The sequence below is a fragment of the Paenibacillus sp. FSL H3-0321 genome (assembly GCF_038002865.1).
Lineage (GTDB): Bacteria > Bacillota > Bacilli > Paenibacillales > Paenibacillaceae > Paenibacillus_AQ.
Genome location: NZ_JBBODH010000001.1, coordinates 4,208,643 through 4,266,313, shown reverse-complemented (window position 1 = coordinate 4,266,313; position 57,671 = coordinate 4,208,643). Strand labels below are relative to the sequence as shown.

53 protein-coding genes, 3 rRNA genes and 1 riboswitch (1 of these 57 only partly in view) are annotated in these 57,671 nt (G+C 50.8%); of the genes, 3 read left to right on the top strand and 53 right to left on the bottom strand.

The genetic code is table 11. From position 1 onward, the window contains the following. The 26 genes from cysK to pth all read right to left on the bottom strand — a co-directional run. Positions 1 to 463 carry the 5' portion of a cysteine synthase A gene (gene cysK, locus MHI45_RS18980; RefSeq protein ID WP_038584437.1) on the bottom strand. Its footprint begins 476 nt before the window's first position, so the window shows 463 of its 939 coding nt (coding positions 1-463); the start codon lies at positions 461 to 463; its stop codon lies off the left edge, out of view. 203 nt (positions 464 to 666) lie between these two features. Further along, the gene (locus MHI45_RS18975) at positions 667 to 1,611 is read right to left on the bottom strand and encodes a peptidylprolyl isomerase (RefSeq protein ID WP_341119294.1); all 945 of its coding nucleotides are present in this window, start codon (positions 1,609 to 1,611) and stop codon (positions 667 to 669) included. Between the two features lie 8 nt (positions 1,612 to 1,619). Next, positions 1,620 to 2,504 (bottom strand): Hsp33 family molecular chaperone HslO, encoded by an 885-nt coding sequence (gene hslO, locus MHI45_RS18970; RefSeq protein WP_076113644.1) that lies wholly within the window; start codon positions 2,502 to 2,504, stop codon positions 1,620 to 1,622. 47 nt (positions 2,505 to 2,551) lie between these two features. Then, positions 2,552 to 3,319, bottom strand: coding sequence for a type III pantothenate kinase (locus MHI45_RS18965; protein WP_038584431.1), 768 nt, complete (start codon positions 3,317 to 3,319; stop codon positions 2,552 to 2,554). Continuing rightward, positions 3,316 to 4,191, bottom strand: a complete 876-nt coding sequence (gene nadC / locus MHI45_RS18960) for a carboxylating nicotinate-nucleotide diphosphorylase (protein WP_076113643.1) — start codon at positions 4,189 to 4,191, stop codon at positions 3,316 to 3,318. The genes MHI45_RS18965 and nadC overlap by 4 nt, the downstream gene beginning before the upstream one ends. Then, complete coding sequence (gene nadB / locus MHI45_RS18955; RefSeq protein ID WP_340895674.1) at positions 4,181 to 5,797, bottom strand: L-aspartate oxidase; 1,617 nt, start codon at positions 5,795 to 5,797, stop codon at positions 4,181 to 4,183. The genes nadC and nadB overlap by 11 nt, the downstream gene beginning before the upstream one ends. 39 nt (positions 5,798 to 5,836) lie before the next feature. Beyond that, positions 5,837 to 6,775 (bottom strand): quinolinate synthase NadA, encoded by a 939-nt coding sequence (gene nadA / locus MHI45_RS18950; RefSeq protein WP_038584425.1) that lies wholly within the window; start codon positions 6,773 to 6,775, stop codon positions 5,837 to 5,839. Positions 6,776 to 7,051: 276 nt separating this feature from the next. After that, the gene (gene ftsH, locus MHI45_RS18945) at positions 7,052 to 9,103 is read right to left on the bottom strand and encodes an ATP-dependent zinc metalloprotease FtsH (protein WP_076113641.1); all 2,052 of its coding nucleotides are present in this window, start codon (positions 9,101 to 9,103) and stop codon (positions 7,052 to 7,054) included. A 110-nt stretch (positions 9,104 to 9,213) separates the two neighbouring features. Further along, a complete protein-coding gene (gene hpt, locus MHI45_RS18940; protein ID WP_038584418.1) occupies positions 9,214 to 9,753 on the bottom strand; it encodes a hypoxanthine phosphoribosyltransferase in 540 nt (179 codons plus the stop codon). Positions 9,754 to 9,798: 45 nt separating this feature from the next. Continuing rightward, the gene (gene tilS, locus MHI45_RS18935; protein WP_076113640.1) at positions 9,799 to 11,241 is read right to left on the bottom strand and encodes a tRNA lysidine(34) synthetase TilS; all 1,443 of its coding nucleotides are present in this window, start codon (positions 11,239 to 11,241) and stop codon (positions 9,799 to 9,801) included. 76 nt (positions 11,242 to 11,317) lie between these two features. Beyond that, positions 11,318 to 12,256 (bottom strand): serine/threonine protein kinase, encoded by a 939-nt coding sequence (locus tag MHI45_RS18930; protein ID WP_038584413.1) that lies wholly within the window; start codon positions 12,254 to 12,256, stop codon positions 11,318 to 11,320. Next, positions 12,246 to 12,992 carry a hypothetical protein gene (locus MHI45_RS18925; RefSeq protein WP_038584410.1) on the bottom strand — a complete coding sequence of 249 codons (747 nt, stop codon included), beginning with the start codon at positions 12,990 to 12,992 and terminating at the stop codon, positions 12,246 to 12,248. The genes MHI45_RS18930 and MHI45_RS18925 overlap by 11 nt, the downstream gene beginning before the upstream one ends. A 416-nt stretch (positions 12,993 to 13,408) precedes the next feature. Beyond that, a complete protein-coding gene (gene spoIIE, locus MHI45_RS18920; RefSeq protein WP_076113639.1) occupies positions 13,409 to 15,916 on the bottom strand; it encodes a stage II sporulation protein E in 2,508 nt (835 codons plus the stop codon). Positions 15,917 to 16,257: 341 nt separating this feature from the next. Beyond that, entirely contained in the window at positions 16,258 to 16,764 is a 507-nt protein-coding gene (locus MHI45_RS18915; RefSeq protein WP_340895684.1) for a S1 domain-containing RNA-binding protein, read from the bottom strand. 124 nt (positions 16,765 to 16,888) lie between these two features. After that, positions 16,889 to 17,224, bottom strand: a complete 336-nt coding sequence (locus MHI45_RS18910) for an FtsB family cell division protein (protein WP_076113637.1) — start codon at positions 17,222 to 17,224, stop codon at positions 16,889 to 16,891. A gap of 22 nt (positions 17,225 to 17,246) precedes the next feature. Continuing rightward, positions 17,247 to 17,810 (bottom strand): spore cortex biosynthesis protein YabQ, encoded by a 564-nt coding sequence (gene yabQ / locus MHI45_RS18905; protein WP_076113636.1) that lies wholly within the window; start codon positions 17,808 to 17,810, stop codon positions 17,247 to 17,249. Next, positions 17,807 to 18,091 carry a sporulation protein YabP gene (gene yabP, locus MHI45_RS18900; RefSeq protein WP_076113635.1) on the bottom strand — a complete coding sequence of 95 codons (285 nt, stop codon included), beginning with the start codon at positions 18,089 to 18,091 and terminating at the stop codon, positions 17,807 to 17,809. The genes yabQ and yabP overlap by 4 nt, the downstream gene beginning before the upstream one ends. 203 nt (positions 18,092 to 18,294) lie before the next feature. Further along, positions 18,295 to 18,573: an RNA-binding S4 domain-containing protein gene (locus tag MHI45_RS18895; RefSeq protein WP_038584395.1), complete on the bottom strand. Its 279-nt coding sequence runs from the start codon at positions 18,571 to 18,573 to the stop codon at positions 18,295 to 18,297. Continuing rightward, positions 18,573 to 18,845 (bottom strand): HU family DNA-binding protein, encoded by a 273-nt coding sequence (locus MHI45_RS18890; protein WP_038584392.1) that lies wholly within the window; start codon positions 18,843 to 18,845, stop codon positions 18,573 to 18,575. Before MHI45_RS18890 ends, MHI45_RS18895 begins: the two co-directional genes overlap by 1 nt. A 303-nt stretch (positions 18,846 to 19,148) precedes the next feature. Next, a complete protein-coding gene (mazG, locus tag MHI45_RS18885; protein ID WP_076113634.1) occupies positions 19,149 to 20,648 on the bottom strand; it encodes a nucleoside triphosphate pyrophosphohydrolase in 1,500 nt (499 codons plus the stop codon). Positions 20,649 to 20,763: 115 nt separating this feature from the next. Continuing rightward, on the bottom strand, positions 20,764 to 22,443 hold the full coding sequence (locus tag MHI45_RS18880; protein ID WP_341119293.1) for a putative polysaccharide biosynthesis protein: 1,680 nt from the start codon (positions 22,441 to 22,443) through the stop codon (positions 20,764 to 20,766). 222 nt (positions 22,444 to 22,665) lie between these two features. Further along, positions 22,666 to 23,208, bottom strand: coding sequence for a stage V sporulation protein T (gene spoVT, locus MHI45_RS18875; protein ID WP_038584386.1), 543 nt, complete (start codon positions 23,206 to 23,208; stop codon positions 22,666 to 22,668). Between the two features lie 283 nt (positions 23,209 to 23,491). After that, entirely contained in the window at positions 23,492 to 24,586 is a 1,095-nt protein-coding gene (locus MHI45_RS18870; protein ID WP_076113633.1) for a peptidylprolyl isomerase, read from the bottom strand. Next, complete coding sequence (gene mfd, locus MHI45_RS18865; protein WP_076113653.1) at positions 24,570 to 28,094, bottom strand: transcription-repair coupling factor; 3,525 nt, start codon at positions 28,092 to 28,094, stop codon at positions 24,570 to 24,572. Before mfd ends, MHI45_RS18870 begins: the two co-directional genes overlap by 17 nt. 133 nt (positions 28,095 to 28,227) lie before the next feature. Further along, positions 28,228 to 28,458, bottom strand: coding sequence for an anti-sigma-F factor Fin family protein (locus tag MHI45_RS18860; RefSeq protein ID WP_038584380.1), 231 nt, complete (start codon positions 28,456 to 28,458; stop codon positions 28,228 to 28,230). An 87-nt stretch (positions 28,459 to 28,545) separates the two neighbouring features. Further along, positions 28,546 to 29,106, bottom strand: coding sequence for an aminoacyl-tRNA hydrolase (pth, locus tag MHI45_RS18855; protein ID WP_076113632.1), 561 nt, complete (start codon positions 29,104 to 29,106; stop codon positions 28,546 to 28,548). A gap of 125 nt (positions 29,107 to 29,231) precedes the next feature. Here pth and MHI45_RS18850 point away from each other — a divergent pair, with 125 nt between their 5' ends. Beyond that, a complete protein-coding gene (locus MHI45_RS18850; protein ID WP_038584374.1) occupies positions 29,232 to 29,432 on the top strand; it encodes a hypothetical protein in 201 nt (66 codons plus the stop codon). Between the two features lie 123 nt (positions 29,433 to 29,555). Here the strand turns inward: MHI45_RS18850 and MHI45_RS18845 are convergent, their stop codons facing one another. From MHI45_RS18845 to MHI45_RS18785, 13 genes are all read right to left on the bottom strand, one after another. Then, positions 29,556 to 30,509: a ribose-phosphate diphosphokinase gene (locus tag MHI45_RS18845; protein ID WP_020425824.1), complete on the bottom strand. Its 954-nt coding sequence runs from the start codon at positions 30,507 to 30,509 to the stop codon at positions 29,556 to 29,558. A gap of 88 nt (positions 30,510 to 30,597) precedes the next feature. Further along, positions 30,598 to 31,998: a bifunctional UDP-N-acetylglucosamine diphosphorylase/glucosamine-1-phosphate N-acetyltransferase GlmU gene (glmU, locus tag MHI45_RS18840; RefSeq protein ID WP_341119292.1), complete on the bottom strand. Its 1,401-nt coding sequence runs from the start codon at positions 31,996 to 31,998 to the stop codon at positions 30,598 to 30,600. A gap of 169 nt (positions 31,999 to 32,167) precedes the next feature. Then, positions 32,168 to 32,455, bottom strand: a complete 288-nt coding sequence (spoVG, locus tag MHI45_RS18835; RefSeq protein ID WP_020425826.1) for a septation regulator SpoVG — start codon at positions 32,453 to 32,455, stop codon at positions 32,168 to 32,170. 207 nt (positions 32,456 to 32,662) lie between these two features. Further along, a complete protein-coding gene (purR, locus tag MHI45_RS18830; protein WP_076113630.1) occupies positions 32,663 to 33,490 on the bottom strand; it encodes a pur operon repressor in 828 nt (275 codons plus the stop codon). Between the two features lie 119 nt (positions 33,491 to 33,609). Then, positions 33,610 to 34,464: a 4-(cytidine 5'-diphospho)-2-C-methyl-D-erythritol kinase gene (gene ispE / locus MHI45_RS18825; protein WP_076113629.1), complete on the bottom strand. Its 855-nt coding sequence runs from the start codon at positions 34,462 to 34,464 to the stop codon at positions 33,610 to 33,612. A gap of 159 nt (positions 34,465 to 34,623) precedes the next feature. Continuing rightward, positions 34,624 to 34,800 carry a small, acid-soluble spore protein, alpha/beta type gene (locus tag MHI45_RS18820; RefSeq protein WP_019914492.1) on the bottom strand — a complete coding sequence of 59 codons (177 nt, stop codon included), beginning with the start codon at positions 34,798 to 34,800 and terminating at the stop codon, positions 34,624 to 34,626. A 158-nt stretch (positions 34,801 to 34,958) separates the two neighbouring features. Continuing rightward, positions 34,959 to 35,234 (bottom strand): biofilm formation stimulator Veg, encoded by a 276-nt coding sequence (gene veg / locus MHI45_RS18815; protein ID WP_019914493.1) that lies wholly within the window; start codon positions 35,232 to 35,234, stop codon positions 34,959 to 34,961. Positions 35,235 to 35,525: 291 nt separating this feature from the next. Continuing rightward, positions 35,526 to 36,425, bottom strand: a complete 900-nt coding sequence (yabG, locus tag MHI45_RS18810) for a sporulation peptidase YabG (RefSeq protein WP_341119291.1) — start codon at positions 36,423 to 36,425, stop codon at positions 35,526 to 35,528. A 102-nt stretch (positions 36,426 to 36,527) separates the two neighbouring features. Continuing rightward, on the bottom strand, positions 36,528 to 37,412 hold the full coding sequence (rsmA, locus tag MHI45_RS18805) for a 16S rRNA (adenine(1518)-N(6)/adenine(1519)-N(6))-dimethyltransferase RsmA (RefSeq protein ID WP_341119290.1): 885 nt from the start codon (positions 37,410 to 37,412) through the stop codon (positions 36,528 to 36,530). Further along, the gene (rnmV, locus tag MHI45_RS18800) at positions 37,409 to 37,960 is read right to left on the bottom strand and encodes a ribonuclease M5 (protein WP_341119289.1); all 552 of its coding nucleotides are present in this window, start codon (positions 37,958 to 37,960) and stop codon (positions 37,409 to 37,411) included. Before rnmV ends, rsmA begins: the two co-directional genes overlap by 4 nt. 152 nt (positions 37,961 to 38,112) lie before the next feature. Beyond that, the gene (locus MHI45_RS18795; RefSeq protein WP_076113626.1) at positions 38,113 to 39,273 is read right to left on the bottom strand and encodes a 3D domain-containing protein; all 1,161 of its coding nucleotides are present in this window, start codon (positions 39,271 to 39,273) and stop codon (positions 38,113 to 38,115) included. Between the two features lie 290 nt (positions 39,274 to 39,563). Continuing rightward, a riboswitch (cyclic di-AMP (ydaO/yuaA leader) is annotated at positions 39,564 to 39,791 on the bottom strand. A gap of 198 nt (positions 39,792 to 39,989) precedes the next feature. Continuing rightward, a complete protein-coding gene (locus MHI45_RS18790) occupies positions 39,990 to 40,760 on the bottom strand; it encodes a TatD family hydrolase (protein WP_038584350.1) in 771 nt (256 codons plus the stop codon). Between the two features lie 54 nt (positions 40,761 to 40,814). Next, a complete protein-coding gene (locus MHI45_RS18785; protein WP_076113624.1) occupies positions 40,815 to 42,098 on the bottom strand; it encodes an HD domain-containing protein in 1,284 nt (427 codons plus the stop codon). 305 nt (positions 42,099 to 42,403) lie between these two features. Between MHI45_RS18785 and MHI45_RS18780 the strand changes: the two genes are divergently transcribed. Continuing rightward, complete coding sequence (locus MHI45_RS18780) at positions 42,404 to 42,658, top strand: AbrB/MazE/SpoVT family DNA-binding domain-containing protein (protein WP_019914502.1); 255 nt, start codon at positions 42,404 to 42,406, stop codon at positions 42,656 to 42,658. A 466-nt stretch (positions 42,659 to 43,124) separates the two neighbouring features. Here the strand turns inward: MHI45_RS18780 and rsmI are convergent, their stop codons facing one another. The 10 genes from rsmI to MHI45_RS18730 form a co-directional block, all read right to left on the bottom strand. Beyond that, complete coding sequence (gene rsmI, locus MHI45_RS18775; RefSeq protein WP_341119828.1) at positions 43,125 to 44,030, bottom strand: 16S rRNA (cytidine(1402)-2'-O)-methyltransferase; 906 nt, start codon at positions 44,028 to 44,030, stop codon at positions 43,125 to 43,127. After that, positions 44,030 to 44,800 carry a tRNA1(Val) (adenine(37)-N6)-methyltransferase gene (locus MHI45_RS18770; RefSeq protein WP_341119288.1) on the bottom strand — a complete coding sequence of 257 codons (771 nt, stop codon included), beginning with the start codon at positions 44,798 to 44,800 and terminating at the stop codon, positions 44,030 to 44,032. The genes rsmI and MHI45_RS18770 overlap by 1 nt, the downstream gene beginning before the upstream one ends. A gap of 171 nt (positions 44,801 to 44,971) precedes the next feature. Continuing rightward, positions 44,972 to 45,337, bottom strand: coding sequence for an initiation-control protein YabA (locus MHI45_RS18765; RefSeq protein ID WP_038584339.1), 366 nt, complete (start codon positions 45,335 to 45,337; stop codon positions 44,972 to 44,974). A 30-nt stretch (positions 45,338 to 45,367) separates the two neighbouring features. After that, positions 45,368 to 46,168 carry a PSP1 domain-containing protein gene (locus tag MHI45_RS18760; protein WP_340895716.1) on the bottom strand — a complete coding sequence of 267 codons (801 nt, stop codon included), beginning with the start codon at positions 46,166 to 46,168 and terminating at the stop codon, positions 45,368 to 45,370. Between the two features lie 139 nt (positions 46,169 to 46,307). Beyond that, a complete protein-coding gene (gene holB / locus MHI45_RS18755) occupies positions 46,308 to 47,282 on the bottom strand; it encodes a DNA polymerase III subunit delta' (protein ID WP_341119287.1) in 975 nt (324 codons plus the stop codon). A 17-nt stretch (positions 47,283 to 47,299) separates the two neighbouring features. Continuing rightward, positions 47,300 to 47,743, bottom strand: coding sequence for a YaaR family protein (locus MHI45_RS18750; RefSeq protein ID WP_038584331.1), 444 nt, complete (start codon positions 47,741 to 47,743; stop codon positions 47,300 to 47,302). Between the two features lie 43 nt (positions 47,744 to 47,786). After that, the gene (locus tag MHI45_RS18745; RefSeq protein ID WP_038584327.1) at positions 47,787 to 48,116 is read right to left on the bottom strand and encodes a cyclic-di-AMP receptor; all 330 of its coding nucleotides are present in this window, start codon (positions 48,114 to 48,116) and stop codon (positions 47,787 to 47,789) included. Positions 48,117 to 48,217: 101 nt separating this feature from the next. After that, complete coding sequence (gene tmk / locus MHI45_RS18740; RefSeq protein ID WP_076113619.1) at positions 48,218 to 48,859, bottom strand: dTMP kinase; 642 nt, start codon at positions 48,857 to 48,859, stop codon at positions 48,218 to 48,220. Further along, positions 48,860 to 50,488: an aminotransferase class I/II-fold pyridoxal phosphate-dependent enzyme gene (locus MHI45_RS18735; RefSeq protein WP_076113618.1), complete on the bottom strand. Its 1,629-nt coding sequence runs from the start codon at positions 50,486 to 50,488 to the stop codon at positions 48,860 to 48,862. A gap of 216 nt (positions 50,489 to 50,704) precedes the next feature. Continuing rightward, entirely contained in the window at positions 50,705 to 50,890 is a 186-nt protein-coding gene (locus tag MHI45_RS18730) for a sigma factor G inhibitor Gin (protein WP_038584317.1), read from the bottom strand. 210 nt (positions 50,891 to 51,100) lie between these two features. Here MHI45_RS18730 and MHI45_RS18725 point away from each other — a divergent pair, with 210 nt between their 5' ends. Continuing rightward, a complete protein-coding gene (locus MHI45_RS18725; protein WP_038584312.1) occupies positions 51,101 to 51,625 on the top strand; it encodes a hypothetical protein in 525 nt (174 codons plus the stop codon). Positions 51,626 to 51,725: 100 nt separating this feature from the next. Here the strand turns inward: MHI45_RS18725 and MHI45_RS18720 are convergent, their stop codons facing one another. The 4 genes from MHI45_RS18720 to MHI45_RS18705 form a co-directional block, all read right to left on the bottom strand. Beyond that, positions 51,726 to 52,115, bottom strand: coding sequence for a hypothetical protein (locus tag MHI45_RS18720; protein WP_340895732.1), 390 nt, complete (start codon positions 52,113 to 52,115; stop codon positions 51,726 to 51,728). A 258-nt stretch (positions 52,116 to 52,373) separates the two neighbouring features. After that, positions 52,374 to 52,490, bottom strand: a 5S ribosomal RNA gene (gene rrf / locus MHI45_RS18715). Positions 52,491 to 52,567: 77 nt separating this feature from the next. Further along, positions 52,568 to 55,494 (bottom strand): 23S ribosomal RNA (locus MHI45_RS18710). 244 nt (positions 55,495 to 55,738) lie between these two features. Further along, positions 55,739 to 57,294, bottom strand: a 16S ribosomal RNA gene (locus tag MHI45_RS18705). The 16S, 23S and 5S rRNA genes sit together here, the layout of an rRNA operon. Positions 57,295 to 57,671 lie beyond the last annotated feature (377 nt).

Sequence of the window (57,671 nt, the reverse complement as noted above, 5' to 3'; positions counted from 1 at the left end):
GGATTTTCAAGTTGGCTTTGTTCTTGAATTGTTCAGCCAGGAAGAAGCTTGGGTTCTCGCTTAAGATCTGCTCCGCTTTCTTAACCGCACCGTTCATACCTTCCGATCCTGGAGTCAGCACCAGCTCTGCGCCGTAAGCACGCAGCAGATTGCGGCGCTCAAGGCTCATCGTTTCCGGCATAACAATAATAGCCTTATAACCTTTGGCTGCAGCTACAAGCGCAAGGCCAATACCTGTATTGCCGCTGGTTGCTTCTACAATCGTGCCGCCTGGTTTCAGAAGACCTTCCTTCTCAGCCTCTTCTACAATACTGAGGGCAATGCGGTCTTTAACGCTGGAGCCCGGGTTTTGGTATTCCAGCTTCAAATAAATTTCCGCTGATCCTTCAGGAACAATACGATTGAGACGAACGAGCGGTGTGCCTCCGATCAAATCTGTTACACTGTTGACGACTTTAGCCATGAGTAAAAACCTCCTTGGAATGATAAATGATATATATGGGTGCATAACTTGTGACATACATAAGTCTTCAGCTTGTAATTCCGGGTGTGCACCAGGAGATTCAATACCGCAGCGCCAAGTTATAGCGCTGTTCCGCGGCCAATATGATCTGCCGCCATCTATTTCCGACTAAAACAGTAGGTTTTCCATTTAATTTCATATTATCAATCTTGCAGGCTGTTGTCAATATATATCGCTGTATCATATTTAGCGCGCAAATCACTCTCCACCTGCTGTAATGGAGCCGCCTGCTCCAGTGCCAGCTCCCGGCGAACCTGCTCACGGATTTCCGTCTGATCCTGGCTTTTGGGATCAATCATTTTCTCCAGCCGGATAATGGCATAATCATCGCCCGTCTGCAGGGGACCTGCGATATCCCCTTCGTCCAGCTGCGCTGCCGTCTTCAGCAGATCCTCCGGCCAAAAGGGATCCTCCTCCTCCACCGTTCCGATGCTGCCGCCGCGCCCCCTGCTTTCCTCATCTATGGATAATTCCTTGGCAAGTGTAGCAAAGTCCTCCCCTTGCTCCAGCCGGTCCATTACACGCTCAGCTTCGCTGTAGGTGGCCACTTTAATTATTGAGAGCTGCATTTCTTTCCTCGGTGTGAACCGCTCGGAATTCTCCGCTAAATAATTATCAATTTCCGCATCAGTAATTGTAATGCCTGCAGTTGCAACTGCCTGAAGAGTCAGACGATACACCGCTTCTTCACGCACTTCCTGACGGGAAAGCCCCAGCTCCGACTGCATCTGGGTATAGTATTGCTCTTCCGAACCGTAACCGGTCATGCTGCGCTTCAATTCCTGCTCAATCTCCTCATCTGTCACAGCAACACCAAGAGCCTTGGCCTCTTTGTCGACTACAATATGATTAAGCATGCCCAGCAGCACATCATTACCGTACTTTTTTTTGAGTTCATCCACCCAGGCTTGATCCGTTACCGGTTGGCCTCCCGCAGAGGCGATGTCCGAGGACTCGCCGTCCGCCGGCTCTCCTTTAAGAATGGACATCGCCCGCAAACTCCAGAATAAAAGACCTCCGAGCATCAAAGTCGCGACAGCCAGTAGAATAACGGCATTGCGCAGCGCGCGCTCCTGTCTTGTCATCATCCTCAGCCCTACGATTTCGCTTGATCCAGGATAACCTGCAATTCATCCTTATTAAAAACATAGGCTTCGTTGCAAAAATGGCAGACAACCTCAGCCTGATCATCTTCTTCAATCAAACGTTCCAGCTCTTTCTCACCCAAGCTGACCAGTGTCTGCTCCACCCGTTCACGCGAGCATTGGCAGACAAAATTGATATCCAGCTCATCCATAATCACTGCATCCGGTAAAAGATAACGGAGCATCTCTTCGGGTTCCAGCCCCTCCTCCAGTAAAGCGGTTACTGAAGGCAGCGACCCTACCGCCCGCTCAATCTCAGTGATCTCTTCATCCGTAAGCCCTGGAAGCAGTTGTACAATAAATCCTCCGGCTACGCGCACGGAGTTATCGGTTTCAACCAGCACACCAAGACCCACCGCAGCCGGTGTTTGTTCGGAAACTGCAAAATAATACGTGAAATCATCGCCGAGCTCACCGGAAATAATCGGCACACTTCCCCGGTAGGGCTCCTTCATGCCTAAATCCTTACTGATATCAATAAACCCTTCCGTACCCACGGCGCCTGCGACATCCAGCTTGCCAAGACTATTGCTCGGCAGATGAACATGCGGGTTGGTCACATAACCGCGTACCTCTCCAAAAGCATTTGATTCTGCAGTAATCTGTCCGATCGGTCCATTGCCTTTGACCATCACGGCGAGTTTCTCCTGACCTTTGAGCATTGCGCCCATCATGGCTGCAGCGGTAACTGTACGGCCCAGTGCGGCTGTAGCCGTTGGATACGTATCATGTCTGCGCCGCAATTCATCAACCAGCGCTGTCGTGCGCACAGCAAAAGCTCTGACTCTGCCATCCAGCGCCGTTCCCCGGACCAGCCGGTCCTTTTTGTTATCCATCGGGTGCATACTCCTCCTATCTCTTGCCCTTTTAAGGCTTCTTTATTTTATTTGTTGCGGTCATAAATAATACGCAGACCTTCCAGCGTCAGCATTGGATTCACTTCATCAATACAATCCGTTTCACCGGCAATGAGCGGGGCAAGTCCACCCGTAGCGATGACCTTCAGCACCGGCGCATTCATTTCCAGCTTAATGCGCCTTACAATCCCTTCAACCTGCCCGGCATAGCCGAAAATAATCCCTGCCTGCATAGCGTGGACCGTGTTCCGTCCGATTACCTTCTTCGGCTTCTCCAGCTCAATCCGTGGCAGTTTGGAAGCCCGCTGATATAAAGCCTCGGTAGAAATGCCGAGTCCCGGCACAATCGCCCCGCCAAGATAATTGGCACCTGCGTCAATGCAATCGAAGGTAGTCGCAGTTCCGAAATCAACAACAACGAGCGGACATTTATATTGCTCAATGGCAGCAACCGCATTAACAATCCGGTCAGCGCCTACCTCACGCGGATTCTCATAGCGCAGGTTAAGCCCAGTCTTGATTCCTGGACCTACCAGCAGCGGATCCTTGCCAATATATTTCACACACATCTCCACGATGACCTGAACAAGCGGCGGCACTACCGAGGAGATAATAACCCCTTCGATATCCTTCACCGAAAGGCCCGACATGCTGAATAAGTTATGGATCAGAACTCCATACTCATCCACGGTAGACTGGCGTGCGGTATTGAGCCTGAAGTGGTGCAGCAGCTCACGCTGCCGGTACACACCGAGGACAATATTGGTATTGCCGATATCGACGGCGAGCATCATGACAGCGGGCCCTCCTTCTTCGCATTCAGATCCAGACTGATGTCCAGACTGGAGAAAGAATAGGTGAGACGGCCCACTGAAATTACATCAACGCCGGACTCCGCAATACGGCGAACCGTTTCCAAAGATACATTACCCGATGCTTCAGTCTTGACATGAGGCGATTTCGCCTTAATTCTTCTCACAGCTTCCTTCATCAGTTCAGGAGACATATTATCAAGCATGATGATATCGGCTCCGGCAACAAGTGCTTCCTCCACCTGCTCAAGGTTTTCCGTCTCTACTTCAATCGTCATTGTATGCGGAATATTAGCCCGTGCACGTCCTACAGCCTGACGGATTCCACCAGCGCCTTTGATATGATTATCCTTAATCATTACCGCATCATATAATCCGAATCGGTGATTCGCTCCACCACCGACCCGTACAGCGTATTTCTCCAGCATCCGGTGACCGGGTGTTGTCTTGCGCGTATCCACCAGACGCGTTGGCAAGCCCTGCAGCTCCTGAACAAAGGAGGCGGTACGTGAAGCCACACCGGACAACCGCTGCATCAAATTAAGTGCCAGCCGTTCCCCGGTGAGGATCGCATGCGTGCTGCCTTCAACTTCTGCGATGACCGTTCCCTTGGACACACTCTGGCCTTCTTGCACCAGTCCCGTGAACACAAGCGACGGATCTACAATCTCAAACACAAGCTCCGCTACAGGGATTCCGCAGATAATGCCGTCCTCTTTGGCATGAATAATACCCTTGGACTCATGGCCTGCAGGTATCGTCGTACGGGTCGTTATATCCCCGGAGCCCACATCCTCCTGCAGCCAGCCTTTAATTGCCTGTACCAGCTCTTCATTATATCCATTAAACATCATCACTTAATTCCTCCACTATTCCCAGTTCGCGAATCTGTAGCAGATGTTTCTGCCACTCTGCATCATTCCGCAGCGGATAGTCTTCACGGTAATGTGCTCCGCGGCTCTCCTCCCGTGCCAAAGCCGATTCCGTAATCAGCAGGCAGCAGGTCAGCATATTGGCGAACTCGTACTCCTCACGTTTGGTCAGCGCCGAAGCAAAAATCGGCAGCTGCCGTTTCAATTCCTCCAGTCCCTTGGACAACATCTCCTCATTCCGCCGCAATCCGGCGTAACGGACCATTACCTTCTGCAGCTTAAGCCGCCGCTCCACAATAGCTTGTGTAGGAGACTCAACACGGCCTTGCTGACTGACTGCCGAAATCGTCTCCCGCCGGAGCGGAGGAAGCTGGCGAATGCGTTCAATAATCCGCCGCCCGAACACAATGGCCTCGGACAAAGAATTGCTCGCCAAGCGGTTGGCTCCATGCACCCCGGTGGAAGACACCTCACCGCAGGCGAATAAACGGGAGATATTGCTCTCTCCGTTGAGATCGGTCTTAATGCCCCCCATCATATAATGCGCAGCAGGAGCCACGGGAATCCAGTCCGTTGTAATATCCAGTCCGTAGCCCATACATGTCTCATATATCGTGGGAAAACGATGTTTGACCATATCGGCCGATTCATGCGTAATATCCAAATAGACAAAGGTCGACTTGGTCAGCTCCATCTCACTGACAATGGCCCGGGCCACGATATCGCGGGGTGCCAGTTCCAGCAGCTCGTGATAACGTTCCATGAACCGCTCTCCATTGATATTACGCAGCACGGCTCCCTCGCCGCGTACCGCTTCCGAGATCAGAAACCTCGGGGCTCCCGGATAACTAAGCGCCGTCGGATGGAATTGGATAAATTCCATGTCGCGCACATGGGCTCCGGCCCGGTAAGCGATGGCTACGCCGTCTCCGGTCGCAACTTCCGGATTAGTAGTATAGCGGTACAATTGTCCCGCCCCCCCGGAGCATAGAATCGTTGCATCGGCCTGCAGGAACAATCTGCCTCCGCCCGGCCGCTGTACCAGCGCCCCAAGGCATTCGCCGCCTTCGGTAACGAGATCAATGACATAATGATCATCCCATACCTCTATATTGTCATGTTCAGTAACCTGTTCAGAGAGTGCACGCACAATTTCAAAGCCCGTAGCATCCCCGTTGGCATGCAGAATCCGGCGGTGGCTGTGTGCTCCTTCTTGAGTCAAAGCCAATATGCCATCTTCCTTGTCAAATACGGTGCCGAGCCGGATCAGCTCATGCACCCCGCCCGGTCCTTCATTCACCAATACATCAACAGCAGCCGAGGAGCAGAGCCCTGCACCAGCCATTAGTGTATCCTGCCGGTGATATGCCGGAGAGTCATCTTCGGCTATTACAGCGGCAATTCCTCCCTGAGCATATCTAGTATTGCTCTCCATCAGCGATTTCTTAGTAATCATAATGACATGCCGGTCTTCACTCGCTTTAATAGCCGTGAACAATCCGGCGATACCTGAACCGATAACAATGCAATCCGTCTTTACTGTAGGAAGCTCGCGAAGGTCGAAATCAACCAAATACTGTGGAATCATGACCGCTTTTCACCTGTTTCAACGAAAGAGTAGCGCATGCTACCGGACTTGTAGCATGCGCTCTAGGGAAGTTCTGGCTTTGTCGGCGACAGCGGGCGGTACGTAAATCTGCGGCTTCATCGTCTCCAGGCATTTGACCAGTTTCTTTAAATTATTGACTTTCATATTAGGGCATACAAGAAATTTTGTTGCAAAATGGAATTCCTTATCCGGACTATCCAAGCGGAGCTGGTATCCGGTACCGTCTTCTGTCCCAACAATGAACTGCCGGCGGTCCGATTTCCGGCAATATTCAAGAATCGAGGTGGTGCTGCCTACATAATCGCCCATGGCAACCACTTCAGGACGGCATTCCGGATGCACCACAAACTCGGCTTCCGGATATTTTGCTTTCATTTCCACTACATCTTTAACGGTAAGCATATCATGAGTGTTGCAATAGCCTTCCCAGATAATCAGCTTCTTGCCCGTCTGATCCTGGACATATTGGCCCAGATTCTTATCCGGCACCCAGATAATTTCTTCCGCATCGAGTGATTCGATGACCTTCACAGCGTTGGCAGAGGTACAACAAATATCAGTCTCTGCTTTAATTTCAGCCGACGAGTTGATATAAGTCACCACTTTAGCATTCGGATGCTGTGCTTTCAGCTTGCGCAAGCCATCCACATTGACCATATCAGCCATCGGACAACCGGCGCGTTCATCAGGAATAAGCACAGTTTTGTTAGGCGCCAGAATCTTAGCGCTTTCCCCCATGAAATGAACACCGCAGAAGACAATCACTTCCGCGTCCGTCTCTGCTGCTTTTTGAGCGAGTAAAAAAGAGTCGCCCCGGAAATCGGCAACCTCCTGAATTTCATCACGCTGATAATAATGAGCCAAAATGATTGCATTCCGTTCTTTTTTCAGCTGTTCGAGGCGCACACGAAGTTCGCGATTTTGTTCCTGCTTGCGCTCAAGCGCCAGAGCTTCCACGGTTAGTTCTCCCCCTTATTTCTTCACGGCGTAAGCCGGCTCTACATTCGAATAGATTATATGTTCCTTGCGGATCTGCACAGCCACTCAGCTCTGCTATAGATAGTTATCCATTAATTAATATTTAATCACTAATGTACACAAGGTTCCACCCTCTGTCAATGTAACCGGGAGTCAATCAAGCTGTACGGTATGAAGCCTAAAGGCGAAAAAAATCCGGAGAACTTTAAGGTTCTCCGGACGAGCTTGCGTAGCTTCATTCAGTTAAGCGGCTCTTTAGACGAGGCCTCCGCCGCCGTCTTTATTGCCGTCGTTAGAATCATTTCCATCCCCGGACTCCGGATTATTCGGAATATCCTTGGTCAGATCAGGAATTGTGGAAGAGGTGTCGTCCTTGCCTTGAATGCGGACACGCACATCACCGATAGAATCAATAACTGGTTCGCCGGCTTCGTGTGTCACACCCGGAGTCTCTTCCGGTTTACCGTCTTCAGTCAGATAGCCTTGCTCGATCAATTCTCTAATCTGATCCAGTTCCAGCGTTTCTTTCTCAAGCAAGGTGTTAGCAATGAGGTGCATTTCCTTAGAGTGCTTGGTAAGCAGCTCCCGGCAGCGTTCATAGCTGCTGCGGATAAAGTTCTGCATCTCCTGGTCGATTTCATAAGCGATGGAATCACTGTAGTTCTGCTCATGCCCGATATCGCGGCCCAGGAAGACCTGGCCTTGGGATGTACCGAACTGCATAGGTCCCAGCTTATCACTCATACCGTATTCCATAATCATGCTGCGGACAATACGCGTAGCCTGTTGGAAGTCGCTGTATGCGCCTGTGCCAATTTCACCGATGAACATCTCTTCGGCAACACGTCCACCGAGGAGTCCGGTTACTTTATCAAGCAATTCCTGCTTCGTAACAAGCATGCGATCTTCTTTAGGAAGCATAATGACGTATCCGCCTGCGCGCCCGCGCGGGATGATCGTAACTTTGTGAACCATGTCTGCATGTTCCAGGAAGTAACCGACAATCGTATGACCGGCTTCGTGGTAAGCTACAATACGCTTCTCACGGTCGCTGATCACGCGGCTGCGCTTCTCGGTACCTACAATTACACGGTCAATCGCTTCATCAACCTCACGCATGGTAATATCCTTGCGGTTGCGGCGTGCAGCGAGCAGAGCCGCTTCATTCAGCAGGTTCTCCAGATCGGCACCGGTAAATCCGGTAGTGCGTTTGGCGATAACATCAAGTCTTACATCTTTCGTAAGCGGCTTGTTGCGGGAGTGAACTTTAAGTACAGCTTCACGGCCTTTAACATCTGGGCGGTCAACCGTAATTTGACGGTCGAAACGTCCCGGACGAAGCAATGCCGGGTCAAGTATATCTGCACGGTTGGTAGCTGCGACAATAATAATGCCTTCGTTGCCGCCGAAACCGTCCATTTCTACAAGCAATTGGTTAAGTGTCTGTTCGCGTTCATCATGTCCGCCACCAAGTCCGGCGCCGCGCTGACGACCCACTGCATCGATCTCATCAATAAAGATGATACATGGTGCATTCTTCTTGGCATTTTCGAACAAGTCACGTACACGGGAAGCACCGACACCTACGAACATTTCCACAAAGTCGGAACCGGAAATACTGAAGAACGGAACTCCTGCTTCACCGGCAACTGCACGGGCCAGCAAGGTTTTACCGGTCCCTGGAGGACCTACAAGGAGAACCCCTTTAGGAATACGTGCGCCTACAGCTGCGAATTTACGCGGATCCTTGAGGAATTCCACAACTTCCACCAGTTCTTGCTTCTCTTCATCAGCGCCTGCAACATCCTCAAAGCTGATTTTCTTCTTCTCTTCATTATATAACCGGGCCTTGCTCTTGCCGAAATTCATTACTTTGCCGCCGCCACCCTGTGCCTGATTGAACAGGAAGAAGAACAGGATGAACATAATAACCAGCGGAATGATGGAAGAAAGGAATGTCAGCCAAATGCTGTCACCTTCCATTTTTTTGGTAACCAGCTCTACACCGTTGACTTCGCTGGCTCCAATAAGCTCATCAAGGGCCTTGTCTGTAGGAGGAACAAATGTGGAGAAATTTTTCGATTTGGCATCTGACGGCTGCTCTCTATATTCACCAGTAACGGCAAAAGCATTGCCTTCAAACTGAACCGTCATACTCTTCACATTATTGTCTTTCAATTCCTGCCTTAATTCATCGTATCTAGGGAAATCGGCGGATTCATTTCCATTGCTCACAAACTGGACAATGCCCACCACGACTAAAAATAAAATCAAATAAAAACCAGAATTCCGGATGAACCGATTCATCCCCTACCTCCTCTCACAACGCTCAAGTTATTGTACCATAGCCTGCCCAGAGTCCTCAAATGCTCAGAGGTCCGGAAATCTGATCCGTGGATCTAAGGCTGTCGATTAGCTCATTTGGAATAAATTTCAGGCTTCAGTACACCGACGTAAGGGAGGTTCCGATACAGTTCGGCATAGTCGAGTCCGTAGCCGACTACGAAAGCGTCAGGAATCACAAAGCCAGTATAGGCAGCTTCGAGATTAACGGTGCGTCCTGTCGGTTTATCAAACAGGGTAACCACAGAAATGGAAGCAGCATTGCGTCCTTGAAGCATTTCAATTAAATAACTGAGTGTAAGACCGCTGTCGATGATGTCTTCGACGATCAGAACATCGCGTCCTTCAACTGACGCATCCAAATCTTTGATGATTTTGACCACACCGGAAGATTTGGTGGATGCCCCATAGCTGGATACAGCCATGAAATCCATCTCAACAGGTACTGTAATGACTTTAACCAAATCTGCCATAAAGATAAACGCGCCTTTCAGCACACAAATTACCAATGGCGTACGTCCTGCATATTCTGCGCTCAGCTGGGCGCCGAGCTCCCTGATTCTTTGTTGGATTTCTTCTTCGCTGATCAAGATTTCTTGAATATCGTTCTGCAACTTGCGAACCTCCTAAGTTATACTATGAAAGACTTACTTCGACCATTACGCTTCTTCGTGCTGCTCCATGTCCTCCAGAGACAAGAGAAGAACCGAGGCCGTGTGCCGCCCTACTGCGGCATGCATCGAGCGCCTTACGCCCGGAATCCAGACGATATTGCCCAAACCATCACAAACGAGGGGAATCTCAGAGCGTTCGGAAGAAGGTATTTTATCATCAATGTAAATATCTTTTACCTTTTTGCTTCCGTTTAATCCCATAACCCTTATGGTATCTCCAGGCAATCGGGAACGAATGGTCAGCGGCAGGACCAGCTCATCGCTGTCAAACCAAGCCGACATCTTCCCATAGTCCTCCCCCTGTACTAAAAAAGTTTCTTTCTCCAGCACCGTCATCGTCATTACTTTTCCTATTTCCGTCAGCAAAAGCCGGGAATGAGGTAAAGACAGCCGATATGTATAACTTACCTTCCGCTGCGGAGGCTTGGACGAGAACAAAATTGTATCATATTGCCGCACACAGATCAGACCTCCACCCAAATCCAAACTCCATACGGTGGGGTGTTCCTGCAGCGTCCCCCGGCGTACAGCCTCGATCTTGGAAAAATCCAGGGTCGATGAATCCGCCGACAGATAATTTAATATTAGTTTAATCAAACGCCGTTGTAAAGCGGAGGGTATGGCCGCGAACAAAGCTCTCTTAAAGGTGTATTTTCCATGCTTCATCAAAACCAGCTCATCGAAGCATTTTGCTGCGTTCGCCTCCATAAATTCATCTTCGGCTCCGACAATTTCGGACAATTGCAGAAGCGACTGTTTGACTTTCGGGTTGTACTTTTCCAGTGAAGGTAGCACCTCCAGCCGGATGACATTCCGCTTATATTTGGTCAGCAGATTGCTGGCATCTTCGGCGTAGGGAAACCCTTCATCCCGGCATAACCCGACAAGAGCCGTTTTGTTAATACGCAGGAAGGGGCGGATGAGTTCCACCTTTTTTTCAGTCCTCTTCCAGCGCATTCCGGCCAGACCGGAAGGTCCGCTGCCCCGCAACAGCCGCATAAGCACCGTCTCCGCCTGATCATCGGCATGATGTGCCAGTGCAACGGAGCGTGCGCCATAGCGGTGCGCGGTCTCGATCAGAAACTGATAGCGTTTCTCGCGTGCCGTCCCCTCGGGGCCAAGCCCGCTGCCTTTGGCGAGAGAAGGGATATCAAATTCGGCCAGCTCAAAAGGCACCCCCAGCTCCCCGGCCATTTTCCGGACGAACTCCGCCTCCTCAACCGACTCGGCTCTGAACCCGTGGTTCACGTGGGCGCATACCAGGTTTAGCGGTATCCGGTTCACGGATATTTCATGCAGAATACGCAAAAGAGCCACAGAGTCCGGCCCTCCGGAAACTGCGACTACTATGGTGTCATGGGGCGCCCACAGCCCGTGCTCGTCTGCAGACTCCAATACGGATTCCACAAGCTCATTCATTTGCTCCATACGGTGCTCCCTTTCTTGCCCTATCATTTACACAATCTTTGACCGGCATGACCAGCATTCCGGTATATGTATGAGATCAAAAACGCAATACCCAATAAATCGTAAAAGCCAGCACAAATAACGATAACCCAAACGCACTTTTTAGCCAGCGCGGCGTCGCCATGGCATCCTTCGGCTGTTTGCGCGTTCCGTATATATGAATCTTCCAGATCTCAGCAGCCTGCGCGGAACCGGGAAATCCGCCTTTTAGTGCAAGACACAGCCAAGAGGAGAGCTTCCTGTCGGGCAAACTTTTGGCCAGCTTAATCAGTTCATCGACGCTTCTTGTCTGCGGGAGCTGCTGGGCAGCGGCTTTCAGCCCGTCTTCATTAAGTAAACGAAGGCAGAGAACGGCAAAAGCAAACAGATCATAATTCTCGTCGCCGGTGCGGCTGCCTGCATTCCAGAATCCGCGGTCATGCCATTCGGTAAATTGCTTCACACTGCGTCCCATGGGACTTGCGCCGCCATAGTCGATCAGTTCGGCTTCGCCGTAATCGGATACCATTACATTCTCGGGCTTGAGATCACCAAACACAAAACCGCATTCATGCAGCGTCTGCAGCTTCTCTAACAGCTTCAGTCCCACCAGACCCAGCCAGGAGATCCCGTTTTTGGCCAAAAAATGGTGCAGCTGTTTACCTTCAACGTAGCGCATCACATAAAAAGGGGTATGCTCTCCATCTTTGAAATCATCGGACTCCAGCAGGTAGGAGGACAGCGCGGATTCACGGCGGGCGCGAAACTCACTTCGCTTCCGGCAGGATTGCAGCGAGGTCAGCACGTTGATTTCCGACTGCAGCTCAAGCGTATCGTTTCCGATCTTGAGCGCATACCGCTCCCGTCTGCCTTCTCTTTGCACGAGATATACGGTTCCATTGGCCCCTCTTCCCAGCATCCGTTCAATGACATAACGGTTTCCCCGCCATTTGCCGCTAATAACGGTGCCGACAGGGTAGGGCGGATTAGACGACATACCCACCAATCATCCCTTCTCTTTCATCGTGATCCCTGCCCGGAAGGCGGTCACGGTGTTCATCCAGTGTATCACAACGGTAATGTTCGAGCACCTTGAAAATAGCCGGTCCTGTAGGCGTGGCTCCCCTCATTTTCAGCTTGGAGAACAGCGAGCGGACCTCCGACACATTGCTCGTCCAGTCCATATCCAGCATGGCCTCCTCACTGCTCGAGCGCCCGGGAAAATGGAACACGGAAATCTCACTGCTTCCTTCTCGCGCTTCCAGGCTGAGGGCCAAATCACGGATGGCATCCTCTACGGCACCCAGTTTAGGCTTCATACTTGCGCTTGCGTCAATCAGCAGTGCGATGCGCAGCGGCGAGGTTTCTGTCAGCTCATCTACGACGGTAACGACCTGCGAACGTTTCAATGGCGGCAGCTCTTCCAGCGAGCCTTCGCCGAGTATTTTTTTCACCTCTTTATTAACCGCCTGCTGAATGGTCTGAACCACAGTTTTGCGGGTCATCATCTGGATGGTCTGCGCCAGCTGCGGCGTTCCGACAATCCGGCTCAGTCCGCCCCCTGCTTTGGCAATATCAGAAATCTCCCGGCTTCCCAGCTCGCCAATGGTTCCGTAATCGACCACGCCAACTACGTTAACGGTGATTCCCTCCTGCCGGGCATGCGCCGCAGCCATCACCGGACTCTCCCCCACATTGGAACATCCGTCCGTAATGAGCAGAATTTGCTTCATGACCGTTCACTCCCCTTTGCCTTGTTATCTGTTTCTAGCATATCCAAGGTTGAGAGATTTCAAACGCCGCTTAGCAGGAAAAACAGAGATTTAAAAAGTTGTTGAAAATGCGCCACTCCGAGGAACTTTTGGGCTTCCGATCGCTGTTGTCCTCAGATTTCTTGATTAGAACCGCATTTGCGGTTGAAATCGGAGGACAAAGGCGAACGCTAACGCTTCTCCAGCTCCAAAATTCCTCTCCGTTCCGTATTTCACTCTAGTAAAAATCTGTGATTAAGCCTGCTGAGCCAGCAGCTTTTGAAACGGGGCGGTGCAAAGGGCGGCAGGTAAATAAGGCCCCGCCGAATTAGGATCCTCCATCGCTTCCATATATAGCTCACGAAAGAATAACGTGAGTTAGATGATAGATTACCTTACTAGCTGACCGTGCGCGGCCGCTCCATCCGGCCGATACCTGGCATATGCAGGCTGGACCACTCCGGATGATAATGATCAACCCGGCTGATGACAATGGTCATGTCATCATGGATTTCATTGCCTTGATAACGGATAACCTTTTCCAGCAGACTGTCGGCCATATCCTGAGGATCATCTCCCTCCAGCTCCTGGATTAACCGCTTCATCCATATTTCTTTATTAACGGCATATCCGGGCGCATCATAAATACCATCGGTCATCATAATGAGAATATCGCCCGGACGCAGCTGCATGCTGATCAGATCCACCTCAATGTCTTTTATGATTCCGATCGGAAGATTGCTCGAAGTAATCGGGATGACTTCGCTGCCCCGGCGGATAAAGGAGGGCGCAGACGCGATTTTCATAAAAGTGGTGTGCGCCGAATACTGGTCGATCAGTGCCATATCTACCGTCGCATAAAACTCATCCGGAGAACGCAGCAGCAGAATGGAATTGACGGACTTTACCGCCAGCTTCTCGTCCATGCCGGACTGCAGCAGCTTCTCCAGCATGGACAACGCGGCACTGCTCTCCATCCGGGCCCGCTCTCCGTTACCCATCCCGTCGCTGATGGACACAGCAAATGTGCCATTTCCAAGCTCTACGGTACTGAAGCTGTCACCGGAGAACATATCGCCTCCTTTGGCCGCCCCTGCCACCCCGGTATTCACCTCATAAGCTTTGGCAGATCCAAAGGTGACCATCGACAGTCCCTCGCGGGGATGCACCGCGGTTTCACTTACAACTGCAATATTCTCCTCCAGAATATCGGATAACAGCGGCGCAACCATCTTGCGGCACTCATCAAAGCCGCGGGTATAAGCATGAACCACTTCTATTTCCACCCGGCCGGGATCGAGGCTTAAAATCTCAATCGAATGAATGGACAACCCCAGTTTTTCCAGCGCCTCACGGATCTGGGCCTCCTGCCGGTACATTGCCTGGCCTTCACGTTTGATCTCCTTCGCCAGGTCCTCCATCACCTGTGAGACGCCCGAAAGCTGCTCGGCAACAAATTGGCGGCTGTCGTATATTTGTCTTTTCCAGCGCATATCATGCTGGTATAGCTCATATTGGCCCTTCATTACTTCCAGCACCTCCCCTGTCTTGCCGCAGATCCGGCTCCACTCGGGCGGTAGCTGGGCTGCGGTGACATCCGGGCATTCTTCTACGGTCGTCATCATATCTGTCATATACCTGTACGTCTGATAAAACTTCGTGTCCCAGCAGTGCGAACGCCGGATACAGCCGGCGCAGGCGCCCTCAGTTACAGTACTCATGAAGTCTTCCATTTCACGTTCACTTTTACCGGCTTCTCCAGCCCGGGGAATCTGCCCAAAGCTGCTCGACAGCTGCTGGAACACCTGCGAGAACTGGGTTACCCGGTCTGCTGTAATATCTCTCACTCTTCGGGCATATTCATGCTGTGACCGGCTGTGATCCGGTGTGCCCGGCACATATTTGGCGATGGCAGAAATAATCCCCTTTGGTGTTAGAAGAAACAACAGCACTGCAGCGCAAGTCTCCCAAGTTGAGGTCATCACATCACCCGGGCCCAGAAAGTAGACTGAAAGTATAGTCGAGCCCAGCAGCATTCCGATCGAGACTGCCCCTTTGCGCCCGGACTGCATCATCCCGGCCAGCATTCCGGAGAAAGCCAGGAGACTCATCTGATAAATGGCTCCGATATCAGCTAGGCTGAGGATCAGCCCAGTGACTACCCCGACGGCAGCACCGAGCGGAGCTCCCCCGGCGAGAGCAAACAACAGAATAAGAAAGCGTGACAGAATATGTTCCAGCGACAAGCCGTTTATGGTCCAGCCCACAAGGCCGGTCATGACGGAAGCCAGCAGAATAATCAAGCACAGAACTTCTTCATTCCGCAGCGCCCGGCTCCTTTGCTTGTAAGTAAACAAAGGAAGCGCCTGCAAAAATACCAGTGTAAGCACAAAACCAAGCAGCGCATCGAGTGTCGCCATCATCAGCGGGTACCAGGTAAGGGAGGGACCCATGATAATCCGGAACAGTCCGACCATAAATGAGGATACAAATACCATCAGCGGCGCGTAGGATAGATCAATCCGCTGGAAGCTCTCAAAACCTTTGTACAGCAGGTAAAAGATAATTAGCTCTGCGGCAATCACTATAGCTCCGGGGAACGGGGTGAACAGACTGCCGAGGATCGTGGCTGCAGCCACCGGAAGTATGGAGTCTTTACGCATAAACACAATGACAGCAAAGTAAGCTACAGCAAAGGGTGACAGCTCGTCCAAAATCATTGCCCGGCCCAGCATAAAGCCCATTAAGCTCAACAGCAGCATCCATTTCTTCACTGTTAAAAACTGAAGCAGCGGTTGATTCATTCCCCAGCTCTTTACACGCATGCCCCAGGCTTCCTTCTGCTCCTTGTCTTTGCTTCCCGCTTTTGTCCACTCCGGCAAATTGACCACATTGCTTTTATTCATTCCTCTGCACCACCCGTTTAAGAATTTATGGTTCTCATTATATAGCGGGGGTCTTAAGAAAGTTTGTCAGAAACAGAGAGCGAACTGTAAAAAATTTCCGACAAAAAAGCCTGTCCCGACAAAGCACCCGCGAAGCCTCTCTATCCCATGCGGGGCATTGGATTGATAGACTCGATCAGCGGATTGCCGCAAGACTGTGCAGAGGCCAGCAGCAGATTTTCGTCAGCGATTGCTCTGGTGTTATGTGAGAATGAGATAGATGCTGTCGGCAATTTGCCGGGCACCGACAAAAAAACCGCAAGGGCGAAAGCCCCTGCGGTTATTTATGATGTGCAAGTAGATTATACGCGTTTGGCTCCACGGCCTCCGCGCTTTCCTTCTGTGTTCTTCTTGATCGAAGATATCCGTTCTTCGCTGTCTTTCAGGAAGCGTGACATTTTATCCTCGAATGAAGGTTTACCGGCTGCAGGCTTGAATGGACGCCCTCCCCGTTCACGATTGAAACCACCACCGCCGCCGCCTCCACCACTGCCGCCACCGCCGCCGAAACGGTCTCCACCGCTTGGACGTTCTGGTCTTGGAGCTCTAGGGGGACGTACTTCCGATGCCGGCTTATCTACAGCCTGCTTGATGGAAAGCCCGATCTTGCCGTCCTTGTCAACGTTGATCACCTTGACAGTTACTACATCACCAATCTTTAAATGATCGTTAACATCCTTGACGTAGTTATCGGCGATTTCCGAAATGTGAACGAGACCTGTGACACCTCCTGACAGATCCACAAATGCTCCGAAATGCGTGATGCCTGTCACCTTGCCTTCTAACTTGGTGCCCACTTCAATTGCCATAGAATAAAATGATCCTCCCTTAAAAATATACAGACGAATATAAAGTCCATCCAGTCTGCGGTGATTTGATTATACAGTAAAGAGCAAAGCAAGGCAACACAGCGAAAGCCTCTTTTGGCCTGCTTTATTGCCCTGATTGCTCGGGACGAATAGGCTGTTCCCCTAACGGATACATATTGTACCATTTACGCGCCAATTGGCCGATATACTCGTCATCGTTAAGTCGCGACACTTCGTATTTCAGTTGATTGAGAGAAGCCGTAACTCCCTCGCTGCTCGCCTGCTTCTTAGCCAGTTGTTCACTCTTGTCCGCAATTGCCGCACTCTGGGCAAAGAAAATATAACCGGCCCAGCCAAAAAACACTGTAACCATGACCGCCCATATGAATCTTCTTCTCTTCGCGCCTGCAGCCAAACCTTTGTTATTGCTACTCTTCTCTTCTGCAGAAAATCTGTTCATGCAGCCTACCCCCAGTTCAATCTCAGCGTTTCCACCATGCGGTCAACCACTCAGACAATCTCACCATCCAGGCACTGTGATAGAGCCGGGACAAAGGCGGAGAGATCCATCTTACTGGAAGTACCCAAATTGGCTTCGTTAGACGCAGCAGCAGCTTCAGGATAAATAACAGGATCCGGCCCAAGAGCAGCAGCGTCCCCCTCAGGAGGCGCCAAAGCCAGCGAAGCGGCATGCCTATTATAATTTCTACAGCTCTCCATAGCAGCCTGCACGTATACTGAATCGACTGAATTAACATTACCACAAAATGCCGCACCGTAACACTGAAGAGTAAAAAATAAATCCATACGCCTAGAAAGAGGCCCAGAAAGACATAAAACCTCAATTGTCCCTGATTTCCGGCATAAAGCATCCGGAAGACGAGGAGTGCCGCCCACAGCCAATACAGCAGATCCAGCAGCGCATTCAGCCATTTGGGAAAGCTTAATTTCAGCGACAGCACCCGGTAGCTGTCATAGGCCAGTCCCATGGCTGTGCCGGCCAGCATCATGTAAAGCAGGGTGATCCACTGAATCGCGGGATTCATTTAAACAGTTTGCCGAGGATGCCTTTGTTTTTACTCTGCGCTCCGGGATCAAGGTAAATCAGGGAATGGACGTTGCCCTCCAGAGACAAAAGCCCATTCTCCAGACTTAGATTCTTGATATGTAAATGATTTCCGCGAATGGTGAGATGGCCAAGTTCCGTGCGGAGCAGAAACTCCTCGCTGTCGAAGCTCTCCACATTCTGCACGCCTGTTAGCTCCAATTGCTTGCGACTGCGCATGTGCAGATCGTGCTGTTTATTGACTTTGACTGGCTCGATCATAGCATGTACCCCTCCTTCTTGTTTCTAATCTATGGTGGGAGGAGAGGTTATAGAACAGAGGCTTTTAGAATTTCAAATGACCGATAGAGCTCATGCACGAAGCCAACGGAGTTCTATTTTATTAAAAACTAAGAGGGTGTTCCAGCCATTTCTGGCTTCAGGAACACCCTCTTGTTTGTGATCTGCTTATCCTTACAGCGCTTTTACCAGTCGAGACCGCTGCTTTTGGCAACAGGCTCTTCACGGAGCAGCGTATACATGCCGGCGGCCTCGTCCTTGCGGGTCGTTTCCACCAGTTTCTCCACTTTGACCGTTACTAGCTTTTGACCGAATTGCACTGTAATCTCGTCGCCGATCTTTACCGTACTGCTCGGTTTCGATTCCTTCCCGTTAATCAGCACCCGGCCCTGTTCGGACACATCTTTGGCCACAGTGCGGCGCTTAATCAAACGGGATACCTTCAGGAATTTGTCCAGGCGCATTAGTTGACGGCTTCTTTAAGCTTGTTGCCAGCCTTGAAGGCCGGTACAGTGGATTCAGGAATTTCAATAGGTGTGCCCGATTGCGGGTTGCGGCCGGTGCGGCCGGATCGTTTGCGGGTTTCGAAAGTACCGAAGCCGATCAATTGGACCTTATCGCCTTTGGACAGAGCATCTGTAATTTCGCCCAGCACGCCGTTCAATACGGTTTCTACATCTTTCTTTGCCAATCCGCTTTTTTCGGAAATGTTGTTTACCAAATCTGTCTTGTTCATAATTTGAAGTTCCTCCTAGGATACAAAAAAATAAATGAAACGCGATAAGCTGCTAAGATATGCCGCGAATCGTCATTTCGTCTTTAAGATATTCTGGATGCCGCCCGAAATTCCTGCCGCAAACACTCGATTTTAAAAAAATTAAGAGAGCAGTCCAGGCTCAGGCACTATTACATTATAAACCTCTCACCGTATTCCAAACCAGAGAGTTAAGCCCCATTCACATCATTGCCTGTTCTTACGGCCCCTATACTGCAAAAGGCGGAGAAAGCATCCTCTAATATATTAGAGGATGGTCAGAATCTATTGTTTTCGCTCCTTGACCTTAGCCTCCTGCCACAACGCTTCCATCTCTGCTAGACTGCTGTCCAATAGACGGGTATTTCGGCTTAGCAGCTGCTGCTCAATATATTGGAATCTAGACACAAACTTGCGGTTGGTGCGGGTCAACGCCTCTTCCGGATCCGCTCCGATGAAGCGTGCGGCATTGGTCGCGGCGAACAGCAGATCCCCCAGCTCCAGCATTTGCTCCTCCGCCGGTGCGCCGGATTCGATAGCCTCCTGAAGCTCATCAATCTCTTCGCGGATTTTAGCCAGCACATCGCCAACGTTGTCCCAATCGAATCCTACTTTGGAGGCCTTTTTCTGCAGTTTGTAGGCCTTCATCAGCGCAGGCAAATCACGGGGAACACCGCTCAGCGCGGATTCTGCTTCCGGTGTTACGCCTTTAAGCCGTTTTTCCTCGGCCTTCATGCCCTCCCAGTTCTGGAGCGCTTCCTCGGCATCTGCAGCATTCTTGTCGCCGAAGACATGCGGATGGCGGAAGATCAGCTTGTCATTCAATCCTTCAATGACATCATAGACATTAAAGGTGCCCTGCTCCTCCTCCATCTGGGAATGAAGCATGATCTGCAGCAGCAGGTCGCCCAGCTCCTCCTTCATATGGTCCGGATCATCCTCATCGATCGTTTCCAGAACCTCATAGGTTTCCTCAATCAGATTTTTGCGCAGTGATTCATGCGTCTGCTCCCGGTCCCATGGGCACCCTTCCGGACTGCGCAACGTATCGACAATTTCATGCAAGCGGGCAAATGTGCGTTTTCGTGCACTTTCCGCGCGGTTTGCCGGAACATAAATCAGCGAGAGATTGCCGTACCCTTCCAGACGGTCCAGCTCATACAGCGGTACCCGGAGAATACGTTCTTCCTTATCCACTCCAAGAGCATGCCCTACGATTACCTCATACTCCGGCGGATAACAATCCATCAGACAGAGCTTGGTTTCGGAAGCCGTGAAGCTGTCGTAGACCTGGCCGATCAGCGTATGCAGCTCCGGCTGAAGCTGGGAACTGCGGATACCGGAAGCATCCAGAAGCTGAAACCCTTCAATCGGGTCGAAGCCAAGCCGTACAAATGCCTCATCGAGAAAGCTCTCCCCGCCGAGAATGTGCAGTTCTACTCCCGCGCCCGGGCAGCGCTCCCGCAGCAGGGATACCGCCGATTCTGCAACCATGGGATGCCCCGGGACAGCATAGACAATTTCCGTACCCTGCGGTGCGGAACGCGCTTCCTCGATTAATTTCGCCGTAATGGCTTCATACACCTCAGGAAACGAGGACAGCGATTCATACAGCCCGTCAAAGGACTGGGAAGCTATTTCAAGCTCTGTTAAAGCCGCCATCACCGGATGCTCTGCGGTCCGGACATAAACGGCGGATGCGGATTGCAGCTTCTTGATAATGCCCAGGGTCAGCCGGTCGGGATTGCCGGAACCGAGGCCAACCACGGTTAATGTTGCGCTCATACCTGTCTCCACTCCTTCTGCACTGCCTTGCCGCTGTGGCTAAGGCAGCTTTGTATGTACTGCAATATAGTAATCTCATGCTTAAGAGATAACGGTTGGAACACCTAGCTGCGCCTTAAGGGAACAGGCGCAGCTTCTTCAGCTTGTCCGCAAGCCGCGGGCCAAAGCCCGGAAGCTGGCGCAGCTCGCTTTCGCTGAGCAGCCGCAGGGCAACAGCGCCGGCGGCGAAGACGGCGCAGCCTGCCAGCACGCCGAGCAGGCTCTGCGCCAGGGCTGCGGTTCGCCCGCCGCCGAAGCCGGCGGCTGCGGCCGCACTGCCAACGCCGAGGCTTACGGCTGCGGCGGCCAGGCCAAGGCCCGCGAGCAGCAGCGCGGGCTTCACCAGGGCATCTGCGAAGCGCAGCCGCAGATGGCCCATACGGTGCAGCAGCAGCACATTCAGCGCTGCTGCGAAGAGATGCGCGGCCACGCTGGCGATGGCTGCGCCGGTAATGCCCTGCTGCGGAATCAGCAGCAGGTTAAGGGCCGCCTTGAGCACCGCGGCGGCCAAGAGGTGTATCGCCGGCGCGCGCACGGCGCCCAGGCCCTGCAGCAGCGCGGCGGAGATGATGCTGACCGTACCGCCAGCGGCGGTAAAGGCCAGCCAGGTCATCGTGCCGCTGCCGGCAGCATCACCGTACAGAGCCACATTGATCGGCTCTGCAAGGACAGCCAGGCCAACCGAAGCGGCCAGGCCCAGCAGCCAGAACCAGCGCAGCGATAGGCTGCAGCGGGTCTGGATCAGCCCAAAATCTCCGCGGTGCTTTGCCTCCGCGAGTGCCGGGATGAAGACCACTGATAACGAAGTGGCCAGCATTGTTACCATCTGAACAAGCGGCAGGCCGCGATTGTAGATGCCGAACTGCGCCATCGCCGCCGCTTCGCTGACAGTTGACGACAGCAACCGGGGGACGGTAAATACATCGACCAGCCCGATAAGCGGTATCGCCAGCGTTCCGAGCATGACTGGAATGCCATAGCCCAGCAGCTTGCGGGCCTTGGCTCCTGTCTGCTCCCGGACAGCGTCCGCAGCAGAACTCCGGGTCCAGGCGGTTTCGGAGGCAGCTGATATCGCCAGCTCAGCCGTCTGCTGCGCTACGCTCACACGGCGGCGGTAATTCTGCCAATACAGCAGCATGACAATCAGACCGGCCGCTCCGCCGCCAGCCGAGCCAACCAGCGCACCCGCCGCGATGGTGGCCGCATCTGCTCCCTTCCCGGTCAGATACAGCAGCAGTGCGATCATGACAGCTACCCGCACCGACTGCTCGACAACCTGCGACACCGCGGTAGGGACCATATTATGCAGTCCCTGAAAATAACCGCGCAATGCGGCCATAAGCGGAACAACAGCAAGCCCTAATGCGCTGCAGCGCAGCGCGGGAATCACATGGGAGTTGCCGACCCACCCGGCGATAACCGGAGCCCCAAGATAGGCAAGGGCCCCAATCACAAGGCCGCTGATGACTGTAATGGCCGCTGACAGCAGCAGAACCCTCCGGCCTTCGCTTTCATCTCTGTCAGCCGAGGACTCGGCCACGAATCTGGCGATTGCAGACGGCAGACCCAGCATCGCTATCGTTATAAGCATCGTGTACAGGGGATTAACCGTGTTGTATATGCCGAACACGGCGTCTCCACCCAGATTTTGCAGCGGAATTTTCTGCAGCGTACCAATCAGTTTGGAGAGAATGGCTGCTGCGCTTAGAATAAATGCGCCTTGCAGTAATTTAGAGCCTTGTGTACCAGATTTCATAAAAGTACCTGCTTCTACAGCGATAACTGCCATAATGGGATGAATTTCTATATTATAACGCATGGAGGCGCGTAAGTAGAAACGGTTTTGCTTGCATTTACACGTACGGCTGCATTTTTCTGCAATCCGCATCTTCTTATCTTTTCCAAAATGGAACGCTAAAACCCCGCCCTCCCTTTGTATCATACCAAAAGGAAAGCGGGGTCCATAGTATCAAAGCTGTTACTGCTCCATCTGCTTGCCCAAAAAAGCGGCTGCCGTTTCGGCCATTTTGATTTCCATTTGCGCCATTTTCACCGAATCATCCTTGTTCAGAAGCACTACACAACCGATGGGGTCCCCGCCGGAGATGATGGGAGCGGCTACATAGCTCGATATTAATTCTGCATGATCTTTACCGATGTCATAGCTGCCTGCATTCGTTTCGAGCACGGTCTTGCGGCTGTCCATTACCTTCTCCAGGAGCACACCCACCTGTTTCTCGAGATAATCCTTTTTGGAACCTCCGGCAAGGGCGATAAAAGTGTCCCTGTCAGTAATCATTGTAATATGCCCTGTGCCTTCATAAAGCGACTCTGCATATTCCTTGGCGAAATCACCCAGCTCACCAATCGGGGAATACTTCTTCAGTATGACTTCACCGTCGCGATCGACGAAAATTTCCAACGGATCCCCTTCACGAATACGTAGTGTGCGTCTGATCTCTTTAGGGATAACAACTCGACCGAGGTCATCAATACGGCGTACAATTCCAGTAGCTTTCATTTCACATGTTGCCCCGCTTTCTTAAGAAGTATGGTCCAACTACTGTCCATTATGGGAATGGATAATCCCAGTGATTTATCGTAATATCTGACCATAGTATTCATCTCTTCCCAGTTCCTTATACATCCTCTGGAAGGTATAACATTAAATATCCTTAATCCGCAGACTTCCAGCGCACCCCTCCCCGTTATGCGCTATTTTTAACATAATTATACATTATAATTTACAAAATAAAGCCATCCCGCGCTTTGAAGCGTCAGGATGGCTTGTCCGTGCAAATGGTTTATTTGGCTTCTTTTGTAGCCGCTGGTGAGGCACTTGGAGCTTCCGTAGCAGCTGGTGAGGCGCCTGGAGCTTCTGTAGCTTTAGTTCCACTGTTTGTTCCGGACTCAGCGGCAGCAGCGGAGCTTTTCGGCAGATTGATTTTGATCTCAAGAGGTCCTAGATCATTCTCCAGGAAAGATTCCAGTTTCTGGGATGTCGTCGAGCTTTTCACAGCCTCTTTCTGTTCATCGGTCAGCTTATCAAAGGTTGCTTCCGTACGGGACTCCACCTTCAAAATATGATACCCGAATACGGTAAGAACCGGCTCACTGACTGTATTCAGCGGCAGCGTTTGCGCTGCTACCTTGAACTCTTCAACATAATTGCCCAGCAATACGTCCTTCAGCTGGCCGCCAGCTTCCTTTGACGCGGTATCATCGGTGTATTGCTTGGCGATTTCCGCAAAGTCCGCTCCACCGTCAAGTTTAGCCTTTACTTCATTGGCAAGCTTTAGTGCGTCTTCCTTTGTACGCTCCTTACCGTCAGCACCGGTCAAACCAATCAATACATGACGCAGCGTAGCCGTGGTGAAATCGCCCTTTACCGTTTCGAAGTGCGTCTTCACTTCGTCATCAGTTGTTTTTAGCAGCATATCCTGATAAACCGTAAGCACACGTACCATATAATCATGGACATCGTCTTCCTTCAGACTCTGCTCCTTTAGTGAGCTTTCATAGGTGTCACCCAAACGGCTCTTAAGATCAGCTAATTGCACATCGGCTTCCTTCTCGGCCTGCTTCTTAGCCTCATCTGTTGCCTTGCCGGCCTGATATTCAAATGCCGCTTGCTGGTTCAGGATCGACTCTTTGAAGGTATCAAGCTCCATGAACTGGGCCTGCTGCGGGGAAAGGAATTTCATGACACGGGTATCCATATCATACTCCTTCTCAGTAATGGTTCCCCCTTTATAGGTAGCGTACGCTGTGCTGCTATCATCAGCTGCATTTTTATTATTATTGTTATTACTGCAAGCAGAAAGCATAGAGAAGGAAAGAGCCGCTGCCAGTGAGACCAGCAGCACTTTCCAGGATTTTGTTTTATTTAACGACATCATGTAGTTCTCCCTTCAATTTTAGAGACTGTTTGGCCGCAGCCAGAAACTGCTCCAACAGATCAAGCAGCGCCTTATCGTCAAGATCCTTCGACTTTATGCGGATACTGGCTTTAGCATCCCTATCAAATTGTACACGTCTTTCGAAACTATTTCCAACTTTGGCAAGCTTGGCCGTATCAAAGGCCCCGGTGCTGCCTTCATGGAAGTTCAACGAAACATCGTCGCCACGACGGATCATCGATTCCAATCCGTAGAGCTTTCCGTATACCTTGAGACGGGCTACGGACAGCAGATTGACTACGGCCTCCGGCAATTCTCCGAAGCGGTCAAGCAGCTCATCCTCCAGTTCCACAGCGTCCTCAAAAGTGGAAACCGCCGCAACCTTCTTGTAAATCTCGATCTTCTGGATGCTGTCGTAAATATACTCAGATGGAAGATACGCGTCAATTGACAAATCAATGACCGTATTGCCCTGCTTCAGCGAAGTATCCTCTTCTCCCAGTACAGTAACCTTACGCTTACGGATTTCTTCCGCCAGCATTTGCGAATACAGATCGAAACCAACGGAAGCGATAAACCCGTGCTGCTCCGCACCAAGCAGATTGCCCGCTCCGCGAATGGAAAGGTCGCGCATGGCAATTTTGAAGCCGGAGCCAAGCTCCGTAAATTCCTTGATAGACTGCAGCCGCTTCTCCGCGACCTCAGTCAGCACCTTGTCCCGCTGGTACGTGAAATAGGCATAGGCAATCCGGTTGGAACGTCCTACACGTCCACGCAGCTGATAGAGCTGCGATAGCCCCATTTTGTCGGCATCATGGACAATAAGCGTATTGACGTTCGGAATATCTACCCCAGTTTCAATGATACTTGTACTCACCAGCACATCGTATTCTCCGTCAAGGAAATCGAGTATGGTCTTCTCCAGCTCCGACTCCGACATTTGGCCGTGGCCAATGCCGACCCTTGCTTCCGGAACGAGCATGGAGATTTGCGCGGCCATTTCCTGAATGCCCTGAACGCGGTTGTAGAGATAATAGACCTGTCCTCCACGGGCCAGCTCACGTTCCACCGCTTCCCGGGTAAGCGTCTGACTATGTTCAACCACATACGTCTGCACGGGAAAGCGGTTCTCCGGTGGTGTCTCAATGACTGACAAATCCCGCACGCCAAGCATCGACATATGCAAGGTCCGTGGAATAGGTGTTGCAGTCAAGGTGAGCACATCGACATTGGTCTTGAGCTTCTTGAGTTTTTCTTTATGGGTTACACCAAAGCGCTGCTCTTCATCAACAATTAAAAGACCGAGATCCTTAAAGACCATATCCTGCGACAACAGCCTGTGTGTGCCGATTACTACGTCTATTGTTCCCTGCCGGACACCCTTAATGGTCTCATTCTGCTCTTTGCGGCTGCGGAAGCGGCTCAGCACCTGAATGTTCAGCGGATAATTGGCAAACCGCTCACGGAAGGTTTCATAATGCTGCTGCGCGAGGATTGTGGTCGGCACCAGCACGGCAACCTGCTTGCCTTCAATCGCTGATTTGAAAGCTGCCCGGATCGCCACTTCCGTCTTGCCATAGCCTACATCTCCGCATAGCAGCCGGTCCATCGGACGGTTCTGCTCCATATCCTTCTTGATCTCTTCGATAGCGCGCAGCTGATCGCGGGTTTCGTCATACGGGAACATTTCCTCGAATTCACGCTGCTCCTGCGTATCCTTCTCAAAACCATAACCCAGAGCACTTTGGCGCTCGGCGTACAGCTTAATCAGATCATCTGCGATATCCTGAACAGAAGAACGCACTTTATTGGTGACTCGCGTCCACTCGTTTCCGCCAAGCTTGTATACCTTCGGTTCTTTATCTTCCGATCCGACATATTTCTGAATCAGGTCTATCTGGTCAATCGGTACGGACAGCTTATCGCCACCGGCATATAGAATATGCATATAATCCCGGTGAATTCCGCTGACCTCAAGCGTGCCAATCCCCATATATTTGCCGATACCGTGATTCTGGTGTACCACGTAATCGCCGATTTTGAGCTCGGTATAGCTCTTGATCCGTTCTGCATTGTCAATTCCTTTGGAAACCTTGCGCGCCTTGCGCTGCTTCTGGGAGAACATCTCTCCTTCAGTGATCACAGCAAGATGAATGGAAGGCAGCTCAAAACCGGAGCCCAGATTCCCGTGGACAATAGTAGGCTCTTCGATGCCATAATCGTACAGCACCCGGCGGACCCGTTCCATCCGCTCCTCGCTGCTCGCCAGCATCACAACCTGCACACCCGACTTATGCCAGCGCTCCATCTCCGATTTCAGCACATTCATCTGGCCGTGGAAATCCTGCATGCCGCGGCTGATAAATCCAAGGATGTTCTGCGGCTGGATATGTGGAACCTGGCGCAGAAAAATCGACATGAACAGGCTCTGGAATGGGCGGCGGTACATGATAGCTTCATTGTCTACGGAAAGATGAAGATCAGGCAGGTTTTTGCCGTTCTGCAGCAAATGCAGGTTCCATTCCGACTCGTCCCGCTCCAGCTGTTTCGCCGTTTCCAGCAGTCTGGCCGGCTCATCCATAATAAGGAGGGTGTCCTGTGCCATATAATCATATAAATGGCAGCGTTCAGGATATAAGAGACTGATATATTTATAGACTTCAGGGAAATAGGTTCCCTGCCGCAACATCTCCAGCTCCCGGCCCATTTCCTCACGCAAACGCAGCTTTGCCTGCCGGTCGGTCATTTTCTCCAGCTGGCGTTCCAGCATCGCTGCCGCTTCAGAGGCTGCCGAATCCTGGCGGGACTGGTCTGCGATGATCTCCTTAGCCGGCGTGATCTTCACACTGCGCACCTTGTCGATGGATCGCTGGTCTGCAGGATCAAAGGTTCGAATCGAATCGATCTCATCATCAAACAGCTCTACCCGGTAAGCCAGCGATGAGGTCATTGGATAGAAATCGACAATGCCCCCCCGCACACTAAGCTCACCACGGTTCTCTACCCGTTCAACCCGTTCATAACCCATCATAATCATAGACATCAGAAAATCATCCAGAGAGAGGGTTCCATCCTGTGAAACGGTTAATTGTGCCTCTGCCATCACATGCGGCGACGGAAGCAGACGCCGGACGCCAGAATAAGGCACAACCACAACGCCACGGAAGCCCTGGGCACATTTGGTCAGGACATCTATCCGCTGAGCAAGCGTCTCAGGGCTGGAGACAGCCGCTTCAGCGGCAACCAGCTCATTGGCAGGGTAAAGCAGCACGCGATCCGGAGAAAGCGCTTCCTGCAAATCCTCAGCCATCTTCTGGGCCGAGAACATATTATGGGTGACTATAAGCAGCGGCCGTTCGGTTTCTTCATGCAGCGCCGCCAGCATAATTTGTCTGGCCGAACCGGACAAACCTGAAATTAGCTGCTCCTTCATCCCTGCGGCAACACCGCGGGTGACAGACTGAAAATCAGGATCTTTGGAAAAAGCTTCTATAAGACCTTGTAACAACAAAGGACACCTCTCTTACTGAACAGGCTGACGGCAGCCTAAGGCCGCCGCACCTATTATGATTAGAATCGAAAACAAGCCTCAGCGATAAGGCCAAGGCTTGCGGATGACGATAGAGACAGGCGCTTCCACCTTACTGAAGCGGACTGGCCAGCAGGCTGAGCTCAGGGTTGTTCTCCAAGGCCTGCTTGCAGTAATCGCAAGTAACCTTTACCGTGATCTCACCTTCTGAATCATACGCTATGATATCTCTGCGCTCCGCAGGGGTCAAAGAATGCAGACCAAGCTGCGCTTCTGTGATATTACTTCTATTGATGCTTCCCAGAAATGTCCGGCAGTGCCTGCATACGTAGTGTATTGCCATCTATATGCCTCCTGAAGGTAGTATATACCCTTCAGTATGCCCCGCTCCGGTCGTATTTAGCCTTAAGATGCGGGCGGGAGCGGGCCGTTAGCCATTGAATTTGGCCATGGTCTGTTCAAAGGTATGCTGCAGGCTGAACTCCAGGGCATCACAGGTATCTAGGATCATGGTCTTCAGCCTGTCTCCGTCTTTCTTGGGAAAGGCAGAAAGCACATAATCTACAATAGCAAAGCCCGGTTCAGGACGGGAGATCCCCATCCGCACACGGTTGAAGCTTTGCGTGCCTGTATGCTGTATGATCGACTTGATTCCGTTATGGCCTCCGGCACTTCCCTGATAACGCAGCCGGATTTTGCCGATTTCCGTATCAAGATCATCATAGACAACGATCATATCCTCTAAATTCACTTTATAATATTCCATATATGCACGAACCGCTTCTCCGGACAGGTTCATAAAGGTCATGGGTTTGATCAGAACTGTCTTGACTCCCCCGATGACGCCCTCACCGATTACGGACTTGCACTTATTCTGGTTAAAGGTGATTCCGTTTCTGGCCGCTAGCTCGTCAAGCGCCATAAAACCGACGTTATGCCTGGTTTTGGCGTACTGCGGTCCCGGATTTCCGAGTCCAACAATCCATTTCATGATGGCCTATCCTTTCCATCCGGTTCTCTTAAGCAGAAGAGTTCCGTTTTTGGTACAATGAATTTTATTAGGCTTACTTCTAGAGCAGCCGAGGGCCACTTTACTCCAAAGACAGGTGATGAACGATGCCACATCAGGGCGACATCTTAACGCTTCAGCGCCATTTCCAGTACCACATCCAATATGCTGTGCCTGTCGAAATTTACAGAGACAATGTGCACGTAGCCATCGGTGTAGTTACAGCGGCGGATGAAGGCTTTGTTGAGCTGCAGGGTACTCTTTACAACCGCAGCCTGTTCACCTTTATCTCCCGGCCAGGGTATTGATGCCGCAGCAAAGCTGGAGGCCATCACGCCGACAAGGGTTACATCTTCCGTTACGGAGGTGTAACCCTTTTTGAATCCAGGCGGGACCAGCAGTCATATCTCTACAAGAGCACTACCCGAATACTATTCGATTTCGAACAATTTGCTGATGGACAGCTCCTCATGAACACGAATAATCGCCTCACCCATAAGTGGAGCCACGGACAACACTTTGAGCTTCGAGGTCGGATTGTTGCTGCGGATTGGAATGGTATCCGTCACGATAATTTCCTTAATTGGTGAATTTTCCAGACGTTCATGCGCAGGTCCGGACAATACCGGGTGGGTACAGCAAGCATAAACTTCCTTCACGCCGCCTTCCATCAAGGCATTGGCTCCCAGTACAATCGTTCCGGCCGTGTCGATAATATCATCGATCAGAATCGCTGTTTTGCCTTCGATGTTACCGATAATATTCATGACTTCGCTGACATTCGGTTCCGGACGGCGTTTGTCGATGATCGCCAGAGGTGCGTTAAGGAAATCGGCAAGCTTTCTAGCCCGCACAACACCGCCATGGTCCGGGGAGACCACAACCGGATTCTGGATCTGCTTCGAACGGAAATACTGGGCAAGAATCGGAACACCCAGCAGATGATCCACCGGAATATCAAAAAAGCCTTGAATTTGCATCGCATGAAGGTCCATGGTGATAACACGGTGAGCTCCTGCTTTTTCGATCAGGTTCGCTACCAGCTTGGCCGTAATTGGATCACGGGAACGCGCCTTGCGGTCTTGACGAGCGTATCCGTAATAAGGAATAACCACATTGATGCTTTTCGCGGAAGCGCGTTTGAGCGCGTCTACCATAACCAGAAGCTCCATCAAATTGTCGTTAACCGGACCACAAGTCGACTGTACGATATAGACATGGCAGCCCCGGACACTCTCAGACAGCTTGACCTGAATCTCCCCGTCGCTGAAGCTTGTGGTATGTGATTCACCCATCGGAATTCCGATATAATCGGCAATTTGACTAGCCAGCTTAGGATTGGAGTTACAGGTGAAAATCTTTAATTTGGAATCGCAATAAGTCATAAAATATAAACCCTCCGTGACGGAATTTAGCTTCCAAGCAGCGCCGGTAAAGAGATCTCAGCTCGATCCGGCGCTTTGGCAGTGGCCCTTACGATTGACTCGACTGGTCTTTCTTTGCTTTGGCCCGGGAGCGGATCTTCTCGGCATACCCCGGCTTGTTCTCCTGTCTTACTCTGGCAATAGCCAAATCATTCTCCGAAACAGATCTTGTGATTGTCGATCCTGCAACAACAAAAGCTCCTTTGCCTACGGTGACCGGTGCAATCAGATTCACATTGCTGCCGATGAAGGCATCATCTTCAATTGTCGTCTTGGATTTATTAAATCCGTCATAATTGGCAGTAATTGCACCACAGCCAACATTTACATTCTTACCTACAGAGGCATCGCCGACATAGCTCAAATGCGATACTTTGGAGCCGTCACCGATCACTGCATTCTTAATTTCCACGAAATCACCGATTTTGACTTCCTCACCGAGTACAGTGCCCGGACGCAAATAGGCAAAAGGCCCAACGGTAGTCCGTGCGCCGACTTGTGCCTGATTCAGTACGGAATGCTTCACCTCAGCGCCGTCCATAATCACGCAGTCTTCGATTTCACTGGAAGGCCCGATCACGCAATCTTCACCAATGACGGTTTTGCCTTTCAGCTGGGTACCCGGATATAGCACAGTATCTGATCCAATGATGACATCGGCTCCTATATAGGTGGAAGCCGGATCAATGATGGTTACACCGTTCAGCATATGCTGGCGGTTGATACGCTGGCGCATATAACCTTCCGCTTCGGATAAAGCCAAACGGTCGTTAACGCCGATAGACTCCGCAGCGTCATGAGCCTGATATCCCAGAACGATATCCCCCTGTGCCCGGAGTATGCCGATTACATCGGTTAAATAATATTCCTGCTGGTTATTGCTGTTGGTGACCTTCTCCAGCGCCGCGAACAGCTTGGCATTATCAAAACAGTAAGTACCTGTATTAATTTCGCCTACAGCTGCTTCCTCAGCGGTGCAATCCTTCTGCTCCACAATCTTCAGTACAGCGCCGTCTTCCCCGCGGATAACCCGTCCATAGCCTGCAGGCTGATCCATCACAGCAGTCAGTACAGTTGCTGCCGCATGCTGCCCTTCGTGCAGTGCCATAAGCCCTTCCAGCGTTTCCGCCATGACCAGCGGTGTATCGCCGCAAATCACGATGGTTGTGCCTTCCTCGCCGCCGATAAGATCCTTAGCCTGTTTGACGGCATGCCCGGTACCCAGTTGGGTTTCCTGCAGCACATATTCCGCATCCTGGCCTATATGGGCTTTTACTTGCTCTGCGCCATGTCCGACAATAACGACGGTACGCTGGCTTCCGGTCGCTTTAACTGTATCAAGTACGTGCCCTACCATCGGTTTGCCACAGACGGGGTGCAGCACTTTATATAATTTAGATTTCATGCGCTTGCCTTGACCTGCGGCAAGTACAACAGCCATTCTTTTCAAGAATGCCAACCTCCCACTTCTTGAGCTCACTACTGAATATATCTCATATCGGGAAAAAAGAAAAGAGAACCATGTGAGCATGGTTCCCTTTTCTTCGAACCCCAATTAAAAACGGCTTGACCTTACGCCGCCCTGGGAGGGCAGCTGGACATCAGAGTCAGCTTAAGGCTTAAGCTCCCTCTTCGATGACCTCTTCTTCTTCCGTAGCGGCGCGATCGTACTCGGCCAGAACCGCAGATTGAATCTTCTCGCGTGTTCCCGAAGAAATCGGGTGTGCGATATCGCGGAATTCGCCGTCCGGTGTACGCTTGCTGGGCATAGCAACGAACATCCCGTTATTACCGTCGATGACTCGAATGTCATGAACAACAAACTCGTTGTCGATTGTAATGGATGCGATTGCTTTCATTCTCCCCTCAGAGTTGACGCGGCGGAGTCTGACATCCGTAATTTGCATGTGTGTGTTCACCACCTTTTTCCATCAGAGACTTGGTGTATAATTCCACACAGCAAAGCGAATTCCTTCTTTTTGATTCCAAAAAATACCTGATAATGAAGATTATTTTTGCGCAACCATTGATTTCGACACCATTCGCGGGGTTTTCTAATAATCCCTTACGATTTCGACATTTTACTGTTCTTTAGCGCAAAGTGACTGTCCAGCTCAGGAGGAGAAATAATTACCCGGATACGCTGAAATCCGCCGCACCTTGGAATCCACCTCATTCAGCTTCACCAGAGATACATAGTCATGCAGCAGACGCTCTTCCGTCTCCACCGCACCTGATTCCACGAGTACACCTACACCGGCCACTTCGGCATTGAACTCGCCAAGCAGATCGACCATACCGCGTACGGTACCGCCAGCCTTCATGAAATCATCCACGATCAGCACCCGCGACTTCTCACGCAGCGCCCTTCTCGACAGCGACATCGTATGTATGCTCTTATGTGAGCCCGATACATAGTTGATGCTAACGGCAGAGCCCTCAGTCACCTGATGGTCACGGCGCACCAGCACCACCGGCAGCCCGAGCTGTGCAGCTGTAGCATAAGCCAGCGGAATGCCTTTGGTTTCCACGGTCATCACTACATCAATCTCTACCCCGTAGAAGGCCGTTGCAATGATCTTTCCGGCCTGTTCCATCAGAGAAGGCAGCCCCAGCAGGTCAGACATATATAAATAACCGCCGGGCAGAATCCGGTCGCTCTGCTCCAGCTGTCCGCACAAACGGTTAACGAAGGCCAGCGCCATCTCTGTTGGCATTCTAGGAATATAACGCACCCCGCCTGCCGCACCGGCCAGTGTCTGCAGCTCACCCATGCCTTCGCCTTCAAATACTTCTTTTATAATAGCCAAATCTTCGCTGATGGATGACTTTGCCGCGCCATACCGCTCTGCAAATGTTGACAGCGACAGCAGGTCATGCGGTTTCTCAAGCAAAAATTGGGTCATGTCTACCAAACGTTGGCTTCTTTTAAGTTTTTTCACGGAATGCTCCTCGCCAAAACCGAATATTATTATAAAATAATATCACTTTTGTACGGATTTACACAAGAAGAAACGGCTGCTCTGCCTTTGACAGGGCTAGCCGTTTCTCTGGAAGCTCTTCAGCTCAGCGAACGTACCGCGTAAACTTCCTTACAGAATCCGCGCAGTCCATTGTAAATTCTGGCTACCTTGGACTGTTTGGATACCAGACCGAAGACGGTCGGTCCGCTGCCGGACATCAGCACTCCATCTGCACCCAGCTTCATCATTGCTTCCTTCAGCTGCTGCACCTCGGGATGGAGCTTCAGCGTCACATCCTCCAGCACGTTGCCCAGCCCCGCACAGACTGCGTTGAAGTCGCCCGCTGCGATGGCCTCCTGCATCCGCGTTGCCGACGGATGCACCACAATGTCATTCGCTCGTACGCGTCCGTACACCTCAGCCGTCGATACATTAATCGGCGGCTTCGCCAGGACGACCCAGCACTGCGGCGGATTCTCGATCGGAGTCAACCGCTCGCCTCTGCCCGTAGCCAGGGCAGTGCCTCCTGTGACGCAGAACGGCACGTCCGAGCCCAGCTCGGCGCCCAGTTCCTGCAGCTCCTGCGCCGGGATACCAAGGCGCCAGAGCCTGTTCAGGCCGCGCAGCGTAGCTGCGGCATCGCTGCTGCCGCCGGCAAGGCCGGCAGCGACCGGAATTCTTTTGTCCAGATGGATATGTACACCGCTCTTCACGTTATAACGGTCTTTAATAAGCCTCGCCGCCTGAAAGGCAAGGTTCTTCTCGTCGAGCGGAATATATCCCGCCTGGCTTGATATAATAATCGAGTCTCTCTTCATCTCTGATAGCTCCAAACGGTCCGCCAGATCCACCATGGTCATAATCATTTCCACTTCGTGAAATCCGTCAGGCCGCTTGTGGAGCACATCCAGCATCAAATTGATCTTGGCCGGCGCTTTCTCATACATTTTCAAGGCGTTCACCCACCTTCAGCTTTTCCCGTAAAAACAACTTAACATATTATATGAGAAACTTGTAACGAAGTCCATTATCAAAAGTTTGGACAGGCCGAAAAGGGGACCGCCGCAAGGACGGTTCCCCTTTTTTATAACCGTTTTTCAGCACAAAAGCGGTTAAGACTTCCGGGCAGCCTGCTCGGCAAGCTGAATGGCCCTTTTCACCATATTCCCTGCATCCTGGGCCCGGATTCCACCCCAGCCGTCCCGCTCTACCGTTTCGTAGAATCCAAGCTCCTTGGCCAATTCCGTCTTCAGTTCCTCCGACATCATGCCTCGTTTTCTGCGGCTCATTAGCGGAATTCCTCCTTAGGGTAGTAGATGATAAGCTTATTGCTCCTTTAGTATGCTGTACCGGGGCAATGATCATTCAACCCGCGTAGAAACCGTCCATACCGTTGTTATATTCAAAAAACAAAAAAACAGCCCCCATAGGAGACTGTCCGTAACACTTAAGCCTTAATATACATAATCCGCATTTGCCCATCGTCTTCGCAAACTGTGATCTCCACAGACTCCGTAAGAATATCGGCATAGCTATAGGAGACACGCTTGAAGGTTTGCTGCTCCTGATCCAGTTTGACAATAAATACAGAAGGGTACGTTTCTTCCAGGACACCGGTGCGTTCAACGGTCTTACGACGTCCACCGTTTGCACGCAACGTGATCTTATGACCGACGTGAGCTTCGAGACTGCGTTTAATTTCCAACAGCGCGTTATTAGCCATTACCTGACGACCACCTCTTTCCTTGTCCATTATACAACTTTTCACAAACATTGTCAAAGCAAATAAATAATTATAGATGATGCCAAAATAGTTGTCAACGGAATTTTTTTGGAACGAAAGAGTGCCGACCGAGGCGCCTTGTTATCGGTAATAATATACCGGAGGCTGTCACCTGCTTGTCCGGCTTCTACAACAAAAAAAGGAAAAGAAAAGCGTTATGCTTATCCTTTCCTTTTTTTATTCCTGCCATTCTGGAAATTTATTGCGTACGGCCTTTCCGGGGCCACGATATTATATCGCCGACGGGGTAACTTTCAGCGCGGAAAGATTCTGCAGGCGAGGCATTCCGATCCGGAAGCTGCCGCGTGTCTCTATCCCGCCCATTCCCTGGTTGCCGCTGATGGTATGATTCAATACATCGCCTAGACTCACTGTGTCACGGATCGAGGTAAAAGAGGCTTTGGCCGCTATATAGACCGGATCCAGCGCATGAATCAGGATTCTCCCCGGTGAACTGGCAAAATTGGCCCCCGCCCCCAGCAGTGCCTCAAAATGCGACTGGCAGGCTCCCGCCACAATGGTCAGGGCATCAAAATTCCGTTCATATTCCCTTGCAACCCCAATAGCTGCCACAAAGTTCTGCGAATTTTTGTAGCTGCTGAGACTGTAGAGATCATAAGTATGCGGCTGTTTCAGCACCCCGTCGTGGCCAGTAATAACTACGATATCCGGACGCACACGGGGCAGAAGCCGGTATAACGTCTCTGCCATTTTGGACTCATGAACATGATGTCCTTCTGCGGGAATCCGCAGCTGTTCATACAAGCTAAGACTTTTGTTCAAATAAAGCGCATCGCCGTCCAAATGCAGCACTTTGCCCGGCACCTCGAAATAAGCCGCCTCCTTGGGGGATTGCGGCCAGCTTCCGGCAACAGTCTCTCCGCTGCGCTGGCTCTGTTCCTGACGGTCCTTACGCAACCTTGTCAATGATTCCTTCGCTTTGATCTGTGCCTGCTGTCCCCGTTCTGTAATACGGGTAGGCGGCACTTGAACCAAGTCGTCCAGGGGAGCATCCGCCAACAGGCGGAATTCTGTGCCTTTGATTACGGCTCCACTCTGCACGATGTTCTCCACCCGGAAAGTTACATCTCCACCATAAGATTTGCGAACGACCAAGTCTCCTAAATTCATGACAACACCACCTCTACCCCCATCGTATGGGCAAAGGTCATGGTTGGTTCTTAACCAGCCGCATTTTTACAAGATAAAGCGCGATGTTTCACGCTGCATACTCTAGGCGATTCCTGCCGCCAGCAGCACAGCGCTAAGCCGGGCGTACTCCGCAAGGCTCAGCGTCTCCCCGCGGCGGGTTGGCTCTATGCCAGCCTCAGCCAGCAGCGCCTCCAGACGCTCACGTCCCTCTCCCGGGAAGAAGCGGGCCTTGAGATTGTTTGCAATTGTCTTGCGCCGCTGGGTGAAGGAAGCCTGGACCACCTCAAAGAAATGCTTCTCATCAGCCACATCAACCGGTGGACGTTCTCTGACCTTCAGCCGGATTACAGCAGATTCCACATTTGGCTGCGGGATGAAGACCGTACGCGGCACAATACAGACCAGCTCAGGCTCGCTGTAGTACTGCACGGCTATGCTGAGGCTTCCATATTCTTTGCCGCCCGGAGAGGCCGCCATACGCTCAGCAACCTCCTTCTGGATCATTACCACGATATTATCCAGCGGAAGTTTCTCCTCCAGCAGTTTCATCAGTATAGGGGTTGTCACATAATACGGCAGGTTGGCAACCACACTTATTTTGTCGACGGTTGCAAAATCCTCTGTGAAGAGTTCCTGCAGGTTTACCTTCAGCACATCATCATTGCGGATTTTGACATGCGGGTACGGAGACAATAAATCCCGGAGAATCGGAATTAGTCTGCGGTCGATCTCTACAGCAGTCACCGCACCCGCAGCCATGGCCAGCCGTTCAGTAAGCGCCCCGATACCCGGACCAATCTCCAGGGCTCCCGAAGAGTCGGTTAATTCTGCTGCGTCCACTATTTTATCAAGGATATTCTGGTCGATCAGAAAGTTCTGTCCCAGACTTTTTTTGAACGAAAAACCGTAGCGCTGAATAATTTCTTTGGTCCGTACTGGCGATGAGATCTTGTTATTGCCACTCATGAAGTAATGCCTCCCTGATCAATTTGTGCGAGAGCTCCGGAGAATTCTTCCCGCGTGATGCCAAACATAGCCAGCCGCTTGTATAGCTGTTTGCCGTTGCAATACCCGATGCCCAGCACGTTGCCCAGCGCCATCCTGCGCTCAGCCGCTCGCGGATGCACCAGCATGCCCGCCGCCATAAGATCCTCCAGCCCAATTAGGGCAGGGGTCCCTTCAAAGGAGGTATGTACATGCTGCAGCGCATGACGGATCGCTTCCGGCGATGCATTCTCAACACCGATATCCCCCTTGCGTGTAGCATCCTTCTCCGGGATGAATGCATGCTTGCAGCCTGGCACCTTGGAGGAGACAATCTTGCGGATGCGTTCACCGGCATGATCGGGATCCGTAAGGATGATCACGCCTCTGCGTTCCATTGCCAGCGCTATCTTGGCGATAACCTTGCGGTCTACCGCTGAACCGCCAGTCTCTATCGTATCGGCCTCCACCGCCCGCTTGACGGCAACCGTATCACTCTTGCCTTCCACCACAATTAATTCCTTAATCATACACGTTGCTCCTTCCTGTAAAACACAAAAAGAAGAGGATTCGCTCCCCTTCTTTTTGGCTAAAGAATGTATAAGTGATGAGCGGCAGCCCGTTCTGTCAGTGCTACCCTCACTATAGCTTATAAACCGTTAATTTGCAAAAGCGGACCACGTTAATTCAGCTCCGGCTTCACTGGACCGATCACATAAATAGTCCGGGACTTGCGGCCGAAATTACGGGCATGGCTCAGTGAATCGTAATAAACATCCAACTTGTTGCCTTTGATGGCACCGCCGGTATCCTCTGCTCGGCGAAACCCTAATCCCTCAATGTACACCCACCAGCCGATAGGAATTACATTCGGGTCCACAGCTATTGTCCGGCCTTCTGTTACGCGTGTGCCAGAAGCCGTGCGGGTCCCAATGCCTGGCTCTTCCGAAGAATAGGCTGTCATCGACACATTTTTAATCATCTTCTTGTATTGGAAATCTACGCCTGCCTTGTGCACGACGTTACTGCTTTTTGCGGAAACTTTGGTTGTTTTGGATGCTGTACTTTTTTTGGAAGTTGTCACAGCAGCTACAACGGGCTTTGGCAGGGGCTTCGTACCAACATAAACAATTTTATGTTTGGTAACCGTCTGTACTTCCTTGCCAATCATGCGCATAGAGACCAGTTCTCCATCTTGGTAGACCTTCTCGATATGCTGGACCATGACGCCTGGTGCGCCTAACTGTGCCACTTTTACGGTTCCCTTGTTCAGGGAAGGATCTGAGGTCTTAATGACCTGGAATGGCAAATTTTGCTTCCGCTCTACAATCTGCTTGTTGATGCGGACAATTTTAATTCCCATGCCGGCCGATACTGTGGTGTCAAGCGAAGGATATATCTTGTCATTGCTTTTCAGGCTTAAACCCAGTTTGCTAATGGCGTCACCGATAGTGTCTTCGGTGGTGTACAGCGTTTTTGTTGCTCCATCCGCAGTGAGACTAAACTTCTGCGCACGATTGATCACGACACGGTCGCCGTCCTGTATCTCATCACTAAGGCCAATAGATAATTCATCATGCGGCTGCAGCGAAATTTGTTCCTTAGCCAGCACATCACTGAGCAGCGCTTCGCGCGTTTCCAGCGTCTGAGCTTTCCCGTCTATTACTAAAAATATCTCTTTCTTGCTCTGACCGTGTACGTACAGCAGAATGAGCAGCGCGATAACGATTGATACCGCACCTGCAAGCGAAAGTAAGCGAGGATTCACTTGCTTCCACCGTAATGCGAAAGACCTGCTGGATGATTGCGAATCATGGGATACTTCTGGTTGGAATACGCCCACTCTCTCCATCCTCCTTACATAGCCCCGTCGTCAAGTTGTATATCAAGGTGACTGTATCATTGCTGACGAAACTAGGTTTGAGATTGCAACAGGATACGCCCGCATTGCTTCAGCGTTTCCTGCTCATGGATCGCCTGCCCGGCATAATTACTCCAGATACCTGTTATATAACAGTATGCTGGTAACATTCGCATTATTCAAAACAAAAAAAGCCCAAAAAAGAGTTCACAGAGGACTCTTTCGTGGCTTCTCCGGATGTCAGAATACGCGGGAATGTTTATGCACGAGGTTTCCTCTCTTACTTGCGCTTACGGGGTTAGCTGTCGGGTTCGGGCATAAGAGAGACGCCCTATCTTAGGTCACCCGCTCACGGCGGTTGCCCTCAAATTCACCCCAAAGACCACGTGAAGAAATCAAATAAATTCTGCGGCATTTCTGTGTTGTACTCTATGTACGGACATGCGGCAGGCATTATTGGTTCCCCCGTTCTCCATACGGAGACTCAGCGAGACGATCCATGATTCAGTGACTGTCACAGTAACAACAGCTCACTGCACTGAAAAGATGATATCCTGTTTTGATGCATGTTGTAAAGGACGATTCAACCACGTTTACGCAAAAAAATGATTAAAATATTGTAATATTCAGCCGTTTTTAAATTAAAAAAGTTTAATATATCGGCTATACTTCATTTTTCACCGCTTTTACTCCCGATTTCAGACAATCCCAAATCGTTCCAGTGCGTTCGCATACGTAATTTCCGCCAATTCCTGTAAATCAATCCCTTTTATTTCCGCGGCAGCCTCTGCTACTAATCTCACATGTGCACTCTCATTTCGCTTGCCCCGGAAAGGGTGCGGTGTCAAATAAGGCGAGTCCGTTTCAATCAGCAGCCGGTCCAGCGGAGTCTGGGCCAGCACCTCTTTTGGCACTCTGGCGTTCTTGAATGTAATCGGGCCGCCGAAGGACAGGTGAAAGCCTAAATCCAGGCACATTTTGGCTATTTCCCAGCTGCCGGAGAAGGAGTGCATCACCCCGCCTATTTCATCAGCCTTCTCTTCACGGAGAATCCGCACCACATCTTCATGAGCATCACGGTTATGAATACAAATCGGCATTTTCAGTTCACGGGCTAGTCCGATTTGTTTGCGGAACACTTCATGCTGTACCTCTTTGGGGGAGGTATCCCAGTAGTAATCCAACCCAATTTCTCCGATGGCGACTACTTTTTTATGACTGCACAGTGAGGCGATCCACTCGAGATCCCCGTCCCTCATATCAATGGCATCCTGCGGATGCCAGCCGACGGCTGCATAAATATAATCATAGGTTTCAGCAAGCTTCATGGTTGTTGGGATTGTTTCCCTATTAAAGCCAATATTAATCATTTTGGTAACTCCTGCCTCGAGTGCATTGGCGATTACCTTTTCGCGGTCCTCGTCGAATTGTGGAGCATCCAGATGGGTGTGCGTGTCGAACAATTGCATGTTACATCCCCTTTTCTGTCATAATTTCTATGATGAATTCCAAGTATTTTTGGATTACTTTGCAAAGATTTCTGCGATTGAAGAAGGCAGCATTGGAAGGGCTTTCTGCAGCTTATCCTGTGGAAAATACAGGTGATAACGGCCGCGGTGAATTCCGCTGATGGAGCGTACGATATCTGAAACTTCAGAGATCTCCCTCAGTTTGTCATGGCGGTCAAGCAGCAGGATTTGCTTGCTGTCGAAGCCTTGTCCCGGACGAAACACATCATAGGGCAAATCTGTCGGAAAATCAATTTCCAGATCATAATCGGCATCTAGCCCTGCCACGGCAAAGCTGCGGCGTATTTCGTCAATCGTCTCGGAATCAAGGTTCTCCATCTCTACATATTTATACAGTTTACGATGAATAAACCGGCTGCACAAGTCGCTTAACAACTCATCCTTCTCCAAAGTCCACTGCATGAAGGCGGTCTGTATCATAGCTTCGTCCAGCAGCAGATATTGCTCCACCGTAACCTCTCCGCGGAACAAATCACCTAAAGGATCAATCATGAACCGGAATTCATAACCGCTCTGGTACAGCTCTTTGGCTCTGCGGAAAATTTGCCGCAAAATAATTTCGGAACTGCGTGTGACCGGGTGAAAATATACCTGCCAGTACATTTGATAGCGCGACATTAAGTAATCCTCGATAGCGTGCATCCCTGACTCCTTAACCACTACTCTTCCATGGTACGGACGCAGCATTCTTAGGATCCTGTCAATATCGATCGTCCCATAGTTTACTCCCGTGTAGTATGCATCGCGGAGCAGATAATCCATGCGGTCAGCATCCAGAGGGCCGGAAACCAAGTTGACTACAATTTCATGCTCATAAGTTTTGGAGATTACCGAAGCTACCTTGCCGGGAAAATCCTCTGCCACATCCCGCAGAATCGCGGTGATCTCCGTGTCCTCCAGAATGATCCGGCAGGTCCAGTCTTCATGGTTCATTTCAAAGGCTTCTTCTATAGAATGGGAGAACGGGCCATGCCCCAAATCATGCAGCAGCGCTGCACATAGAGTGAGCAGGCTCTCCTCCGGCATCCAATCCTTATACCCGCTTCGCTCGAACTGCGAAATGATACGGCGTGTAATTTCGTAGACACCAAGAGAATGTGAAAATCGGCTATGCTCTGCACCATGAAAGGTTAGATAGGAGGTGCCAAGCTGACGGATGCGCCGCAGACGCTGAAATTCCTTAGTATTGATCAATCGCCAGATAATTGTGTCCTGCACGTGAATATAGTTATGAACCGGATCTTTGAAAACCTTCTCTTCTGTCAGCGGTTGCTTCATGTGTTCAACTCCTTCGAATAATATAATTAGAAATTAGAGGTAATAGGTAGTATAATAATGAATTATGTCGCACTTTGTCGAACTATGTCATTTTAACGTTTTACAAATCGACAATTTAATTTTATCTGCATTTGCATGAATTTATGTGTAATGTAGGCGATATAAAAGTTTTATTAAAAAATTCCTTAAAATTAGCCTCAAAAAAGGTTGACTGTTTTGGGAATGGTTGGTATTATAAATATCATAAAACGGTGAACAATGTCGAATAATGACGCTTTTGAACATTGAGAGGAGCAACGATTGTAATGATGAAATCAACAGGAATTGTAAGAAAAGTAGACGAGCTTGGACGGGTTGTTATTCCGATCGAATTGCGCCGTACACTGGGCATTGGAGAAAAAGATGCGCTCGAAATTTACGTGGACGGTGAGCGGATCATGCTTAAAAAATACGAGCCAGCTTGCATTTTCTGCGGCAATGCTGAGAATGTAACCTATTTTAAAGGAAAAATTGTTTGTCATGAATGCATTTCTGCTATCCCTACCCCTGTGACAAACTAGAACAAATAGGTTATAATAGGAACTAATCAAATTGTTAATTCTAACCTTTTTATATCTCCTTGGCCTCCCGTTGATGCGGGAGGTATTTTTTATGCTTTTTTATGCTTTTTCACCCTCCCAAACCCTCCCTACAGGGAGGGCCCCAAGGGCCCCGGCCCTCTGGACACCCGGAAGCTTGTCTAATTTGTGGCCACGCGTAAAGGAGTAACTGTGACGGTGGACCGGCCCTCTTTCGGGCACGCCCTCAGGGCCTTGCCATGCGAGGGATTTCGCCATAGGCCGTGCGCCTATGGCGGCTGCGCGAAGGCGCTCCCATGCAACGTTTGGGCGATAAAGCCGCTCTCCCTACGGGAATCGCTATACGGTGGCACGGCTCAGTGACTTTAGCGGTTGCTGGCTGGTGAGCTGCTTTTTCTGCTTTTGCCCGCTCTCCCTGTGGGAATCGCTTTACGAAAAAAAATTCCCTTTACTCCCTGTCCAATAATGCATTGTAAATATCGCGTTTGGCCAAGCCACGGTCTGCGGCGGCTTTTTTCATAGCTTCCTTCCGTGCCATTCCTGCGTTTTCATAGTGAGCGACATGCAGCTCAATACTGAGCTCGCGCCACCAGGAGGATTCAGCAATCTCAGCTTCTTCTTTGCTTTCCCCTTCAACAACAATTACATATTCGCCAAGCGGCGGATGTTCGGACATCCAAGCAGAACATTCCTCAATCGTGCCGCGCAGAAACTCCTCATAACGTTTTGTCAGTTCACGGGCCAGCACCACCCGGCGGTTGCCGAATGCCTCCTGCAGATGAACCAAGGTTTTGGCTACCCGGTGCGGAGATTCATAGAATAGCAAAGTCCCCTGCACAGAACGAACAGCGGATAATACATTACGGATATCCTTACGCTCCCTGGGCAGGAACCCGACAAAGGTAAAGCTTGTGGTCGGCAAGCCGGAGGCGATCAAAGCTGACAAAGCTGCGTTAGCTCCGGGGATCGGAATAACCGGAATATGGTGGCTGACGGCCAGTGCTACAAGATCTGCTCCAGGGTCGGAAATTGCCGGCAGACCGGCGTCGCTGACAAGCGCCAAATTTTTACCTTCTATTATATAGCGGATCAGTTCCGGTCCACTGGCAGCCTTATTATGCTCATGATAACTGAACAGCATGGAGGGCGTAATTTCAAAATGGCTCAGTAACTTACGCGTCTGTCTTGTATCCTCGGCGGCAATAATATCACATTCTTTTAAAGTGCGGACTGCACGGTAAGTCATATCCTCCAGATTGCCGATCGGTGTAGCGACCAGATAAAGACAACCGCATCCTGGCGGTTTAATTCCATCATTGTTGTTTTGAAAGCTGCTTTGGCATGTTATAGTCATCATTTACCCTCTTTGTTTCCATAATAAATATCCATAATTTCCGGACAGTATTGATTGTCCTCATTATATACGATCAGCGGCGGTTGTAAACGCACCTCAGGCTTTCCATCGCGTGCAGCTTCAATCAATACCATATTGGCTTCCAAATGCGCTCTTGGATGCACGAAACGAATCAGCTTCGGCTCCAGTCTGTTTTGTCTCATCAGGCTGATAATATCCACCAGACGTTGTGGCTTGTGTACCATACTTACCTTGCCTCCGGTACGGACCAGTCTTACACATGCCTGAATCACCTCTTCCAGCGTGCAGCCAAGCTCATGGCGGGCCATCGCCTGATGTGAATTCAGCTTGAGATCGCTTCCGTTAAGCGGCATGTACGGCGGATTAACAGTAATCGCATCGTATACACCGTATCCAGCCTCATTATGCAGTTCGCGTAAATCCCCTTCATGTATCTTGATCCGCTCCTGCAGGCCGTTTAAGGCTACACTACGGCGGGCCATATCCGCCAAACGGGGCTGAATTTCAATACCTTCTATAGAAGCTTTGGTTCGTGTAGTGAGCAGTATCGGAATAACTCCATTGCCAGTACAAAGATCAAGCACTCTGCCGCGTGGCGGTATACCCGCAAACCGGGCCAGCAGTACGGCATCCATCGAGAAGCTGAACACTTCATCACTCTGAATAATCCGCAGATCATGAGTCAATAAATCATCCACCCGCTCCGTTGGCAGTAAAGGAACAGATATTTCGTTAGAAAAATTCGTCATTGTAATCTCCTAAAAGTTTTGTTGAGCATATGCTTCAATGAAATTCTTCGAAACAAAACTTGCTTCGGAAGCATACGCTTAGTTTTGCCTGAACCTATGCACGCTTTCATCAGTCTACGCCCATAAATTCAAAAAAAACCGTAGGCGTAAATCTCCTACGGCTGGATATCCTCATTTATTAAGAAAAGAAAGACAGAACAGACAATCACCTTCTGTGCGCAAATGGCCGAAATAGACATTGCAGATGTGAAAGCCTTCATGATACAGCCGGGCCAGATTGTCATAACCTTCCCCAACTACCTCTTCTGTTCCCTCTCTGGCGGCCAAAAGAGCTTCCGCCTCCGCAGTATCAACGGCAGGGTCCAAAGGTGCGTCCCTCTTCAATATTTTGCGGAGCTGTTCATTCTCCAGACTAAGCCTTTGATTGGTTTCCATCAGTTCCTTAACCGTCTGTTTCCAATCTCCGAGACTTGCGCGCATGCTTTCCATCTGCGCTTCCATCTCCTGCATGTGTGCAAATATATTTATCTTCTCCAAGTTTCCACCCCGAAAGTAACCTTATATGGTTTACTTGACGACAACATCATCCATTGGAAGTTCCTTAACTTTGCCCACTTCAAACAGCTGTACATGAACCGTGCGGGTTCCGGCATTAATTCCTACCACCTTGCCGTCACCGAGTGAGGTTACGACAATCTTGCCTACCGCCGGCATTTCTTCCTTCGTGCTTTCGTAATTATCATGCTCAAACTTCAGGCAACACATCAGCCGTCCGCACAGACCCGAGATCTTTGTCGGATTAAGCGAAAGGTTCTGATCCTTAGCCATCTTGATCGATACCGGCTCGAAATCTCCAAGCCAGGAAGAGCAGCACAACACTCGTCCGCAAGGCCCCAGACCACCCAACATCTTAGCCTCATCACGCACACCAATCTGCCGCAGCTCGATCCGGGTACGGAAAATACTTGCCAGGTCCTTGACCAATTCGCGGAAATCGACGCGGCCCTCGGCAGTGAAATAAAAAATAATCTTATTGCGGTCAAACGTGAATTCCACATCCACAAGCTTCATTTTGAGGGCATGATCGCGAATTTTATTTAAACAGGTGGTAAAAGCGTCCTTGGCTGCACCTTTGTTCTCTTCAACCACACGTGCGTCGGTTTCTCCGGCAATACGCATGACCTTCTTGAGAGGCAATACAACATCCGCTTCCTGCACCTCTTTTTTGCCAACGACAACTCTACCGTATTCGACCCCTCTTGCCGTCTCAACAATAACGCATTGATCGCGTTCAATCGGGAAATCAAGCGGATCAAAATAATATATTTTACCCGCTTTTTTGAAGCGGACACCTACTACGCTGTACAAAAATTAACCCCCTTGTTTGCCGGTAAAGGAACCCTTAAGCAAGTCCGCTCTCTGGTGATCCATGCTTGTCCTTCCTTATCCGTTAAACCCATACTTCCAGGCTGAAGCGACATATAGAGGATATATCATAACTAACCCTTTAACTTTCCAGTCGGATTAAGAACTGCTCCAGACACAGTTGGGCATTGGCATTGGACCGGAGCCTCCGCTTGCTCTCCGCCGCGAATTCCATATAAGCCACCCATTGTTCCGTACTCCGCTGACGGGCATGTCTGGAAATAAAGTCTAACTGATCTATGAAAACGATGCTTTCGTGTCTTCGGTACAGGAAGTAAAGCATATCTTTAAACCAAAGGTGGAACATGCTGAAAAGAATATCCAAATGTTCACCGAGCCCGGCCTTGAACAGCTTCTGCCCTACGGTTGCTACCGCAGTGCTGCCTTTGCCCAAAGACTCCTTAGCTAATTGTAACACTAGATTTCTCATTTCTGCAAACCAATTCTGTGCCAAAAGTTCCCTGCAGCCATCAAGACCTGAAGTCAGCGACACTGCACACCGGGCTAGCGGCACGGGAACCCCCTCGCCGGATAACGCCTGGAGCATAATATCCGGATGCAGCGGACTAAACGGAATACGCTGAGTCCTTGACTGGATCGTTGGAAGCAGGGAACTGCTATTGTCGGAGATTAAAATGCCTACTGCCGGAGCAGGTGGCTCCTCCAAAAATTTGAGCAGACTGTTGGCGGCTTGCACCGTCATTTTATCCGCTCCTTCTATAATATAAACCTTCGGGTTAATTCCTTCCGAGCGGTAAGAAAAAACACGCTGCAGCTCACGGATCTGATCGATCTTAAGGCTCGCCCCTTCGGGCTTCAGCAGGGTTAAATCCGGATGGTTGCCATGCTCAACCTTGCGGCATTCCAGACATTCCCCACAGGCATCGTCCTTGAGCGCGGTGCAAAATATGGCTTGCGCGAATATCAGCGCTGTCTTCATTTGTCCGCTCCCCGAAGGTCCGGTGAACAGATAGGCATGACTGACCGCTTCTTTGCGCAATGCATTTTGCAGCAGGCGTTTGGCATCCTCCTGGCCTAATATATCATGAAAAGGCATAAATTCCTCCAACTCTTTTAAAAAGCAAGATTAATCAGCATTCCGCGGATCTCTCCAACCCGTCCCAGCAGATCAATACGGCCATGCTCACTTTCCAGCAAGTCATCCGCCAAGTTCAGCAGCGCAGCATCGATCTCCTCCAGCAGTTTATATCTTTTACTCCTGCCGCGACGGTCCCAGCCCTTCGTATCCTTCAGAATAACTCCGCGGCGCGCAGTCTCCTCCAGAAACTTTTTGATCATATTGCGGTAAATCGCCAGCTCGCGGACCGTCATGGATTTGGATAGCCGATCGCCCTGCTGCTGGATATCTTTAATCTGGCGGTTAAGCTCATCTATCGTTTTCTGCTCACCCTGCTGATGGAATACATCAGTGAATGATTTTTGCTGAATGGGCCTTCTACCTTCTTCGTTAGTCGGCAGCTCGCTTTTTAGGGGCCTGTAGCCCGGATTGATTTTCAAAGATATCTACCGTCCTTATCATGGGATTGCACCGGTATTATGCTCAATAATGCTCAAAACGATCAACAGGAAGCACGAATACTGTTGCTCCGCCTACCTGTACCTCTACAGGAAGTGGTAAATATGAATCCGTCGTACCGCTCATAGGAGTTACCGGAGTAACAAGCTGCTCACGCACTTTGCAGCTATTGCGGATAACACTAAGTACAGCATCTACCTGAGTATCGTCTACACCAATCATAAATGTGGTATTCCCTGCGCGCAGAAATCCGCCTGTACTGGCCAGCTTGGTTGCACGGAAGTTTGCCTTGACCAGCTCACTGGACAACCGGTTACTGTCTTTATCCTGGATAATTGCGATGATTAAATTCATCTTCGTTCCCTCCTAAAAGTTTTGTAGGCGATACATTGGAGAGTTACCTCTCCAAGGGTGATGTGAAAAGTTCACACCTAAGTAATATTAGACAAAGCGCCTTAAAAATCCTTTAAAATGCGCTCCTGCAGCGTACGAACGATATCCTGTTCAACCATATGAATCGGACGATTGGCATCGAGGACAACAATCCGCTGAGGATCTGATGCAATAACGAGCTGATACCCTTCACGAACCTTTTGGTGAAAAGCCAGGTTTTCCAAATCAAGGCGGTTCACTTCCCGTTCCTGATTGGCGGCGATCCGTGAAAGCCCTACCTCCGGGTCCACATCCAGATAGAAGGTTAGATCCGGCATCCGGCTGCCAATGGCAAAGCGGTTAATGCTCCAGACCTCTTCAATGCCAAGTCCTCTCGCATAACCCTGATACACGAGACTGCTGTCTACGAACCGGTCACAGAGTACGGTAATCCCGTCCTTGAGTGCAGGCTCAACTACTTCCGCCAGATGCTGGCTTCTTGCCGCTGCATACAGCAGCGCTTCCGTCCGGGCATCCATAGCAGTATGGGCGGGATCCAGAATGATGGATCGGATCTTCTCGGCGATTTCAATCCCCCCGGGTTCACGCGTAATCCGGTAGGGCATGGAGTGATTCTGCAAATATGCCGCCACCCGGCCCAGTACTGTTGTTTTTCCCGAGCCATCGCCTCCCTCCAAAGTAATGAAGAAACCTTCTCGTGCCACTTATACTTCTCCGCCCTTCTGAATGTTGTATACCTTGATATGCTGTAAGACCGGATCAGCGCAGGCCTGAAATTTGGCTCCGCCTTTACTGAGACCACTCAGCCGGTTGCATATGGCTTCGGTTATTGCTTCGCCCGGATAGAGCAGTGGAATGCCCGGCGGATAAGGAATAACCATCTCTGCCGCCACTCTTCCTATACTATATTCCAAGCGGATACTTTCTGTTTCACTTTCAAGCACCGGCCGTAAAGAGAACGGAACCCGAGCTGAAATCAGAGACGTGGTGAAATTGTTCCACGTGGAATTATTGCTGTGAGGAGATTCGCTTCTCTCTGCCTGGCTGTCAGCCAAGGCTGCTGCGGGTGCAGGACCAGCAGTAGCCCCAGATGCCTGCGGCACCGGGCATGGCATGTCCGCATCAATCTCCTGCAGCGCGCTCAGCAGCGCTGCGGCATCTTCAGCCTTCGAGCCGAGGCTGAAGGCCAGCACTACGTGCCGGGCATCGCTCATCTCCGGCACGATGCCCTTCTCCTCGAGCCTGCGCTGCAGCTCGAAGCCCCCCAGGACCCCGGCGGCGTCATAAATGACGGCCTTAAAAGGGTCCTGCATGCTGTACGCCGCCCCGCTCTGCGGCGGCGTTCCCGTGCCGGCGGCTGCGCCTGCGCCGCCGGAAGGCTGCAGCGGCACCGCTGGCTGCAGCAGCCTATAGCGCGGCAGCTGCGCCAGGCCGCGCCGCAGGACGTCTACGGCGGCGAGCCCCGCCGTGAAGGCAGCGGCGCGCTGGCTGTGCACCAGCCGCCGGGCCAGATCGAGCGAAGCCATCACGGGGTAGGATGGGCTGGAGCTCTGCACCATCGCGAGCCGCTGCCTAAGCAGGGTGCGGTCAAGCCGCGGGCCCTGCACATGCAGCATGGCGCCCATGGTGAGCGCCGGCAGCATCTTGTGCGTGGACTGCACTACGCCGTCCGCGCCGCACATTAGCGCCCCGGCCGGCAGCGCGGGGTGCTGTCCGTAATGCGCCCCGTGCGCTTCGTCAACCAACAGCGGAACGCTGCTGTCGTGACAGATCTGCGCGAGGGACGCCAGGTCGCTGCCCATGCCGTAGTAATTCGGCATGGTGACCAGCACAGCTGCGGCTTCCGGGTAGGCTGCCAAGGCAGCCTGCACCGTCTCAGCCGCAGGAGCGACCGCAAGGCCGCTGTCCGTATCCAGCAGCGGCTCCAGAAAAACTGCCTGGACACCCGCCAGCATTAGTCCATGAATGACCGATTTATGCACATTGCGCTGCAGAATCATGATCATTTCCGGCTGGGGGCATACCGTCAGGATGAGGGCAAGATTACCGGCAGTGCTGCCGCCAACGAGAAAAAAACTCTCTTCCGCCCCAAAACAATCCGCTGCCAGCTCCTGTGCTTCCTTAATCACCCCTTCAGGATGATGAAGATCATCTGTTCCGGAAATCTCTGTGACATCGTATTTCATGATCTCATCCAGATATCCTGCGCCCCCGAATCCGCTATAAGCCTCACCATTCTTATGGCCCGGCACATGATAAGATATATTACCCTTTACTCTATATTGTTCCAACATTTCGTATACAGGTGCCCTGCCAGGCTGTAAATTGTTCATGATCTATTCCTTCCCTGGGGGTTACCTTCTATTTTAACGCAAATATGTGCAAACGCCTATTATTCTGCACAAAAGCCTCTTCACGACAACAAAACGGCTCCTCCCGCCCTTTAAGACGGGGAAGCCGTTATATTGAAGCCTTCTTATGCAGCCAACGCGACACATAACCACCGCCTGCTCTTTTTACCCCATCTTCATTCCATACCTGTGTTCTGCTCAAGCGTTCTTCTGTAATCCAATCTTCTTCATCCGTCCAATAAAAAAACGGTATTTGGCATCTTCTGCCTCTGTATGCACCATTTCACTCTCACAATCCTCACAAATGAAATGCGAGACAATCACAATACCTTCCTCTTTCACTTGTCCGCAAATGATGCAGGGCTGTCCGGGTTGCTGTTCCATTACCATCCCACCTTGACTCTTTTAAGAACAGTATGTTACACCTTCTATCATTTTAAACCTTTTCATAGTTTTTTCCTATCCTTCAAGGCTTATAATATATATATTCCGTCATTTATCTAAAGGTGAACCTGATGCTGAAGTTTAATAAATTGCTGCCATTCGCCGATATTAGTAACATGAGAACTAAGTGAGGAGGTCAAACCTTTCTTTATGGAACCTAACACCAAAGGCGCAGCCACATTCTATCAATACAAGCTTATCAAAAAGATTAATCTCACGCCTGTTAAGCTGCGGATATATATTGCGCTCCCCCTCTTTTTCGTAGTGCTGGAAACAGTGTTCCTTTCCTGGTGGAGTATCCTGTTCATGATTATTGCCGCACCAGTTGTGATATGGATTCAATATGTAATCTCGCGGTCAGTTCTGGTCATTACCGGGCATCCCATCGCCAAGCGGTGGAGATTATCCTTTCGCCTGCCATGGCTTGGTTATATGCCTGATCAATACATCAGTTATGGCATCTTCCGTAAAGTGCAGATGCATAACTTCTGGATCGGCCTGTGCATCGCCGCGCTGTTTATTGTATGGTCTCCGCCGGCATTTACAGTATCCTTGATCATCTGTCATCTATGGGTGCTCTTCCCCCGTCTTTATACGCTGCTGAGACTAAATCGTGAAGAGAAAAATGGTATGCTTAAGTTCACATCCACTGATGTTTCCTATTACTCTCAGTAATCAACAAGCCACATACATACAGCGATGAAATGCTCACCCTACAATAAATAACCGCCGTCCTAATAGACGGCGGTTATTTATTTACTCTCCAGTTCTTTAACTATGTTTTCTTCTCCTTCGGAATCATCACAATGAAATAGTCATCATGGATCGTTAGGTGAACTGTGAGTCCATCCTTCTCAAAGACTCGGGAGCTTCCTGAATCATCATCCTGTTGTTCTTCCCATCCCCAAGCCTTGATAGCTTCCAAATAAGGCTCTGCAACGCCTTCCTTTTCTTTAAGTCCGGGCAATGAATAACGAACATAATCCATAGCGACATTGGTAGTGGTCCGATCAGGAGAGCTAGCATCCTTAGGTACCGGAAAGCTTTTTTCGTTAAGTGCACCCTCAAAGGCATCCCAGGCAGGCTCTTTCGTACCGCAACCAACCAGCATTACACAAACTATAGAAACAATAAATAATATCCACAAGGGCCGGGTTCGCTTCATACCTTAAATCCTCCTTACCTCTACCATGCATCTAAAGACGCAAGAAAATTCAAATTTAGAATTTATCAGTAGTTCATTCGTATTAAGGTTCTTCTTAATATTTGCACATTTCTATTATACTTTGATCTGCTGTGGCGTCGGTAACAAAAATGTCACTCCATTGTAAGCGTTTTATAAATTCATGCTCCTCTATACCTATCTCTTACACTCTAAATAACAAAAAAGCCACTGTTGAGAAACTCAACAATGGCTTTATGTGCTTGGCGGCGTCCTACTCTCCCAGGACCCTTCGGTCCAAGTACCATCGGCGCTGGAGGGCTTAACGGTCGTGTTCGGGATGGGTACGCGTGGAACCCCTCCGCTATCGCCACCAAACGGGCATTTACAGCGTAAATGCTTCAGGAACCTTAATTCCTGAAAACTGAATCCGAAACGAATCTGCGTCTTACTTTTTGGATAAGCCCTCGACCGATTAGTATTGGTCAGCTCCATGCATTGCTGCACTTCCACCTCCAACCTATCTACCTCGTCGTCTTCAAGGGGTCTTACTAATTGGGAAATCTCATCTTGAGGGGGGCTTCACGCTTAGATGCTTTCAGCGCTTATCCCGTCCGTACGTAGCTACTCAGCCATGCTCCTGGCGGAACAACTGATGCACCAGCGGTACGTCCATCCCGGTCCTCTCGTACTAAGGACAGCTCCTCTCAAATTTCCTGCGCCCACGACAGATAGGGACCGAACTGTCTCACGACGTTCTGAACCCAGCTCGCGTACCGCTTTAATGGGCGAACAGCCCAACCCTTGGGACCTACTTCAGCCCCAGGATGCGATGAGCCGACATCGAGGTGCCAAACCTCCCCGTCGATGTGGACTCTTGGGGGAGATAAGCCTGTTATCCCCAGGGTAGCTTTTATCCGTTGAGCGATGGCCCTTCCATGCGGTACCACCGGATCACTAAGTCCGACTTTCGTCCCTGCTCGACTTGTTGGTCTCGCAGTCAAGCTCCCTTATGCCTTTGCACTCTTCGAATGATTTCCAACCATTCTGAGGGAACCTTTGAACGCCTCCGTTACTCTTTAGGAGGCGACCGCCCCAGTCAAACTGCCCGCCTGACACGGTCCCCGTACCCGATTAGGGCACTAGGTTAGAACCTAGATACGATCAGGGTGGTATCCCAACGGCGCCTCCGCAGAAGCTTGCGCTCCTGCCTCTACGGCTCCCACCTATCCTGTACAGATCGTACCCAAATTCAATATCAAGCTGCAGTAAAGCTCCATGGGGTCTTTCCGTCTTGTCGCGGGTAACCTGCATCTTCACAGGTATTAAAATTTCACCGGATCTCTCGTTGAGACAGCGCCCAAGTCGTTACGCCATTCGTGCGGGTCAGAATTTACCTGACAAGGAATTTCGCTACCTTAGGACCGTTATAGTTACGGCCGCCGTTTACTGGGGCTTCGGTTCACAGCTTCGGATTGCTCCTAACCGCTCCCCTTAACCTTCCAGCACCGGGCAGGCGTCAGCCCGTATACTTCGCCTTGCGGCTTCGCACAGACCTGTGTTTTTGCTAAACAGTCGCTTGGGCCTTTTCACTGCGGCCCCCTCGGGCTATTCACCCTACCGAGGCACCCCTTCTCCCGAAGTTACGGGGTCATTTTGCCGAGTTCCTTAACGAGAGTTCTTCCGCGCGCCTTAGAATTCTCTTCTCGCCTACCTGTGTCGGTTTGCGGTACGGGCACCTTCTCCTGGCTAGAGGCTTTTCTTGGCAGTGTGAGATCATGACCTTCGCTACTATAATTTTCGCTCCCCATCACAGCCCAGCCTTAATGATGTGCGGATTTGCCTACACACCAGCCTCACTGCTTAGACGGACATCCATCAGTCCGCGTCACTACCCTCCTGCGTCACCCCATCGCTCATAGCGGATTACGGTGGTACAGTAATTTCAAACTGTTGTCCTTCGACTACGCCTTTCGGCCTCGCCTTAGGTCCCGACTTACCCTGAGCGGACGAGCCTTCCTCAGGAAACCTTGGGCTTTCGGCGGATCAGATTCTCACTGATCTTTTCGTTACTCATACCGGCATTCTCACTTGTATGCTGTCCAGCGCTCCTTACGGTACACCTTCAACCTGCATACAACGCTCCCCTACCCCAGATACATAGTATCTAGCCATAGCTTCGGTGGTGTGTTTAGCCCCGTTACATTTTCGGCGCAGAGTCACTCGACCAGTGAGCTATTACGCACTCTTTCAATGGTGGCTGCTTCTAAGCCAACATCCTGGTTGTCTGTGCAACTCCACATCCTTTCCCACTTAACACACACTTGGGGACCTTAGCTGATGGTCTGGGCTGTTTCCCTTTTGACAATGGATCTTAGCACTCACTGTCTGACTCCCGGCAAGAAGTTAATGGCATTCGGAGTTTGACTGAGCTTGGTAACCCTTGCGGGCCCCGCACCCAATCAGTGCTCTACCTCCACCACTCCATTCACCGAGGCTAGCCCTAAAGCTATTTCGGGGAGAACCAGCTATCTCCGAGTTCGATTGGAATTTCTCCGCTACCCCCACCTCATCCCCGCATTTTTCAACATACGTGGGTTCGGGCCTCCAGTGCGTGTTACCGCACCTTCACCCTGGACAGGGGTAGATCACACGGTTTCGGGTCTACGTCCACATACTCAGTCGCCCTATTCAGACTCGCTTTCGCTGCGGCTCCGGCTTCTCACCTTAACCTTGCATGTTAAACGTAACTCGCCGGTTCATTCTACAAAAGGCACGCCATCACCCATAGATCGGGCTCTGACTTTTTGTAAGCACACGGTTTCAGGTTCTATTTCACTCCCCTTCCGGGGTGCTTTTCACCTTTCCCTCACGGTACTGTTTCACTATCGGTCGCCAGGTAGTATTTAGCCTTAGCAGATGGTCCTGCTGGATTCATACGGGGTTTCACGTGCCCCGCACTACTCGGGATCCGTCTCGGAGAGAACACAGTTTAGGCTACAGGGCTTTTACCTCTATCGCGGGCCTTTCCAGACCTCTTCGCCTACCATATTCCTTTGTAACTCCATGTGAGACGTCCCACAACCCCAAGAGGCAAGCCCCTTGGTTTAGGCTGTTCCGCGTTCGCTCGCCGCTACTGACGGAATCACTATTGTTTTCTCTTCCTCAGGGTACTTAGATGTTTCAGTTCCCCTGGTCTGCCTCTATCTCCCCTATGTATTCAGAGAGAAGTAACTGCGAATTACCACAGCTGGGTTTCCCCATTCGGACACCCCCGGATCAAAGCTTGCTTACAGCTCCCCGAGGCAGTTTCGTTGTTCGCCACGTCCTTCGTCGGCTCCTGGCGCCTAGGCATCCTCCGTGTGCTCTTATTAGCTTAACCAATGCGTTTTTCCAGAAGGAAAAACGCTAGCATCGCTATAATTAAAACTTGTTCACACAAGTTTCAGCTAAAAGATGTTCTAAAACGCAAATTCGTTTCGGTATCCAGTTTTCAAGGATCAAGGTATTACTGAGAGCTTAAACTCTCAAAACTGACCAACGAGTGAGTAACAGGCCTAAACCTGAGTTTTGGAAGACATGCTTCCGATTTGAATGTTTCCGTTGCAGGAAACGATTCTCCATAGAAAGGAGGTGATCCAGCCGCACCTTCCGATACGGCTACCTTGTTACGACTTCACCCCAATCATCTACCCCACCTTCGGCGGCTGGCTCCCTTGCGGGTTACCCCACCGACTTCGGGTGTTGTAAACTCTCGTGGTGTGACGGGCGGTGTGTACAAGACCCGGGAACGTATTCACCGCGGCATGCTGATCCGCGATTACTAGCAATTCCGACTTCATGCAGGCGAGTTGCAGCCTGCAATCCGAACTGAGACCGGCTTTGCTGGGATTGGCTCCACCTCGCGGCTTCGCTTCCCGTTGTACCGGCCATTGTAGTACGTGTGTAGCCCAGGTCATAAGGGGCATGATGATTTGACGTCATCCCCACCTTCCTCCGGTTTGTCACCGGCAGTCACTCTAGAGTGCCCAGCACTACCTGCTGGCAACTAAAGTCAAGGGTTGCGCTCGTTGCGGGACTTAACCCAACATCTCACGACACGAGCTGACGACAACCATGCACCACCTGTCTCCTCTGTCCCGAAGGCCGCCACTATCTCTAGTGGATTCAGAGGGATGTCAAGACCTGGTAAGGTTCTTCGCGTTGCTTCGAATTAAACCACATACTCCACTGCTTGTGCGGGTCCCCGTCAATTCCTTTGAGTTTCAGTCTTGCGACCGTACTCCCCAGGCGGAGTGCTTACTGTGTTAACTTCGGCACCAAGGGTATCGAAACCCCTAACACCTAGCACTCATCGTTTACGGCGTGGACTACCAGGGTATCTAATCCTGTTTGCTCCCCACGCTTTCGCGCCTCAGCGTCAGTTACAGCCCAGAAAGTCGCCTTCGCCACTGGTGTTCCTCCACATATCTACGCATTTCACCGCTACACGTGGAATTCCACTTTCCTCTTCTGTACTCAAGCCACCCAGTTTCCAGTGCGACCTCAGGTTGAGCCCAAGGTTTAAACACCAGACTTAAATAGCCGCCTGCGCGCGCTTTACGCCCAATAATTCCGGACAACGCTTGCCCCCTACGTATTACCGCGGCTGCTGGCACGTAGTTAGCCGGGGCTTTCTTCTCAGGTACCGTCACTCCGGTAGCAGTTACTCTACCGGACGTTCTTCCCTGGCAACAGAGCTTTACGATCCGAAAACCTTCATCACTCACGCGGCGTTGCTCCGTCAGGCTTTCGCCCATTGCGGAAGATTCCCTACTGCTGCCTCCCGTAGGAGTCTGGGCCGTGTCTCAGTCCCAGTGTGGCCGTTCACCCTCTCAGGTCGGCTACGCATCGTCGCCTTGGTGAGCCGTTACCCCACCAACTAGCTAATGCGCCGCAGGCCCATCTCTTTGTAGCAGATTGCTCCGCCTTTCATCCTTCGTCCATGTGAACAAAGGAATTATCCGGTATTAGCTACCGTTTCCGGTAGTTATCCCAGTCAAAGAGGTAGGTTGCCTACGTGTTACTCACCCGTCCGCCGCTAAGTTAATCCGGAGCAAGCTCCTTCATAACTCCGCTCGACTTGCATGTATTAGGCACGCCGCCAGCGTTCGTCCTGAGCCAGGATCAAACTCTCCAAATTGGTATTTAGAAAGAGCGATTGCTCAATTTGAAACATCTGACGAGAATTTACATTCTCTAATTTTGGATCTCACTTGCGTGATTTCCATACTCACTCGTTGTTCAGTTTTCAAAGATCAAGCTCGTTGTCAGTGTCGATTATCTCGTCACCAGCAACTCTTATAATATATCACATCCAACCGATCAATGCAAGCTCTTTTTTTAACTTCTTTTTCGAGCCCGGCGTTGATGTTTCGCGGCCAGAAATAGAATATATCATGTATGGTTCTGCATTGCAAGCATTATTTATAAAATTCTTTCTAAAGTAAACAGCTTGTATCGCCCCCTACTGCAAAGGCACCAGCATAAAGGGCGATAACAAAGCTTTCGTTGGACTCA

Excerpts from the sequence above, each read along its gene's own strand:
- MHI45_RS18975 (WP_341119294.1), bottom strand. The coding sequence starts at position 1,611 with ATGATGACAAGACAGGAGCGCGCGCTGCGCAATGCCGTTATTCTACTG.
- hslO (WP_076113644.1), bottom strand. The coding sequence starts at position 2,504 with ATGGATAACAAAAAGGACCGGCTGGTCCGGGGAACGGCGCTGGATGGC.
- MHI45_RS18965 (WP_038584431.1), bottom strand. The coding sequence starts at position 3,319 with ATGATGCTCGCCGTCGATATCGGCAATACCAATATTGTCCTCGGTGTG.
- nadC (WP_076113643.1), bottom strand. The coding sequence starts at position 4,191 with ATGATGTTTAATGGATATAATGAAGAGCTGGTACAGGCAATTAAAGGC.
- nadB (WP_340895674.1), bottom strand. The coding sequence starts at position 5,797 with ATGATTCCACAGTATTTGGTTGATTTCGACCTTCGCGAGCTTCCTACA.
- ftsH (WP_076113641.1), bottom strand. The coding sequence starts at position 9,103 with ATGAATCGGTTCATCCGGAATTCTGGTTTTTATTTGATTTTATTTTTA.
- tilS (WP_076113640.1), bottom strand. The coding sequence starts at position 11,241 with ATGGAGCAAATGAATGAGCTTGTGGAATCCGTATTGGAGTCTGCAGAC.
- MHI45_RS18930 (WP_038584413.1), bottom strand. The coding sequence starts at position 12,256 with ATGTCGTCTAATCCGCCCTACCCTGTCGGCACCGTTATTAGCGGCAAA.
- MHI45_RS18925 (WP_038584410.1), bottom strand. The coding sequence starts at position 12,992 with ATGAAGCAAATTCTGCTCATTACGGACGGATGTTCCAATGTGGGGGAG.
- spoIIE (WP_076113639.1), bottom strand. The coding sequence starts at position 15,916 with ATGAATAAAAGCAATGTGGTCAATTTGCCGGAGTGGACAAAAGCGGGA.
- MHI45_RS18915 (WP_340895684.1), bottom strand. The coding sequence starts at position 16,764 with ATGGCAATTGAAGTGGGCACCAAGTTAGAAGGCAAGGTGACAGGCATC.
- MHI45_RS18910 (WP_076113637.1), bottom strand. The coding sequence starts at position 17,224 with ATGAACAGATTTTCTGCAGAAGAGAAGAGTAGCAATAACAAAGGTTTG.
- yabQ (WP_076113636.1), bottom strand. The coding sequence starts at position 17,810 with ATGAATCCCGCGATTCAGTGGATCACCCTGCTTTACATGATGCTGGCC.
- yabP (WP_076113635.1), bottom strand. The coding sequence starts at position 18,091 with ATGATCGAGCCAGTCAAAGTCAATAAACAGCACGATCTGCACATGCGC.
- MHI45_RS18895 (WP_038584395.1), bottom strand. The coding sequence starts at position 18,573 with ATGCGCCTGGACAAATTCCTGAAGGTATCCCGTTTGATTAAGCGCCGC.
- MHI45_RS18890 (WP_038584392.1), bottom strand. The coding sequence starts at position 18,845 with ATGAACAAGACAGATTTGGTAAACAACATTTCCGAAAAAAGCGGATTG.
- mazG (WP_076113634.1), bottom strand. The coding sequence starts at position 20,648 with ATGAGCGCAACATTAACCGTGGTTGGCCTCGGTTCCGGCAATCCCGAC.
- MHI45_RS18880 (WP_341119293.1), bottom strand. The coding sequence starts at position 22,443 with ATGAAATCTGGTACACAAGGCTCTAAATTACTGCAAGGCGCATTTATT.
- spoVT (WP_038584386.1), bottom strand. The coding sequence starts at position 23,208 with ATGAAAGCTACTGGAATTGTACGCCGTATTGATGACCTCGGTCGAGTT.
- MHI45_RS18870 (WP_076113633.1), bottom strand. The coding sequence starts at position 24,586 with ATGATGTCGTTAAATAAAACAAAATCCTGGAAAGTGCTGCTGGTCTCA.
- MHI45_RS18860 (WP_038584380.1), bottom strand. The coding sequence starts at position 28,458 with ATGGCAATACACTACGTATGCAGGCACTGCCGGACATTTCTGGGAAGC.
- pth (WP_076113632.1), bottom strand. The coding sequence starts at position 29,106 with ATGAAATGGATTGTTGGACTCGGAAATCCGGGACCGCAGTACGCCAAA.
- MHI45_RS18850 (WP_038584374.1), top strand. The coding sequence starts at position 29,232 with ATGCCACATCAGGGCGACATCTTAACGCTTCAGCGCCATTTCCAGTAC.
- MHI45_RS18845 (WP_020425824.1), bottom strand. The coding sequence starts at position 30,509 with ATGACTTATTGCGATTCCAAATTAAAGATTTTCACCTGTAACTCCAAT.
- spoVG (WP_020425826.1), bottom strand. The coding sequence starts at position 32,455 with ATGCAAATTACGGATGTCAGACTCCGCCGCGTCAACTCTGAGGGGAGA.
- MHI45_RS18820 (WP_019914492.1), bottom strand. The coding sequence starts at position 34,800 with ATGAGCCGCAGAAAACGAGGCATGATGTCGGAGGAACTGAAGACGGAA.
- veg (WP_019914493.1), bottom strand. The coding sequence starts at position 35,234 with ATGGCTAATAACGCGCTGTTGGAAATTAAACGCAGTCTCGAAGCTCAC.
- yabG (WP_341119291.1), bottom strand. The coding sequence starts at position 36,425 with ATGAATTTAGGAGACTTGGTCGTTCGCAAATCTTATGGTGGAGATGTA.
- rsmA (WP_341119290.1), bottom strand. The coding sequence starts at position 37,412 with ATGAGTGGCAATAACAAGATCTCATCGCCAGTACGGACCAAAGAAATT.
- rnmV (WP_341119289.1), bottom strand. The coding sequence starts at position 37,960 with ATGATTAAGGAATTAATTGTGGTGGAAGGCAAGAGTGATACGGTTGCC.
- MHI45_RS18790 (WP_038584350.1), bottom strand. The coding sequence starts at position 40,760 with ATGCAATTGTTCGACACGCACACCCATCTGGATGCTCCACAATTCGAC.
- MHI45_RS18785 (WP_076113624.1), bottom strand. The coding sequence starts at position 42,098 with ATGAAGCAACCGCTGACAGAAGAGAAGGTTTTCAAAGATCCGGTTCAT.
- MHI45_RS18780 (WP_019914502.1), top strand. The coding sequence starts at position 42,404 with ATGATGAAATCAACAGGAATTGTAAGAAAAGTAGACGAGCTTGGACGG.
- rsmI (WP_341119828.1), bottom strand. The coding sequence starts at position 44,030 with ATGACTATAACATGCCAAAGCAGCTTTCAAAACAACAATGATGGAATT.
- MHI45_RS18770 (WP_341119288.1), bottom strand. The coding sequence starts at position 44,800 with ATGACGAATTTTTCTAACGAAATATCTGTTCCTTTACTGCCAACGGAG.
- holB (WP_341119287.1), bottom strand. The coding sequence starts at position 47,282 with ATGCCTTTTCATGATATATTAGGCCAGGAGGATGCCAAACGCCTGCTG.
- MHI45_RS18745 (WP_038584327.1), bottom strand. The coding sequence starts at position 48,116 with ATGAATTTAATCATCGCAATTATCCAGGATAAAGACAGTAACCGGTTG.
- MHI45_RS18735 (WP_076113618.1), bottom strand. The coding sequence starts at position 50,488 with ATGAACAATTTACAGCCTGGCAGGGCACCTGTATACGAAATGTTGGAA.
- MHI45_RS18730 (WP_038584317.1), bottom strand. The coding sequence starts at position 50,890 with ATGGAACAGCAACCCGGACAGCCCTGCATCATTTGCGGACAAGTGAAA.
- MHI45_RS18725 (WP_038584312.1), top strand. The coding sequence starts at position 51,101 with ATGGAACCTAACACCAAAGGCGCAGCCACATTCTATCAATACAAGCTT.
- MHI45_RS18720 (WP_340895732.1), bottom strand. The coding sequence starts at position 52,115 with ATGAAGCGAACCCGGCCCTTGTGGATATTATTTATTGTTTCTATAGTT.